The following is a 56,187-nucleotide window of genomic DNA, read 5'->3' on the forward strand; positions in this document are numbered from 1 at the left end:
GGCATGAGCGCGGATGCCAAAGCAGGCCTGGGCTCGGCGATGGTGCGCAAGGTCCGGCAGGATCTCGGGCGCATGGCCGAGTGGCTGGCGCTGCGCCTCACGCGCATCTACAACCTGCCACTGAGTGACTCCATGCGCGATTTCCTGGTCAGCCACTATGGGGCCAATCGCGAGCGCCTGGAGATGCTGGCGACCCATACCGGGGACGAGTCGCACCCGGTGGCGCTGCGTGCCGAGCGCTCGCCCGAGTTCGACGCCATGCTGCAGGACAAGGCTTGGGGTCTGCTGCTCAAGCGCGGGACCCGCTACCTGTACGCGGAGGAACGGCGCCGCCGCTGATCGGCGCCGGTATGCGAGCCTGCTAGTGTCACTCGGGATCGCACGGGGGGGTAGCGGCTGGTAATTTTGCGCCCAACTGTGTAGGGTTCGCTGCGTTCCTCGGTGCCCGACCAAGCGCTGCTTGGCGGGTTAAACGGGAAGATCGGTGAGTCTCCGGCGGGCTGCAAGGCCTCGGGACGAGTCCGACGCTGCCCCCGCAACGGTGATCGAGCGAGAGACCACCAGTCGGTCTCTGATGGTCGCGGCCAGTGCCACTGAACATGACGTTCGGGAAGGCGCCGCGCCGGAACGCTCGTCAGTCCGGAGACCGGCCAGGGAATGATCGCGCGGCATGCGGCGGGCATGCGAGGCGGATGATCGTGCCGGGCCGTTCGCCGGTCGTGGCCGATCCCCCTCGTGTCTGTCTCCCCCTGTCTGCGCGATCCCGACGAATCAACGGCGTGCGGGCGGCTCGCCGGGAGACTCTACACAATGAAACGCACAGCACTTTCCGCGGCCATCCTGCTGGCCACCAGTCCCGCCCTGGCGGACACACCGAATACCGACGATGCCCAGACGCTGGAGACCGTCCAGGTCACCGCCTCGCGCATCGCCCAGACGGTGGATGAGACGCTCGCTTCGGTGACCATCATCGACCGCGAAGAGATCGAACGCCTGCAACCCCAGCAGTTCACCGATCTTCTGGAGGGCCGCGCCGGGATCGAGACCTCCCAGAACAGCGCGTTCGGGAAGACCTCTTCCGTTTACACGCGTGGCACGAGCTCCGACCACACGCTTCTTTTGATTGATGGCGTGCGCATGGGTTCTGCGACTACGGGTGGTGCCAGTTGGCAGTTTCTTCCGCCAGAGGAAATCGAGCGCGTGGAGATCGTGCGTGGTCCGCGTACCAGTATCTATGGCTCGGACGCGATTGGTGGGGTCGTGCAGGTCTTCACCCGGGAAGGCCGCAAGGGCCCGCCAAAGGTCGATGCGTTTGTTGGTGGTGGCAGCTTCAATACCTGGGAAACTGGGGTGGGGGTCGCTGGCGGGACCGAGAACACGAACTACAGCCTTTCGGTCAGCCATTTCGAGACCGACGGTATCAACGTCCAGGACGGAGTGGGCGATGAAGACCGCGATGGCTATGACAACACCTCCCTGGCAACCAAGGTTTCACATCGCTTGGATAATGGGATCGAGGTCTTCGGCAGCATCCTTTATTCAGAGGGTGAATCCGAGTTCGACAGTACTGAAGGTGATGACTACACCGACTATGTGCATGCAGCGATCCGTGCGGGTCTTCGGCTGCGTTTAACAGATCGTTGGGATACGGAACTCAGCGTCTCGCATAGCCGGGACGAAAACGACCGTTACACGGATGGAAGCTTTGCGTCGCAGTATGACACCAAGAGGGATTCTGTTGACTGGCTGAACGAGATATTCCTAACTGACCATTTGTTGTTGACGGCAGGTTTAGATGCCCGTGAAGATCGGATTGACGTCGATGATCCTGGGTTCTTGGGCGCCGAAGAATATGCGGAGACTAGTCGATATAACGTTGGCGGATTCGGGATTCTTCAAGCAGATCTCGGGAGGCACTTGCTGGAAGGTTCGTTGAGGTACGACGACAATGAGCAGTTCGGCAGCAAAACGACTGGTCAGATGGCCTGGGGTATACAGGTGGCTGAAGCGTGGCGTCTGCGGGCATCGTACGGGACGGCATTCAAGGCGCCAACGTTTAACGAACTCTACCACCCCGATATTGGATTCTTCCGCGGGAACCCGGATCTTGATCCGGAGGAGTCGGAGACCTTCGAACTGGGCGCGCGTTATTCGGTGGAACCCGGCTACTTGGATGTAAGCATTTTTGAAACTCGGGTCGACAATTTGATTGCAGGGTTCGCTCCACCGGAAAACGTAGAGGAAGCGCGAATCCGGGGCTTGGAGATAGAAGGCGGTTATGAGCGTGGTCAGTGGCTTTCGCGCGCTTCACTGACGTTGTTGGATGCCGAGGATCGTGAAACAGGCAATGAACTACCTCGCCGGTCCCCGGTAACTGCCCGCTTCGATCTGGATCGGCAGTTCCAGCGTTTCTCGGCGGGTGGATCGGTGATTGCCAAGAGCCGGTCGTATAACGATCGTAACAATGATATACGGCTTTCCGGTTACGGGCTGGTGAATCTGCGTGCGAGCTATCAGATTGCCCCGGAATGGCAGCTCCAGGCTTCGGTCAAGAATGTGTTCGACAAAGACTACGAGACGGCGCTTGGCTACAACCAGCCGGGGCGTGCCGCGTTCGTGAAACTGCGTTATCAGCAGAGGTGATCCATGGGTAATCGACTGTCGAAGATTGCGACCCGCACGGGTGACGAAGGCCGAACCGGCCTCGGTGACGGCTCGCGGGTGGACAAGGACTCGCATCGGGTCGAGGCCTTCGGAGATGTGGATGAGCTGAACAGTGTGATCGGCCGGTTGCTGACGCACGTTCTGCCCGAAGAGGTTCGCCGCTCGCTGGCGCTGGTGCAGCACGAGCTGTTCGATCTGGGGGCGGAACTGGCGGTGCCGGGGCATCAGGCGTTGCCGGATGCGTCGGTGGAGCGTCTTGACGTGGAGCTCGAGTCCTTCAACGACGATCTGCCGGCCCTGAAGGAGTTCATTCTCCCGGGCGGCGGGCCGGCCTCGGCCGATTGTCATATCGCCCGCACGGTCTGCCGGCGCGCGGAACGGCGTCTTGTCGCGCTCAACCACCACGAAGCGCTGCGCCCGGGTTCGCTGGCCTACATCAACCGGCTGTCGGATCTCCTTTTCGTGCTTTGTCGCGTCCTCGCGCGCCACGAGAACGGCGAAGAGATCCTCTGGCAGCCGGCCAGCCAGCGCGGCTGACGTGCTCGTCTGATCGGCGTCGCTGCGGCGGCGCCTGATTCCCATTGCAACGGTCGCGGGCGTGTCGAGTACACGCCTCGCGGCCCCTTGCGCCTGTTTTTCGGGAAGTCTCCATGCGTTTTCGTTGCACAATTCTGATGGCTTTGGCGTTTTTTTTATTCGGGGTCGGCACGGCCGGGGCCGGACCGCTGGTGGTGGGCGTCGTCTCCGATCGCTCGGCGGCGGAGGTCGCCGCCGGGGCGCATCGCTTCCTTGAGGCATATCCGGAGGCGGAGGTCGTACTGCGCACCCCGGAGCAGCTCACGGACAAGTCGGACGAGGCGGTGTCGGCGCTGTGGCGCGAGGCGGACGCGGTGCTCGTCGCGGCCGTCTTCGGGGATCAGGCCGCGCGCCTCGATCGTCTGTTGCGGGAGGCCCCGCCGCCCGAGGGGGCCCCGATCCTGGCCATTAACAGCGTGCGCCACCTGACGGCGTTGTCGCGGATCGACAGTGAGGCCGTACTCGCGGGTCTCGATGACGAAATGCGTACCGAACTGGCGGCCAACCCGGACCCGGGTGAGGATCCGCGCGCGCACCTGGCCCAGCAGCAGGAACGCTTCCCCGAGCAGGCAGACTGGCTGACCGGGCGGGCGTTCTACCAGGGGCGCACGCCGGAAAACATGGAGGGCCTGATGCGCTGGCTGGCCGCGCATGGCGGCCACGCGATCGACGTACCGGACCCGGACCCGCGCGAGACCATCCGTTACTATCGCCATGGAAGCTCCAGCCCCGATCCGGACGCCCTCGATCTGGAGGAGGGTCCGGCCGTGGCGCTCCTGGATCTGGATACCGGCGACCGGCCGGGCGACCGCGCCCTGCTGGATGCGGCCTGTGAGGCCTTAGAGAATCGCGATATCCAGTGTTTTGTGGTGCTCGCGCGCTGGGGCGGGGCGAGCCGCGAGGCGATCGAGACCCTGGAGAAGGTGACCGGGCCGGCGGATCTCGCGGGGATCGTGAGCCTGCAGGACTTCGTGGTCGGCGGGGGCGGCAACCGCGAGGCGGTGGCCGAGGCCTTCGGCGAGCTGGATGTCCCGGTGATCAAGGGCATCCGACTGGCGGCCGTGAGCGCGACCCAGTGGCGGCTGTCGCACGAAGGCATCCCCTGGGACAAGGTGCACTACCACGTGGCCATGCCGGAGTTGCAGGGCATAAGCCAGCCGATGGTGCTGGCGGCCGCGGGCGCCCCGGAACAGGACGAACGCACGGGTGTGCGCCTGACACTGACCGAGCCGGTGGGCGAGCGCGTGGAGGCCCTGGCCGAGCGGGTGTCGAGCTGGCAGCGTCTGCGCAGTCTCGACAACGCGGAAAAGCGGGTCGCGGTTGTCTACTACAACCATCCGCCAGGTCGCCAGAACATCGGCGCGGACAAGCTGGATGTCCCCGAGTCGTTGCTGGAGATCCTGCAGAACCTGGAGTCGGCCGGCTATGACTTGGGCGACGAGGTGCCGGAGGATGCCGAAGCCCTGCTGGATCTGATCCAGGACCGGGCGGTGAACCTTCCGGAGCAGGCGGATGCGCTGGACGCGATCGCCGGCCGGGTGGCCGCGCTCGATCGCGAGCAGTACCAGGCCTATTTCGCCATCCTGCCGGAGTCGATCCGGGCCGAGTTGGTGGATGGCCCGATCGGCTACCTGCAGGCGCGCCTGGGGGTAGCCAAAGCCGCCGACAAGGTCGAACTTGCTCAAGCCGCGCTGGAAAGCGGTGTCGGTGACCTGCGCCACATGCTCGAGAGCTATCCGCACGTGGCCCGGGATCGGGCGCTGGACCTGCTGGCCCAGTTCGAGGAGGCCTGGGAGGCCACGCTGGCGGGGGAAGACGCGCACGCGACTACCGAGCAACTGCGCAAGGCCCTGGTGCGCACGGGTATCCCCGGCCTGACCGGCTGGGGCGAGCCGCCGGGCGAGGCGATGACCCGCGACGGCGAGATGCTGTTCCCGGGGATCCAGTTCGGCAACGTGTTCATCGGCCCGCAGCCGCCGCGCGGCTGGGAGGTCAGCGAGCGCCTGCTGCACGCCAACACCACGTTCCCGCCGACCCACCAGTATGTCGGTTTCTACCACTGGATCCGCGATCACTTCGAGGCGGATGCACTGGTCTATGTCGGGCGCCACTCGACCCGCGAATTCCTGCCGCGGCGGCGGGCGGGGCTGGCGCCGGATGATTACCCCGAGATCCTCGGGGGCGCCCTGCCAATCATCTATCCCTACATCGTCGATGGCGTGGGTGAGGGCATCCAGGCCAAGCGCCGCTCCATGGGCGTAATGATCAGCCACCTGACCCCGCCGCTGGCAGCCACGGAGCTGTACGACAGCCTGCTGGAGCTGCGCCAGCTGGTGGAGACCTACGAGGCGGCCGCGCAGCCGGATGCCGCGACACGTTCGCGGGCGGCCCAGACCCTGCGCGAACGTATCGAGAATCTCGGCCTGACCGAGACCATCGAGCACGAACTGGCCCGGGGCCATCATCATGACCACGGGCACCACCATGACGACCACGGGGATCACCACGACGGTCATCATGATGAACCCGATTCCGGGCACGGCGAAGGTCACGAGGATGATCACGGCGACGAGTCTCGGGATGCGGACCATCACCGGGAACATGGGGATGAAGCGCACGAACATGCCCATGAGCATGACCACGAGAACGAGCATGCGGACGAGGGTCATGACGACCACGCAACCACCTCGCTCGCGGAGATGGACGAGGAGCTGCTGGTCCACGAGATCGGCCACTACCTGACCGACATGCAGGAAGACCAGATGCCGCTGGGGCTGCACGTGTTCGGGCGCGACTGGAGCGACGAGGCCGTGGACACCATGCTCGAGTCGATGGCGGGTGACGCCGCGGTCGGTGACGACTGGGACGCGAAGCTGCGTGGATCCCCGGCCAGCGAGCGCGCGCATCTGCTGGCGGCACTGGAGGGCCGTTTCGTGCCACCGGGGCAGGGCAACGATCCGATCCGCACGCCGGAGGTGTTGCCGACCGGGCGCAACTTCCACGCGCTGGCGGCGGATCTGGTGCCCACGCGCATCGCCTGGGGCATCGGCCAGGAACTGGCTGCGGACGCCCGTGAGCACGGCGATCCCGAGGCGGATGGCAGCGAGGCGATCATCCTCTGGGCGTCGGATACCGTGCGCGACGAGGGCGTGATGATCGCCTTTGGCCTGGACATGCTGGGCATTCGCCCGGCCTGGAACAGCCGCGGAATCGTTCAGGGGCTGGAACGCATGGACCTCGACGAGGCCGGGCGCGATCGCCGTCGCGATGCCCTGTTCACGACCTCGGGTCTGTTCCGCGACCTCTACGAGGACCAGCTGGTGTGGCTGGATCGTGCCGCGCGGCTGGCCCTGGATGGCTCGTCCGAGACCATCCTTGCCGAGTACCCCGAGCTGGAAGAGGCACTGGAAGCGGCCCTCGCCCCGCTGGGGCCGGACCTGCGCGATCCGGGCGACGAGCCGCTGGCGCGTAACGATGTGGCCGCGCAGTGGGTGGAGGACACCCAGGCCCTGCGCGGCGCAGGCCTCAATGGCGTCGAAGCGGGTCAGCAGGCCGCGCTGCGTGTGTTTGGTACCGCCCCCGGGGCCTATGGGGCCGGGGTCAATCGTCTCGCGGACCGTTCCGGGGCCTGGGAGGACCGTGCCGAACTGGGGGCGGCCTATATGCGCCGGATGGGGCATGCCTATGGCGCGGATGAGTCCGGTGGCTCCGCGCACGAGGCCTTCGAGGCCCGCCTGGGCCAGGTCGGGCGCACCTATCTCGGGCGCGCCTCGCACCTCTACGGCCTGCTGGACAACGATGACGGGTTCGATTTCCAGGGCGGGCTGTCCACCGCGGTCGAGAGCATCCGCGGCGCGGTGCCGGACAACCGCGTGCTGCAGCACGCCGATCCCGACGATCCCAGGGTGGAGGCTCTGGGCCGGGCACTGATGCGCGAACTGCAGGGCCAGAACCTGAACCCGCAATGGATCGAGCCGCTGATGGATCACGGCTATGCCGGGGCCCGCACCATGGCCCGGGATTTCGTCGACAACCTGTGGGGCTGGCAGGTGACGAATCCGGAGATCATCCGCTCCTGGGTCTGGGACGAGGTGCACGACGTGTATCTGCAGGACCGCCACGGGCTGGGCCTGGACGCGTTCCTGGCCGACGGCCACAACGTGCACGTGAAGACCCATCTGCAGGCGGTGCACTTGGTCGCGGCCAGCCACGGGTTCTGGGACGCCGATCCCGAGGTGCTGGATGCCTTGTCCGAGCGTTTTGCCGAACTCGTGGTCGAGCACGGCCTGCCCGGCAGCGGCCACACGCGCCCGGATCACCCCATGCTGGACGAGGTGGCCGAGCGCCTGGATGACGCCGAGCTGCGCGAGGCCTTCGACGCCGTGCGGGCGGCCGCACAGATCGATCGGGCGGAGCCGGAAGCCGACCCCAGCCGTGTCACCGAGATCCAGCCGCTGGAAGACCCGACGGCACCAGAGATGCAGGAGATCCCCGAGCCGGCCGAGGCCGAAGGCGGGCAGGAGGCCGGCGACGCGGCGGCGGGCATGCCCTGGCTCCCGTGGCTGGTCGCCGTTGCGCTGTTCCTGCTGCTGCTCGGCGGTATCGCTGCGGGCCGCCGCCGATAACGCTCGCTGGATATTTTGCCCGTAGGAGCCTGTTTGCAGGCGAAGCACCCGCCAGAGACCGCCAGGGCAGGGGCGGTTCGCCTGCAAGCAGGCTCCTACAGGGCCGGTGTCATGAGTGAACGAAGGGTAACGAGGTAAACCGAATGACTTTCTCGATCACGATGGAGCTGATGGATACCGTGGTGCGCTGGCTGCTGGAGCCGGTGATCATCGGCCTGCTGGTGCTGGTCGCGGTGGCCGTCTGGGAGCTGGGCCTGGCACTGGGCGAACGCTCTGGTGGGGTACGCCGCCTGGAACTGAGCGGCGATGCCGAACGCCTCGCCTACCGTGCCCGGCGGCGTATCGACCGCGCCGATCTGCTGGCACGTATCGGCCCGATGCTCGGGCTGATGGGGACGCTGATCCCGCTCGGTCCAGGGTTGGCCGCGATGGGCCGGGGCGAACTGGAAATCCTCGCCCAGGCCGTTACGGTGGCGTTCAACACGACGGTGCTGGGGCTGCTGGTCGGCATCCTCGGCTTTCTGCTCGGGCGGTTGCGCCGGCGCTGGTATGACGCTGCGATGGAGCGTATGGAGGCGGCGGCATGAGGGTCCCGCACTATCGCGCCTCGCGCTTCGACGCGCCCGACGAGGAGCCCATGGGTCCCCTCGCCAATCTGGCCGACATCATGCTGGTGTTCGCCGTCGGCCTGATGGTGGTGATGGCCGCCTCGGGTAGCGGGCTGGAACCGGCCAGCGGCGGCGCCGAGATCGAACCCGGGCGCGAGATCCCGGACCCGCCCGAAGGCGCCGGCGAGGCTGGCTCCGGTTACGAGTCCATGGGGCAGGTGTACCGCGACCCGGACACCGGTCGCATGATCCTGATCGGCGAGTGAACGCCGTTGCGTACCGTGTTGGCCCGCGGGCAATAATCAAGGGGAGTTTCCGATGATCACTCAGGTCTGCCGATACACGCGCGCATTCGGTTGCAGCTTGCCATGGACCCCGGGGACCGGGTTTCTGGCCCTTGTCCTGACCGCGGGGTTGGTGTTTCCGGTAACGGCGACAGCGGGCGAGTGTCCGCGGATTGTCAGCCAGTCGCCGTACATTACGCACTCGCTGGAGTACCTGGAGCTGACCCCCTGCATCGTGGGGGCGAGCCGCTACGACGATCTCGACGTGGAGGATACCGGCGGCATTCTGGACCCGGACGAGCAGGCGATCAGCCGCGTCGAACCGGATCTGGCGTTCACCTCGAGCTGGGTCGAGCGCGATGACTGGGCCGATACCGTGCCGGCCGGGACCCGGGCCATCGTGCTGGGCGGCTTCGAAGGGATGGATGCCGTGCGCGAAAATCTCGAACGCATTGCGGATGCTGCGGGCCTGGACGACGGTGCGGTGCGCGCCGCCGCATTCGACGATGCGTGGCAGGAGGCGGCCGATGCCGTGGGGGCCTCCGGCGAGCGTGCGGTCCTGATGTCCTCGTGCAGCGCGCAGGCCTACGTGTACGGCCCGAAGACCTGGCTGCATGATGCCTTCACCCGCGCGGGATTCGAGGTCGTTGCGGACCAGCCAGGTGTGCATCACCTGAGGCTGTCGGAGGACACGGACGAACTGGCCGATCTGATCAACCAGTATGACGCTGACGTGGTGTTCACCTTTTCTGGGTCCGAGGCTCGCAGCTGCCGAGCGGTGGTCGCATCGAGCCCGGTGAGGGTGGTGAATCTGCCAAGCGGGTATTTCTCGCACCCGGCACCGGTGATCCTGGATGGACTGGCCGAGCTTGAAACGCGGCACACCGAGTGGGCGGAGGCCCAATAGCTTGTCCGGCCGCACCCGCACCGCGTTTTTCCATAACGAACTGCAGGAGAGAGCGACATGACCAACGATACCGACGCGGCCAAGGCCGAACGCCACGCGCAGCGTATGGCGCGCAAGAAGGAAGTGGTGGACCGCAAGATCGCCGAGGCCCAGGAGGAGAAGGGCGTGTTCCTGATCCTGACCGGCAACGGCAAGGGCAAGAGTTCCTCCGGCTTCGGCATGGTCGCCCGGGCCCTGGGGCACGGCATGCAGGTCGGCATCGTCCAGTTCATCAAGGGTCAGTTCGCCACCGGCGAGGAGGCCTTCTTCCGTGGCCAGGACCACGTGCAGTACCACGTGATGGGCGAGGGCTACACCTGGGAGACCCAGGACCGCGAGAAGGACGTGGAGGCGGCCCGCGAGGCCTGGGCGCATGCCCGCGACATGCTGCGCGACCCGAACGTCGACCTGGTGCTGCTCGACGAGCTGCACATCGCGCTGAAATACCAGTACCTGGATGTGGACGAGGTGCTCGGGGACCTCGCCAACCGCCCGCCGATGCAGCACGTGATCACCACCGGCCGCGCCGCGCCCAAGGCGATGATCGAGGCGGCCGACACCGTCAGCGAGATCGGCGTGGTCAAGCACGCCTTCCAGGCCGGCATCAAGGCGCAGAAGGGGATCGAGCTGTGAGTGTGAGCTGCCCCGCCGCGTTCGTGGCGGCCCCGGCCTCGGGCCAGGGCAAGACCACGATCACCGCCGCCATCGCCCGCTACCACCGCAACCAGGGCCGCCGCGTGCGCGTGTTCAAGACCGGCCCCGACTTCCTTGACCCGATGATCCTGGAGCAGGCCTCTGGCCACCCGGTCGACGCCCTGCATCTGTGGATGGTCGGGGAAGAAGCCTGTCGGGCGATGCTGTACGAGGCGGCCCAGGAATCCGACCTGATCCTGGTGGAGGGCTCGATGGGGCTGTTCGACGGGGATCCCTCCGGTGCGGATCTGGCCCAGGCCTTCGGCTTGCCAATCCTGGCCATGATCGATGCCAGCGGCATGGGCCAGACCTTCGGGGCGCTGGTGCATGGCTTGTCGACCTACCGTCCGGGCCTGTCGTTTGCCGGCGTGATTGCCAACCGGGTGGGTAGCCCCGGCCATGCGCGGATGCTGGAGGAGTGCACCCCGGAGGCGATCCGCTTCTTTGGTGCCGTGCAGCGTAACGAGACGCTAAGTGTCCCGGATCGTCACCTGGGTCTGGTCCAGGCGGGGGAGATCGCCGATCTGGATGCGCGGCTGGAGGCTGCGGCGGCCGCGATCGAAGAGGCTGGAGTGACCGGGCTCCCGGAGCCGGTGACCTTTCATCCGGAGGCGATCGCGCCGACCGAGGCGGCGCTGTCCGGCGTGCGCATTGCCATTGCGCGGGATGCGGCCTTCGCCTTCATGTATCCGGCCAATCTGCGCCTGCTGGAGAAGATGGGCGCCGAGCTGCGGTTCTTTTCCCCGCTTGCGGGGGACGGGCTGCCAGAGGCCGATGCCGTCTGGCTCCCGGGCGGTTACCCCGAGTTGTATCTGGATCAGCTAGCCGCCAATACCGGCCTGAAGTCGGACCTGGAGGCCCATCATGCGGCGGGCCGCCCGATCCTGGCGGAGTGCGGGGGCTTTCTCTACCTGCTGGACGAACTGGCCGATCGCGAGGGCCATGCCGCGGCCATGGCCGGGCTGGTGCCGGGCAAGGCCCAGCTGGCGGACCGCTTGCAGGGCCTGGGTCTCCAGGCGGCCCCGCTGCCGGAAGGCGAGCTGCGCGGGCATACCTTTCACCACACCCGCTCCGAGGTTGGTCTGGAACCCTATGGCCACTGCTGGCGGGCCCGCGGGACGGGCTCGCAGGGGGAGGCGATCTATCGCGATGGTCGCCTGACCGCCACTTACCTACATGCCTGGTTCCCTTCCAACCCCGCGGCCACGGCGCAGCTGTTTCGAGCATGAGTGATCGGCAACGGGACAAGGTGGCGCGGATCGGGCCTGGGGCGCACGCCGGGGCCCGCATCCCGTTGCGCGGCGAGCGAAAGCCCGGCTGCGTGGATCTGGTCGGAGCAGGGCCCGGCGATCCGGGTCTGCTGACGCTGGACGCGGTGGCCGCGATGCAGCACGCCGATGTCCTGCTGCACGACCGCCTGATCCCGGAGGCGATCCTCGAGCTGGCCAACCCGCAGGCGCAGCGCCTGTATGTGGGCAAGGCGCGCTCACGGCACAGCTGTGATCAAGGGGACCTGAACGAGCGCATGATCGCGCTGGCACGGGAGGGGCACTACGTGGTGCGCCTGAAGGGTGGGGACCCGTTCGTCTACGGTCGCGGCGGCGAGGAGGCCGCGGCGATCGCCGCGGCCGGGATCCCGGTCCGCATCGTGCCGGGGATTACCGCCGCGGGTGGCTGCGCGGCGTATGCCGGGATCCCGCTTACCCATCGTGATCATGCCTATCGCTGCCAGTTCGTGACCGCCCATCGGCGTGCCGGCGAGACGGATCTTGACTGGGCCTCCCTGGTCCAGCCGCAGCAGACTCTGGTGGTGTACATGGGGCTGCACACCCTGGCCGAGGTCTGCGGCGAGATGATGGCGGCGGGTGCGGATGGTGCGATGCCGGCCGCGCTGGTGGAGCAGGGCACACGCCCGACGCAGCGCGTCATCGAGGGCACGCTGGCCGAGCTCCCGAAGCAGGTGGCGGATCTCGCCATCCAGTCGCCCGCGCTACTGATCGTGGGCGAGGTGGTGCGCCTGCGCGAGACGATTGCCGCGCAAGGTGCCCAGCCCGTCCCGGGAACGCATGAAATCGGCTGACACGAACCATCCGCAGGGCGCCATGCGCCCGGAGACGCCCGAGACCACCGGGCGCCTGCGCACCGGTCTGACCACCGGTGTCTGCGCGACCGCGGCCGCCGTCGCCGATGCTCGCTGGCTGCTGGAGGGGCAGCGGCTCCAGACGGTCGAGGTCACCCTGCCCAGGGGGCAGGTGGTAAACCTGGCACTGAACGACCTGGAACCGACCCCGGGTGGTGCGGTCGCCGGGGTCATCAAGGATGCCGGTGACGACCCGGATGCGACCCACGGGGCGCGGGTCTGGGTCGAGGTGACCCTGTGCGGTGCGCCCGGCGTCGAATTCATGGCAGGCGCCGGGGTGGGTACGGTCACGCGTCCGGGTCTGGTGCTGGCACCGGGCGAACCGGCGATCAATCCGGTCCCGCGGCGCATGATGCAGGGCCACCTGGAGGCGCTCGCCGAGGCGAGCGGTTACAGCGGGGGCTTTCGCGTCACGGTTGGCGTGGATGGCGGCGAACGGATTGCGGCGCGGACCATGAACGCCCGCCTGGGCATCCTCGGGGGTCTCTCGATCCTGGGCACGACCGGGATCGTGCGGCCGTTTTCCTGTGCCGCCTATATCGCGTCCATCCATCAGGCCATCGACGTGGCCCGCGCCAACGCGTGTCCGCGCGTGGCCTGCTGTACCGGTGGCACCAGCGAGGCGGCGGTGCGCGATCGCTACGGCCTGGATGACATGGGGCTGATCGAGATGGGGGATCTGTTCGGGGCGGCGCTGAAATACCTGCGGCGCAACCCCTTGCCCGCAGTGGTGCTGGCCGCGGGCTTCGGCAAGCTCAGCAAGTTTGCGGCCGGGCATCTGGATGCCCATAGCCGCAAGTCGCGCATCGATCTCGACGCCCTGGCGGAGGAAGCCGCGGATCTGGGTGCCAGCCCGGACCTGGTGGCGCGCATCCGCGCGGCCAACACCAGTGCCCAGGCCCTCACGGACTGCCTGGAACAACGCGTGGCGCTGGCCGACCGGATCAGTGCGCTCGCCTGGCAGCGGGCCCGCGGGATGTTGCCGGAGACCACGGCGCTGGAGGTCTGCGCGGTGGATCGGGCGGGCCGCATCGTCGGGTTTGCGGATGGTGCCGAGGGGCTCGCGCCATGACGGCCGCGGCGATTGCCCTGCAGTCGGTGGCCAAGCGCTACGCCGGTGGCCGGGTGGGGCTGGCGAACGTGGATCTGGAGGTGCCGGCGGGCCGCTTCTTCGGCCTGCTGGGGCCGAACGGGGCCGGCAAGACCACCCTGGTGGGGTTGTTGACCACGCTGGTGCGGGCGGATCGGGGCTCGATCCGGGTCTGCGGGTACGACGTGGCCACGCAGGCGGTTGCGGCGAAGGCGTGCATGGGCGTGGTACCGCAGGAGGTCAACTTCAACAGCTTCGAACCGGTGGGCGAGATCGTCGAGGCCCAGGCGGCTTACTACGGGCTGTCCCCGAGGCGCGCGCGCGAGCGAACCGGCGAGGTGCTGAAACAGGCGGGGTTGCTGGACCGGCGCGCACAGTCGGCCTGGGGCCTGTCGGGTGGTATGAAGCGGCGGCTGATGATTGCCCGGGCCCTGGTGCACCGCCCCCGCGTCCTGCTCCTGGACGAGCCGACGGCGGGGGTGGACCTGGAGGGGCGCCATGCCACCTGGGAGCTGTTGCGAGGCTTGAACGCGGATGGCGTGACGATCCTCCTGACCACCCACTACCTGGAGGAGGCCGAGACCCTGTGCGACACCCTGGCGATCCTGGACCAGGGCGAGATCGTCGCGCGCGGTGATACGGGCGAACTGCTGCACGGGCTGAACGTGCAGACCCTGGTGCTGGAACTGAACGTGCCGCTGGACGCGGCCCCGGCGCTGGAGGGGTTGGCGATGCGTCTGACCGATCGCTGGACCCTGGAGGTCGACCTGCCTCAGGGCATGGAGGTGAATGACCTGTTCGACCGCCTGGGCGCAAGGGGGGTGCGTGTCGCGGGGGTTCGCAACAAGCGCAACCGGCTCGAGTCGCTGTTCCTGCAGCGCATCGCGGAACGCGCTGCCGCACCGCCGGGGAGGGAGACATGAGGCTCGCGGCCTACGGATTTGCCTACCGCGGGATGGTGGTCAAACAGGTGCGGCGTTTCCTGCGCGCCTGGGTGCAGAACCTCCTGCCATCGGTGGTGACGACGGTCCTGTTCCTGGTGATCTTCGGTCACCTGATCGGGCGCGAGCTCGGCACCATGCGGGGTGTCGATTACGCCGATTTCATCCTGCCCGGCCTGATCATCCTGGCGGTGGCCACCAATGCCTACAGCAATGTGACGCTGGCGTTCTACGGCGCACGGCTGCAGCGACATATCGAGGAACTGCTGGTCGCGCCGCTGCCTGCCTGGCTGATTGTGGCGGGCTTCGCCACCGGCGGTGTGATCCGCGGGCTGCTGGCGGGGGCGCTGGTCGCGCTGGTCGCGATTCCATTCACCAATCTCCAGTTGCACCACCTGGCGGCCACGCTGGGGATCGCGCTGATCAGCGCCTTGCTGTTTGCTCTGGCCGGGCTTCTGAACGGCCTGTATGCGCGCAGCTTCGACCATACCTCCGTGGTGGCCACGTTCGTGCTGACCCCGCTGATCTACCTGGGAGGCTTGTTCTACCCGGTGGAACGGATGCCGGAGCCCTGGCAGTCCCTGGCGGTGCTGAACCCGCTGTATTACATGATCGAGGGGTTTCGCTACGGTCTTCTGGGGACCGGGTCCTTCGCTTGGGCCACGACCTTCTGGGTCCTCGTGGGGGCGACCCTCGTCGTCGGCGGGCTGGCCTGGGCCCTGGTGGCGCGTGGCGTGCGGATCCGGACATGAGCGCGGGCAGGGTGAAACCATGAGTACCGATCGTTCACGGGTGCGCCGGGCCTGTCCGGGGGTGGCCGCGCCGATGAGCACCGGGGACGGTCTGCTGATGCGGGTGCGGCACCCGATCGGGGGGCTGGATGCGGGGCAGGCGCAGACCCTCGCGGAGGTGGCGCGGCGTTTTGGTTCCGGTGCCCTGGAGCTGACCAGCCGCGGCAATCTGCAGTTGCGTGGTCTGGACACCGCGGGGCTGGAACCGGCTCGCGCCGAGCTGGAGAACGCGGGTCTGGCCGACCACGATCCCGCGGTGGAGGCGGTGCGCAATGTCCTGGTGGCCCCGGTGTCGGATATCGATCCGGAGGCAGCCATGGATGTGCAGCCCCTCGCACGGGCCCTCGAACGGGCCCTGGGGGAGTACCCGCGTCTGCGGGCACTGCCGCCGAAGGTGGGGGTGCTGGTAGAGGCCGGCGGCGATTTGCCGCTGGATAGAGTGCCGGCGGACCTGCGGCTGGAGGCCTGTACGGGGCTGGGAGGGGTGTGGTTTCGGGTGGCCGTGGGCGCGTCCAGTCGCACGGCCACGGTGCTTGGCTGGACGCGCCCGGAGAAGGTCGTGGACGTCGCCCTGGCGGTGCTCGAACGCTTCGTGGAATTGCGCGAAGGCGAGGTGGATCCGCCGGGGCGGGTGGCCGCCGCCGTGGCCCGGTTTGGCCCGAACGAGTTGACGCCGCCGGGGCTGGAGCGAGTGCTCCCGGGCGGGGACTGGGTCGCGGCGCGGATCCCCGGATACGCGGATGCCGGGATTGGGATGTGTCTGAACGGGCGCGCCTTCGGGATCGCGTTTCCGTTCGGGGCCTTGCGCGCCGAAGCCCTGCAGGGCCTCGCCGAGCATATCCGGGCGCACGACGGACGCTTGCGGCTGACGCCGTGGCGCAGCCTGCTTGTGACCGGGGTACCTCCTGTGGAGCCGGACCGCGTCACCGAGTGGGGTGGCGTGACCGATCCGGACGACCCGCGCCTGGCGGTGAGTGCCTGTATCGGGCAGACGGGTTGCTCCGCGGGCAGTACCGCCACGCGGGCGGATGCAGAGGCAGCCGCTGCCTGCGGGCTGCTTGGGGGGGGCGGGCAGGTGCATGTGAGTGGCTGCGACAAGCACTGTGGGCGTCCCGCGAATGCGCAGGTCCTGCTCACGGCGCGGGAAGGCCGCTATGAGCTGGCGCTGCAACGCGCCCCCGTGCGCTGGGAGACCGTGCTGACGAGGCTGGAGCCGGGGCGAGTCGAGCTGGCCCTCGCGGCCCTCGATGCTATCGCCCGCGAAGAGGGTGGCGGGAATGAGTCGAGGATCGAGGCCCTGCAACGGCTGGAGGGAACAGTGCTGACGAGACGTATGAACGCGAAGATGAACAACGGAGATTCAGCATGACGCAAAGCGATACGGCCGGGGCCGTACCCGACTATATCCGCGACGGGGCGGCCATCTACCGGGAGTCCTTCGCGATTATCCGGTCCGAGGCGGCACTGGACCGCTTTCCACAGGAGCTGGTGCCTGCGGTGGTGCGCATGATCCATGCCTGCGGCATGACCGACCTGCCGCGGGACGTCGGGTTTTCGGCCGGCGTGGCCCGGGCGGCCCGCGAGGCGCTGGCCGCCGGCGCGCCGATCCTGTGCGACAGCAACATGGTGGCGCACGGGGTCACGCGGGCCCGGCTTCCGGCGGACAACCCGGTGATCTGCAGCCTGCGGGAGGACGGGGTGGCGGCGGCCGCCGAGCGTCTGGGCACCACGCGTTCGGCGGCGGCGCTGGAATGGTGGCGACCGCACCTGGACGGCGCGGTCGTGGCCATTGGCAATGCACCTACGGCGCTGTTTCACCTGCTGGAGATGCTGCACCAGGGTGCGCCGCGGCCGGCCGTCGTGCTCGGTATCCCGGTGGGGTTTGTTGGCGCGGTGGAGAGCAAGGAGGCGCTGGCCAGCAGCCCGCTGAATCTCGATTACCTGACCATTTTCGGACGCCGGGGTGGCAGTGCCATGGCTGCGGCGGCCATCAACGCCTTCGCGAGTGACCGGATATGACGACATCTCACGATCTGCATGAAACCTCGGATGCGGGCTGTCTGTATGGCGTGGGCACCGGGCCCGGTGATCCCGAATTGCTGACGCTGAAGGCCGCGCGGCTGATTGCCGAGAGCCCGGTGGTGGCCTACTTCTGTCGCCGGGGCGGCCGCGGCCAGGCGCGTGCGATCGTGGATGCCCACCTGGGTATCGGGCAGCAGGAGATGCCGCTGGAGTATCCAGTGACCAACGAGATCCCGCACGGCTCCGACGAGTATCGCCGCCGCATCGAGCAGTTTTTCGACGCTGCCGCCGAGCAGCTGGCCGCCGAATTGGCAGCCGGGCGTTCGGTGGTGGTGCTGAACGAGGGCGATCCGTTCTTCTACGGATCGTTCATGCACGTCTACCTGCGACTGAAGGATCGGTTTCCCACCCACGTGGTCCCTGGCGTGACCTCGATGATGGCCTCGGCTGCGCAATTGTCGACGCCGCTGACTATGCGTGATGACCTGCTCACCGTGATCCCCGGCACGATGCCGATCGACGATCTGCGCCAGGCCCTGCAGGGGACCGATGCGGCGGTCATCATGAAGGTCGGAACCCATCGCGATGCGGTGGTCGGTGTCCTTCAGGAGCTGGGGCTGGACGAGCGCGCCTGGTACGTGGAGCGCGCGAGTACGCCGGAGGAGCGGGTCCTGCCGTTGTCCGCGATCCCGGAGCGGGTGCCCTATTTCTCGATGATCGTGATTCCTGGGCGCGGGGTTCGGCGATGAGCGGGGATGGCGATCAGGCGGTTGGTCGGTTGAGTGTGGTCGGGGTGGGGCCAGCCGGGCCGGAATGGATTACGCCGGAGGTCGCTGCCCGTCTCGAAGCGGCGACCGATCTGGTGGGATACGGGCCGTACCTGGAACGGATTGCGAGCGCCCATCACCGTGTGCACGCCTCGGACAACCGCGAGGAACTGGCGCGCGCAACCCACGCCCTGGACATGGCTGCCGAGGGGCGGGACGTGGCGGTGGTTTCGGGCGGCGATCCGGGCGTGTTTGCGATGGCAGCGGCGGTCTTCGAGGCCCTGGAAGGGGCGCAAGCTCGGCGCTGGGGGGGCGTCGAGGTGGATGTGGCCCCCGGGGTTTCGGCGATGCAGGCGGCCGCCGCGCGACTGGGCGCACCGCTGGGGAACGATTTCTGCGTGATCTCGCTGTCGGACAATCTCAAACCCTGGTCGCTGATCCAGCGTCGGGTGCGGCTGGCGGCCGAGGCCGACTTCGCCATGGCCTTCTACAACCCGATCTCGCGCGCACGTCCCTGGCAGTTGGGCGAGGCACTGGGCATCGTACGCGAGGTGCAGGGGCCGAACACCCTGGTTGTGCTGGCCACCGCGGTGGGCCGCGGCGAACGCGAAGACGTGCAGATCTCCTCCCTGGGCGAAGTGGCCCCGACCACGGCGAACATGAGCACGTTGGTGATCGTGGGTGCCGCGTCCACCCGGGTGGTGGAGCGTCCGTCGGGCCGGCGGCATGTGTACACCCCGCGTTATGTCGAATCGGCGGAATGAGGCGGGAGCCGCGTTAGCCGTGTGCGTCCGGGAGATCCTCCAGCCAGTCGAGTACCGCCTGCGGGGCGTGGAATCGTGGCACCCCGGGGGCGTCCGGCGGGCGTTCGACCATCACGACCGGGATACCCCGTTCGCGAGCCGCCTGCAGCTTGGCGGCCGTGGCATCGCCGCCGCTGTCCTTGGTCACCAGAACGTCAATCGCGTGTTCCCGCAAGAGGCGCGCCTCGTCCTCGGCCGTGAACGGGCCCCGGGCGTGGATCCAGGTGACCCGCGGCAGCGCCGGCGGCGGTTCGGGCGGGTCGATGGTGCGGATCACGTAGTCCAGCTCGGGCGCGGCCTCGAAGGCCTCCAGGTGCTGGCGGCCGGTGGTCAGCAGCACGCGTCGGCCGATATCCGGAAGGGCGCGGGCGGCGGCCGCGAGGTCGGGCACGCGGATCCAGCGGTCCTCCGGCCCGGCCTCCCACGACGGCCGGGTCAGTCGGGCCAGCGGGATGCCGGTGTTGCGTGCGGCCGTGACGGCGTTGGCCGAGATCTGCCGCGCGAACGGGTGGGTCGCGTCCACCAGTGCGTCAATCGCGTGTGCGTGCAGCCAGGCGGCCAGGCCGTCGGCGCCGCCGAACCCGCCGGTGCGCCGAGGCAGCCGCGACGGCCCCGGTTTTCGGGTGCGCCCGGCCAGCGAGACGGTGGCCTGCAGCCGCGGGTGCGCATCCAGCAGCGGCTCCAGCGCTGCGGCCTCGGTGGTGCCGCCCAGCAGCAGAACGTGCCGGGGGCGAGCTGCCCTGGGGCTGGAGTCAGGAGATGAACGGGAGCTCATGAGGATGACCAGTCTAGCCACGAACAGCGAACGAACGCCATGGCTGAACATTGTCGGTGTGGGCGCGGACGGCCTGTCCGGACTGGCAACGGAGGCCCGTGAGGCCGTTGCGCAGGCGACCACGGTGATCGGCGGGGCCCGGCATCTGGAGATGCTGCCGCCGCAGCCGGGGCAGGAACGTCTGCTGTGGCCCTCGCCGCTGGAGACTGCTTTCGACTGGATCGAGGCGCGAGCGGGGAAGCCGCTGTGCGTGCTCGCCAGCGGCGATCCGTTTTGGTTCGGGGTTGGCACGACATTGCTGCGGCGTTTCCCGGTGGAAGCCACCCGCGTGTTTCCGGTGCCATCGGCGTTCAGCCTGGCCGCCGCGCGCATGGGCTGGCCGCTACAGGAGACCCGCTGCCTGTCGGTCCACGGCCGGCCCATGGAGGCGCTGCGCCCGTGGCTGCACGACGGCGCGCGGCTGCTGATCCTCAGCCGCGACGGTGAGACGCCTGGCGAGTTGGCCCAGTGGCTCGATGAATTGGGTTTCGGGGCCTCGACCCTGACCGTTCTGGAACAACTGGACGGGGCCTCGGAGCGCGTAGAGGCCGCCACGGTGGCGGAATGGAGGACATGTGGGGTGGATCCGCTGAACACGATCGCCCTGGAATGCCGTGCGTCCTCGACGGCCTCCGTGATCGCGGCGAGCGCCGGCCGGCCGGAGGATCAATTCGAGCAGGACGGGCAGATTACCAAGCGCGAGGTGCGTGCGGTAACGCTGGCCCTGCTGGCGCCCGGGCGTGGCGAGTGCCTGTGGGACATTGGCGCCGGGTCGGGGTCTGTCGGTATCGAGTGGATGCTGGCGGATCCAGCGAACCGCGCCGTGGCCATCGAGCCGCGTGCGGAGCGGCTGGAGCGGGTCCGGCGCAATGCGCGTGCCCTAGGGGTCCCGGCCCTGCAATGTATCTCCGGGCGCGCGCCGGAGGCGCTGGATGACCTGTCTGCCCCCGACGCGATCTTCATCGGGGGTGGGCTGACGACGCCCGGGCTGGTGGAACACTGCGTGGAGAGCCTGCGCCCGGGGGGGCGCCTGGTCGCCAACAGCGTGACGGTGGAAGGCGATGCGGTGCTGGCGGCGACGCGCGAGCGCCATGGTGGCGAGCTGACACGGATCAATGTGAGTCGCTCGGAACCGCTGGGCGCGATGTCGGGCTGGAAACCGCTGCGGCCGGTGACCCTGTGGTCCCTGCACCGGAGTTGAACCAGGCGGGATCCTGGGTCGTGCCAGGCGTCGGCTTTGCCTCTGCCTGTACGACGCGGGAGCTGGAGGGTCTGATTCGTGCGGTTCTGGCCGAGGCCCGCGCCATGCCGGGAGCGGAGCGTGCCGGGGTGATCGGGGCCCGGCAGCTGGCGGCGCCGGCGCACAAGAGCGACAGCGCCATGCTGGCGACGGTGGCGCGCGAGCTGGAACTGGAACTCGTATTTCTGTCCGCGGCCGCGCTGGCGGACTGCGACGGCGTAGTGCTTACGGAGTCGCGGCGGGCACGTGCAACCGCCGATGTCGGGTCGGTGGCCGAGGCGGCGGCGCTGGCGGCAGCCGGCGCAGGCGCGCGTTTGCTGTTGCCGCGTCGTCTGTCAGCGCGGGCCAGCTGTGCGGTGGCCTGGGTCGATGCCCATCACGTATCCAAGGAGTCATCATGACGGTTCATTTTGTCGGAGCGGGGCCGGGTGCCGCGGATCTGCTGACCCTGCGCGGGCGCGATCGCATTGCGGCCTGTCCGGTATGCCTGTACGCGGGTTCACTGGTACCCGAGGCCGTGCTGGAGCATGCGCCGGAGGGGGCGCGTGTGATCAACACCGCGCCGTTGACGCTGGACGCGATCATGGACGAGATCCAGCGCGCGCATGCGGCCGGTGAGGATGTCGCACGACTGCATTCCGGCGATCTGTCGGTGTACAGCGCGCTGGGCGAACAGATCCGCCGCCTGGAGGCGGCCGGGATCGACTACACCATCACCCCGGGCGTGCCGGCGTTTTCCGCGGCCGCGGCGACCCTGGGGCGCGAACTGACCGTGCCGGAGGTGGCACAGTCGGTGGTGCTGACGCGTACGCCGGGACGGGCCTCGTCGATGCCGGAGCGCGAACGGCTGGAGGCTTTCGCCGCGACCGGGGCGACCCTTGCGATCCACCTGTCGCTGCACAATATCGAGACCGTGGTCGAGGACCTGCGTCCGCACTACGGCTGCGACTGTCCGGTGGCGATCGTCTTCCGCGCCAGCTGGCCGGACGAGACCGTGGTGCGCGGTTCGCTGGGCAATATCGTGGAACGGGCAGAGGCCCTGACCACGCGGCGTTCGGCGCTGATCCTGGTGGGGCCGGCGCTGGATCCGGGCGATTTCCGCGACAGTGCGCTGTACGACCCGGCGCACGTGCGCCGTTATCGGGGCATGGACGGGGACTAAGCGTCGCGTCTTCGATCTTCCGCAGGCAGGGACGATCCCGGTGAGCGTTGTGGAGCCCCCGGTGTTCGCCTGCAAGCAGGCTCCTACAGGTTCCCGGCGATGTGGGAGCCTGCTTGCAGGCGAAGGTGGTTGCTTCCTGGTCAGGATTACGGAAAGGGGCCGCCCAGGCGGCCCCTTGGTTCCTACCCGGTTCAGCGGCGGCGGTAGTTGTCGTGACAGGCCAGGCAATGGTGGCGCACGCCGTTCAGGGCCTCGGTGGCGCGAAGCTGGAAGTCTTCGTTCCCTAGGTCCTCGGCCGACTCCACCTTGCGCTGTAGTTGTTGGGCGGCCTCGCGGTAGGCGGCCTTGTACTCGGCGAAGTCCGGGTCTTCCCAGGCCGCGGGCAGGGCACCGGGTTCGCCGTGCCGCGCGGGTGTCTCGCGTGCGAACCAGGTTTCGATGTCGTCGGCGCGGCGCGCCAGTTCCTCGGCCAGATCGGGCAGACGTCCGGCGAATGGTGCGCCATAACGCAGGATCTGCTCGATGCTGCGGTAGGTGGCGGATGTGCCCTGCATGCTCTGCTGACGGAATCGCTGGAAGGCCTCGGGGGCGTCTACATCGGCCGGATCGTCCAGGGTCTCGTGATACTTGCCCCAGGGGCCCGGCATTGGGATCGTTACCTCTCCGGCGATCAGGGTTCCTGCGGCAGTCAGTAACAGGACTGTCGCGAAGAAGGTCGTCAGCGAGTGACGGATGATGGATTGTGTCCATTTCATGTCGATTCTCCCTGTGCGAGTCAGAAGCGGAACTGGTGCTGCAGATGCAGCTCCCAGTTCGAGGTGTCGTTGTCGCGGTCCAGCCACATGAGCTGGGTCTTCTGCCGCTGGCCACGGTGGTACCAGTTGAGGCCGGCGCCCCACTCGCGCTGCCAGCGCTCGTCGCTTTCCAGGTCGTCGTCGGCATCGTGACGCAATACCGCGTGGCGGGCAGCGAGCTCAAGCCCCGCCACCGGCAGCGACTGCGCCAGTTCCAGTTCGGCACCCAGGTCGTGGTAGCTCGTGGTCCGGTCGGGGGAAACATTGCGGCGGAAGGCCGCCAGCGAGAGAGACGTGTGGCCGAACTTGACCACCGCGTCGGCGGTGGCGGTGACCCAGTCGGCGCGCTGGTGCTCCACCGTGCCTTCCAGTCCGCGGCTCCAGTCACGCAGGTGATTGCGGCTGGCGGCCTGCACGCCGGCGCCCAGGGCGACCGTGTGTTCCACGGCCTGGCCCACGGTGGTGTTGTCGCGCGGAACCGCCCCTACCGGGGCCCAGGCGCTGCGGGCGCTGAGCAGATGCCCGGAGGTGGATGGGCGCTCGTCGCGCTGGTCGAGGCGCCCCCGGCCGTCAAACACGCCGAGGGCCCAGGCGCGGTCGTCGGCCGCGCCACCCAGGAGGGCGACGCCGGTGTCGCGTCCGGCCGGGACCTCGAACTGGTTGCCGGCGATGCTCAGCTCGGTGAACAGGCGATTGGGCCCGCCGATATCCCGTGGCAGCCCGAAGGGCACGGTGAACTGACCGGCCCGCAGACTCAGCGATTCGCCCAGCGCGTACTGCAGCCAGACGTCGCGCATGGACAGCTCGCCGCTGCTGAAATCCGGCTGCAGACGGAAGCTCAGATCGGGGTGGAACAGGGTCCCGGAGCTGTCCAGCCAGGCGCGGCGGAAGTCGAACTCGCTGCGGGAGCCGTCCGGGTCTCGGTTGTAGCTGTAGCGGCCCTGAACTAGCGGATCCAGGGTGACCTGCAGGCCGTCTTCCGCGTCGCTGAAGTCGAAGCCGGCCTGTGCCGGCGCGAGACTCGTGGCCGTCATCAGACAAAACGTGGCAAGGGCCGGGACGGCATGTCGCCCCGGTCGGACATGGGTGTTTTCCATTGTTGTGGTGCTCCCCTGGACGAGCGACCCCGCACGCCGTGGATGAAACGACGCCGGACGCTGGACAGGGAGCAGGGTAGGGCCGGTCGTTGAGCACACCGGTCCTGGCCCGCTCGGCCGCCCACCGCGGCGTCGGGTGTTCTCCAGGCCGGTCTCCGGACTCGCAGAGTGGATGCGTGATGCATCCAGGGCGGGTCGCCTTCCCGCGGGCATCTCGGGGATGCGCCGCAGTGGCATTGGATCCGCCCTGACTCTGCCTACCGTTGCGGGGGCAGTGCCGGACTTGCGAACGCGTGTTCGCGCACCGGCTTCCCGATTATCCCCGGCCGGTTCTGGCCGGGGCACCTGAAGGCAAGGCGGACCCTACGGCGCCTTCGTTTGAGGGTCAAGGGCGCGTTGAGTCGGGATGGCAGCGGTATCCGTTGATCTGGATCAACGGAATACCCGTTTTTGATCGCGTCCGGTTTCCCGCGTGGGTAGGGTGGGTTTCAGACGATCTGGACCGAGTCTAGATCGGTTCGAGCCGACACCCATTCCCCAAGGGAGACCTGCCATGAAGACACTTTCCGGATTTCGAATGACGGCGCTCGCGGCGTGCGCGGCCGTCGCCATGGGGGCCTCGGCCCCGGTGCTGGCGGATACCGACTATTCCGAGTACCGCGACGTGTTCGAGCCGTTGCCGGCGCTGCCGCCGATCCCGGCGGACAACTCGATGACGAAGGAGAAGATCGAACTGGGCAAGATGCTGTTCTTCGAGCCGCGCATCTCCAGCTCCGGCGTGATCTCCTGCGCGACCTGCCACAACCCGGCGCTGGGCTGGGCGGACCGTATCCCGCGCGCGGTGGGGCATGATGGCCAGGTCGGCGAGCGCAACACCCCGACGGTATTGAACTCCGGCTTTTTCACGGCCCAGTTCTGGGATGGCCGCGAGGACGACCTGGAAGGCCAGGCGCTGGGTCCGATCCAGGCCGCGATCGAGATGGCGATGCCATTGGAGGACGCAATCGAGCGTCTGGAAGAGTTCAACGAGTACCAGGAGAAGTTCCAGGCCGCCTATCCGGACTATGACGGTGACAACGTGATCAATGCCGATCACGTGGCCCATGCGCTGGCCACCTTCCAGCGCACGCTGAATACCCCGAACTCGCCGCTGGACCGCTGGCTGGTTGGGGACGAGGGCGCGATGAGTGAGCAGCAGATGCGCGGCATGAAGCTGTTCGCGGATAACGGGTGCGTCGCCTGCCACCGTGGCCCGGCACTGACCGACAGCCACTTCCATCGCATCCAGGTGCCGGGCTCGGAAGACGAGGGCCGTTACCTGGTGACCGGGGAGGAGAGTGATCGCTTTGCCTTCAAGACCCCGACCCTGCGCAACGTGGCGCTGACCTACCCCTATATGAACAACGGCGAGACCGCCACGCTGGACGAGGCGATCCGCATCATGGGGCAGGAGATGCTGGGCATGGAGTTCAGCGACGATGAAGTCGCGGACCTGGAGGCCTTCATGCACGCGCTGACCGGTGACATGCCGCAGTTCGAGATCCCGTCACTGCCGTAAGCGACCGGTTGCCACTGGCGATGACAAGCCCCCTCCGGGTCCGGAGGGGGCTTTTTTGTGTCGCCTATTCGACGGTGATGGTGATCTTGTCGGAGGTCACTGGCGGGTCGAAGCTGAGGTGGCGGTAGTCCATGAAGAGCAATTGCAGGGTGTGGGTGCCTGGTTCCAGTTCGATTTCGCCTTCCGTCTGACCGCCTCCGAAGTGGCGCTTGTGGTCGGAGAAGGGGAGCGAGGCATCCAGGTCGACCTCGTCCAGCGGCTGGTTCACCAACAGGTGGTGATGCCCGGTGTTGTCGGCCTCGACGCCGGCCGGGGCCACGCCCATGCCGCGCAGGCCCATCTGGATCCGCACGGGACTCTCGACGGTGTCGCCATCCTGCGGGCTGATGAAATATACCTTGGCTTCATCGGCGGCCGAAACGCGCTCCATGCTGGTGGCGCTGCCAGCGGCCAGGGCGAATCCCCCGGTGACCAGAGCGATGGTTGCAAGTTGGGTGAGCGAAACCGGTTTCATTAGGACTCCTTTGGGCGGCGCAGGCCCCTGTGGTTGCCTGTCTTGAGTATAGCCAACCGAAACCGGGCTGCAGGGTCATCGGGGAGTATCGTTCTGCTACCCTAGTTCCCCCTATTCTTGCTACCCCTGATCGAGTGTCCTGCGCATGAGTTTCCGTACCCGCTTTGCTCCCAGTCCCACCGGCTATCTCCACATCGGTGGTGCCCGTACCGCGCTCTTCTCCTGGCTGTATGCCCGCCACCATGGCGGCGATTTCGTGCTCCGCATTGAGGACACCGATCTCGAGCGCAGCACTGCGGAGTCGGTGAACGCGATCCTGGAAGGCATGAACTGGCTGGGTCTGACCTACGATCAGGGCCCGTTCTATCAGACCGAACGGTTCGACCGGTATCGCGAAGTGATCGAGCAGCTGATGGCCGCTGGCCACGCCTACCGCTGCTACTGCTCGAGGGAAGAGCTGGACGCGATGCGCGAGGAGCAGAAGGCGCGCAAGGAGAAGCCGCGCTACGACGGTCGCTGCCGCGCCCGTACCGAGCCGCGCGAGGGCGTGGAGCCGGTCATCCGCTTTCGCACGCCGGACGAGGGCGTGACAGTTGTTGACGACATGGTGCGCGGGAAGGTCGCGTTCCAGAATCACGAGCTGGATGACCTCATCATCGCCCGCTCGGATGGCTCGCCGACCTACAACCTGACGGTAGTGGTCGACGACATGGACATGGGCATCACCCACGTGGTGCGCGGCGACGATCACCTGAACAACACGCCGCGCCAGATCAACATCCTCAAGGCGCTGGGGGTGGAGCCGCCGCGCTATGGCCACCTGCCGATGATCATGGGGCCCGACGGCGCCAAGCTGTCCAAACGCCACGGCGCGGTGTCGGTCATGCAGTACCGCGACGAGGGCTACCTGCCGGAGGCCCTGCTCAACTATCTGGTGCGCCTGGGCTGGGCGCATGGCGACCAGGAGATCTTCGGACTGGACGAACTGGTTCGCCTGTTCGATATCAAGGACGTGAACCAATCCGCCTCCGCCATCAACCCGGACAAGCTCCTGTGGCTGAACCAGCACTACATCAAGACGCTGGACCCGGACCACGTCGCGCTGGAACTGGGCTGGCACCTGGGGCAGCTGGGGATCGATCCCTCCGAAGGGCCGGAACTGCGCGATGTGGTCATCGCGCAGCGCGAACGGGCGCGTACCCTGCGCGAGATGGCCGAGAACAGCGTGTATTTCTATCGCGAGTTCGAGGACTACGACGAGAAGGCGGCGCGCAAGCAGCTGACCGCCGAGGCGCAGCCCGTGCTGCAAACCCTGCACGATGGCTTCAGCGCTCTCGGGGCGTGGGAGAAGGAGGCGCTGCACGAGGTGGTGGTGCACACCGGCGAGCGTCTGGAGCTCAAGCTCGGCAAGGTGGCGCAGCCCCTGCGTGTCGCCCTTACCGGCGGTACGGTGTCTCCACCCATCGATGACACGTTGGTGCTCATTGGTCGCGAGCGCGTTCTGGCCCGTATCGACCGTGCGTTGCAGAAAATTTCCGCCGCAGCGGGTTGACACATTTGGGGGTGCTGGCTACAGTACGCGCTCGCCTGACACGGGGCCATAGCTCAGCTGGGAGAGCGCCTGCATGGCATGCAGGAGGTCGGCGGTTCGATCCCGCCTGGCTCCACCACTCAGGGGTACTGCGAGTTCATTAATGCATCGTTTTGGAGTCATATCGCTCTACGTTGGATTGGTGCTGGCAGTGATCGGATTGATCGGCGGATTCGGGCTGATGCTCACCGGGGAACAGACCTGGTCGAAGCCCCTCATCGCGCTGGTGCCGGTCGGGTTTTTGCTGGTGTTCAACGGTCTGGTGACGACGCTTCTGCATCGCGCACCAGGTAGCGAGGAAGACCGGCCCAAGGGCCCACCCGAGTAAGACGGAAGTAAGAAGAAGACGTTGCCTCTACGTCCCCATCGTCTAGAGGCCTAGGACACCGCCCTTTCACGGCGGCGACCGGGGTTCGAATCCCCGTGGGGACGCCATATCCCGAAAAGGCCCGAACCGCAAGGTTCGGGCCTTTTCTTTTGTGGTGTTGGGATCACACCGGTAGCGCCTTGGCCGCCGGGCGCTTGTCCCGGCGGATGATGTCAGGCGAGGCGGGGATCGCGCTGGCGGGGTTCGTCGGGGTGCGGGCGCGGGATGATGCAGTGGTTGATGCGCAAGAGTTCGCGTTCGGCCCAGGATTGCACCTGGGGCTCGCTGGCGAATCGGGCGTAATCGAGCAGGGCCTGGCGTTCGATGTTGGGGTTGCCCTGTTCGTGGGCGATGCGGCGCGCGCTTTCTAGTTCCTGCCAGCCGTTGTCGTCTTTCCCGTCGCTGTTGGCGAGCAGGGCGACGGCGCGCAGCCGGCGGATGGCCGGTTCGAAGGCGAGGTCGCCTCGCTTGCGGCAGCCTGCCAGCGCCTCGTCGGCCATCGCCAGGCGCTGTTCGGGCGCGATGTCGCTGGCTTCCAGGGCGTCCAGCAGGATGAGCTGGAAGATGGTGTTGACGCCATCCATGATGTGGCGCATCGCCTCGACCTGCTGTTCGATGGCCTGGTAGGCATCGGCTTGGCCCTGCCGGGCCAGGGCCCAACTCTCGAGGGTGATGCCGGCGGTGCGCCACAGTGGAGTGGGTAGTCGTACTCGCGGGCGATGGAGAGCGCGTGGCGCGCTGCGGGCAGCGCGGATTCCGGATCGCTGGAGTAGAAACCGAGTACCGAGCGGAAGGCATGCACGAAGGCCTCGGTAGGCCGATGGCCGAGTTGGTCTGCCTGTTGGCACGCGGCATCCATTTCGGTCCAGGCGCGCGCGTGATTTCCCAGATGGAGCAACGTCCAGGCCATGAAGCCCCGGGCGCTGATGGCCGGGTTTTCAGTATGGCGCGCCACCAGGGTTGCGTGGTCGGCGTCGCGATAGAGCTTGACCGCCCGCGTCTGGTGTTCCAGCGCCTCGCCGAAGCGGCCGGTCCAGAAGTGGGTGTTGCCCTGGACATAATGGGCCGCGATCCGCAGCAGGCGGTCGCCGGAGCGCTCGGCCAGTTGCTCCATCTCCGCGGCGAGGCGATGGGCCTCCTGGAATCCATGCCAGGAGCCGGCGCCGTGCCACAGGCCCCAGAGGACGCGGAAGTACTGCACCGGGTCCTGTTCCGGGGCGGTCAGGCGCATGGCGCGTTCGAAGATGTCGTTGACCGTGCGCGAACCGTAGCCCAGCAGGGCCAGGTTGGAGGCCCCCAGGCCGCCCAGGGCGCGCAGGGTGTCATGTTCGTGGGTCGCCGGATCGCCGCTCGCGTGGGCCTCTGGGTGGCGCTCCAGGCAGTCCAGCGCGTCCTCGAAGTAGTGCGAGGCCTCGGGCAGGATGCCGCGGGCGAAGGCGGCTTCGCCGGCCTGCAGCCAGGCGTTTACGGCTTCCGGATAGCGATCGGCGTGGTAAAGGTGGTTGGCGATGCGGCCCCAGTCGGCGGTCTGCATCCCATGCTCGCCGTCTTCCTGCATCAAGTCGGCCAGCTGGCCGTGCAGACGGGTGCGGTCGCTCAGCAGCATCGATTCGTAGGCCGCCTGGCGGAACAGGACGTGGCGGAAGCGATAGCGCACACCATCCACCATGCCGGCGGGTTCGATGAAACCCTTCCCGGTCAGGCGCGTCAGCTGGCGGCGGATGGTATCGGCGGGCTGGCCGCGCAGGCGGCTGAGGATTCGGGTATCGAAGTCGCGCCCGATGACTGCGGCGGAATGCGCCAGTTCGCGGGCACTGCCGAGCTGTTCCAGACGCGCGACCAGAAGATTGGAGAGCCCTGGCGGCAGGGTGTCCGGCAGCTGGCCGGTGCGGGCGGCCTCGAGGGCGTAACGCGTCAGTTCCTCGAGAAACAGGGGGACGCCTTCGCCGCGTTCGATCAGCTGCTCGCGCAGACCGCTCGCCAAGCGTCCGTTGGGGTCCAGGCGGTCCACTAGATCGTGCGCGGCGGCCGCGTCCAGGCCAAGCAGGCGGACGTGCTCAAGGGAAAGGTCGCGCCACGACGAGCGGAAGCTCATGCGCGCCGTCAGGATGGCCATGATCGGTCGGTGATGCAGGCGCTGGTACAGCCGCCGCAGGAATTCCGATGTACCCGAGTCCATCCAGTGCAGGTCGTCGCAGATGAGCAGTGTCGGACCATGGGCCGCCCGTCGGTGGACCAGTTCGACCAGGGTGTCGATAATGCGGTCGCGGTCCAGCCCCTCGTGGGCCAGGCTCTCGGGGCCGTCGGCTTCCGGGTGGGTCAGCCAATGGGCGAGGCGTGGTGCGAGTTCGGGAGATGTGCCCACGGTCTTGAGGGCGCCTTCGAGGCGGCGCTGGCGGGCCTCGCGCAGGCTATCGTGTCCCATCCAGGTGGCGAAGGCCTGGCGTACGGGCGCCAGGAGCTGCCGGGTACGATCCTCGCGGCACTTGAGCAGGTAGCGTGAGCGAGCCTGCCCGCGGACTTGCTGGTCGAGACCCCGGGCAAGCCGGCTCTTGCCCAGCCCGGCCTCACCCTGGACCAGCACGAAGCGGACCTCGCCGCTCTCCAGGACCTGGTCCCAGTGTCCCCGAAGCTGTTGCAGTTCCTGACCCCGCCCGGTCAGGGGCGTCAGGTCGCGCAGGCTCTGTGCATCCACCCGGTCCAGCGGGCCGGGGTCGCCGGTGACGACGTAGGCACCGGTGGCGTCCTCTGCCTCGCGGAAGCTGAAGTACCCCGAGACACGGGCGTAGGTCGGTGCGCTGACGCGCAGGGTCCCGGGATCGGCGTGTTGCGCGCAGTCGTGGACGCGGGCGGTGAGCTGGCCGGTCGGATCGGGCAGCTCAGGGTCGGCACCGGTGACGATCAGGTCGGTATCCACGGCCAGACGCAGCTGACAGTCGGCGGGGGCGGTCTCCAGCGCTTGCCAGGCGGCGTGCACGGCGTCGACCGTGGCCTCTTCGCGACCGGCCGGGTAGCCGAAATAAGCCAGCAGGCCGTGTCCGGGGGAGGGCACCACATGGCCATGATGCCTCAGCAGGACGAAGTCGACGTGTTCCAGGGCGCGGTTCACCTGCTGCTGCTGGATCTCGATGTCGGCTTCCGCGTCGGGCTGGACATGGCAGGCCACGACGGTGACCCGCCGACGTTCGGGGCGCAGGATGGCCGGTTCGGCCTCCTCGGTGTTGACGTGCTGGCTGTTGGCCTCGGCGCGTTCGGCGCCGAGGATTTCCTCGCGCGTGCGCGTCAGGAGCTCGCCGGGCGCCTTGCCGGCCTCGGCCTCGAGATGGGCATAGTGATCGAGCGCGCGCTTCGGATGACCACTGGCTGCAAGGGCCTTCATCAAGAGGTGGTGCAGGGTCTCGTCGTGTGGCTCCATCGCCAGCAGGCGGTGCAGCTCGGCGAGCAGCGGTTCGCCCTCGTTGGGCTTGGCCAGTGCGACGAGGTTGTGGGTGATGAAGACGAGCAGATTTTGCCAGTGATGGTCGCGCTGGGCCTGGGCCCAGGCGGACAGTTCCGGGAGGTCCTGCAGGGCGCGCAGGCCCTCGAGGAAGTGCCCGCGGTAGTCGCAGACGATCGCCAGGTTCGGATGTGCGGCGGTGGCTGCGCGGCTTTCGGCGGTGCGTCGCTCGGCGCGGGCACGCTCGGCAGGTGGGGCGGTCGTCTCGCGGCCCTCGACGGTGCGGCGTTCGGCGCGGGCGCGATGCAGGGTGAGGAAGTCGATGCACGATTCCGGTTGTGGCTGGAAACGCACATAGCGGGGCGTAGTGTCGAGCAGGGGCGGGTCCCCGGCGGGGAGCTGGCGCCGCAGCTGAAACAGTCCCTGACGCAGGTTGACCCGGGCACTGTCGGCGTCCAGATCCGGCCAGAACAGGCGGGCCAGTTCCTCGCGCGGGATGCGCCGGGGGGTCTCGGCGGCCACATAGGTCAGGAGCAGGCCGAGCTTGGTCCCGGAAAGTGCGGGTATGTCACGGTCCTCCACGCGTACACCAACGGTCCCGAAGGTCGTGATTTCCATATGCGCCAAAGAGGCCTCCCCTCGTCTTCTTCGGCAGTCTTTCGCTGCCATTCGTGACCCGGTCAAATGACCCGGTGACCGTGCCTCCGGCGCGATCCCGGGGCCGACCGAATGTCCGCCCGACTCGATTGTAACGGCATTCCGCGGTCGGGGTTAGTCGATGCGTATGGTCGCGTAGCCTTGGTGCTCGTAACCCATGATCGACAGGAACGTATTGCCGACCATGTGGATGCCCGGCAATAGGTCGTCTGGTTCGAGCTCGAAGCGCCGCGTGGCGATGTTGCAGGCTTCCATGTGAATGCCATCCAGCTCCAGCAAGCCCTCCAGGCGCTCATGGATATGGCGCACCGCGGAGACGTCCTCGAGCTCCAGGTGATCGGTGGAGCGGGCGATCAGGCCGGCCGCCCCGCCACGGAAGGCGAAGACCATTTCCGGCTCCAGGCCCTGGCGCTGCATGTCGTCATAGGTCTCGCGGATCACGCTGAGGCGGGCAATCAGGCGTTCCGGTTCGGCAATGGTGATGTCCCAGAGGATGCGTCCGGTGTCCATGCCGGCGATGGCGCGCTGGTCGCCGGGCTTGTCAGCGAGTGCCAGGCCGGGGATCAGCAGGGTGCACACCAGGAAGGAGGCGAGAAGGCGTTGCATGGCGTTCGTCCCTTTTGCGGATGTCCTGTCTCAAGGGTAGCAGGCCAGGGAAACACTGCATGAATGACATGCATCGGTGTTTTCCCCGATTCTGCGATGCAGGGTTCCGGGTGCGAACGTCAGGGGGGTAATGGAAGGCCGGATCGGGAAAGCGGTCCGGCCTTTACATGCCGCTCAGTGGCCGTGGTGGCCCTTGTGCAGGTATTCCACGCCGTCGAGGCTCTGGATCTCGATTTCTCGGACCGGGGTAAAGCGCGAGGCGCCCGGGCCCGTGATTTCCTCGGTGACACGGATGCGGAAGGGGGCCACGCAGTTCAGCAACTGGCCAACAAAGCGCTTGCCGTCGTGGGTCACACGCACGGGAGTGGTCTCGTCGTAGCGGCTGAAGTTGTAGCTGACATTCTTCGGGTAGTACAGATTCTGTTCGGAAAAGGTCATGGTTGGGCCTGTCTGGGTCAGTGGTTTTTTACGGCCTCGAAGGCCTCGAGTGCGGCCTGGCGGCTGGCTTTCAGGTCCACGATCGGGGCCGGATAGCCGCGCGCACCGCCGGCGCCTGGCGCGTGAATATACCGCGTTTCGACATCCTTGAGCACGGGGACGAAGCGGCGCACGAAGGCGCCGTCGGGGTCGTGGCGTTCGCCCTGGGTTTGCGGGTTGAAGACGCGGAAGTAGGGCGCGGCATCGGCACCGCAGCCGCCGGCCCATTGCCAGCCCAGGGTGTTCGCGGCGAGATCGGCGTCCACCAGCGTGTCCCAGAACCAGTGGGCCCCGTGCTGCCAGTGCAGGCGCAGGTTCTTGGTCAGGAAGGATGCGACCACCATGCGCAGGCGGTTGTGCATCCAGCCGGTCTCCCACAACTGCTGCATCGCGGCGTCGATGATCGGAAGCCCGGTCTCGCCGCGCTGCCAGGCCCGCAGGTCGCGATCGGCTTGGCGCCAGGGGAAGGCCTCGAAGCGTGGGTTGAGCGGTTGCTCCGGGGTGTGCGGGAAGTGGTAGAGCACGTGATGGGCGAAGTCGCGCCAGCCGAGTTCGCGCACGAAGGCCTCGGGGCCGCCGTTGTCCGGGTGTAGGCCGGCCTGGCGCAAGGCGCGCAGGATCTGGCGCGGCGAGATCTCGCCGAAGTGCAGATGCGGCGACAGGCGCGAGGTCCCGTCCTGATCCGGGCGGTCGCGGCCCTCGGCGTAGGCGCGCACGGCGTTGTCGAGGAATGCTTCCAGGCGCTCACGGGCCGTGGCCTCGCCCGGGGTCCAGGTGGCGCGCAGGCTGCCGGCCCAGTCGATCGCGGGCAGGAGCCCCAGCTGTTCGGGATTGAGTGAGTCGGGCCAGGCCTCGGGTCGCGGGAGATCGGCGGGTGCGGGCAGCGGGGCGCGGTCGATACCGCGTTGCAGGCAGGCCTTCCAGAACGGGCTGAAGACCTTGTAGGGGGTGCCCTGGCCGGTCGCGACCTCCCAGGGCTCGATCAGCAGGTGGGCATTGAAGCTGTGTACTTCGATGCCGTCGGCGCGCAGCCCGGCCTTGATGTCCGGATCGCGCAGGACGATGGCGGGATCGTACAGCCGGTTCCAGTAGACGGCGGTGGCGCCGGTCTCGCGGACCAGGGCCCGCAGGGTGTCGAGGCTGGGACCGGCACGCAGGGTCAGGCGCGAGCCCTGCGCACGCAGGTCGTGGTCCAGCGCGTTGATGCTGTGGTGCAGCCACCAGTTGGATGCGGCACCTGGCTGCCATGGGGCCTCTTCCTCCGGGGCGTGGATGAACACGGGGATCACCGGGCCGCCGCGTTCGCAGGCGGCCTGCAGCGCGGGCTGGTCGGTCAGGCGCAGGTCGCGGCGCAGCCAGACGAGGGTGGGGCCGGGGCTTTGCATCAGATGCGGTCTCCCTGGGCGAGAGTCTTGCGGAGTTCTCCGGCCCGGTCGCGGATGGCTTGCAGGCGTTCGGGGTCCATCTTTTCGACGTGCTTCCACTGCAGCGCGGTGCGCGGATGCCGGGCGAAGCGGTCGCGGTGGCGGTCGAGGAAGTCCCAGTACAGCGTGGTAAACGGACAGGCCTTGTCGCCCAGGGCCTCGGCCGGGTCGAACGGGCAGTGCGCGCAGTAGTTGCTCATGCGCTGGATGTAGCGCCCGGTGGCCACGTAGGGCTTGGAGGCCATGCGGCCATCGTCTGCGTACTGCGACATGCCAGTCACGTTGGGGAGCTCCACCCATTCCACGGCATCGACGTAGATGCCCAGGTACCAGGCATGGATCGCGGCAGGGCGCACGCCAAGCAGCTGGGCGAACAAGCCGGTGACCATCAGCCGCTGGATGTGGTGGGCGTAGCCCAGTTGCAGGGTCTGGCCGACGGCCTGGTGCAGGCACTGCATGGAGGTCTTGGCGTCCCAGTAGAGGGCGGGGAGCGGCTGGTCGGCCTCCAGGGCATTCCACTCGTGCCAGGCCTCGCCAAAATGGAAGTACAGCCCGCGCACGTATTCGCGCCAGCCGAGAATCTGGCGGATGAAGCCCTCGACCGCGGCCAGCGGGGCATGGCCATCGCGCCAGGCCTGTTCCGCGGCGTCGATCACCGTGCGTGGATGGATCAGGTGCAGGTTGAGGGCGGTGGACAGGCGGGCGTGGTAGAGCCAGGGCTGGTCAGTCCACATCGCGTCCTGATAGGTGCCGAAGGCGGGCAGGCGGTGCTGGATGAAGTCGTCCAGCGCCTGTTGTGCCTGCTGCGCGGTGACGGGCCAGTCGAACTCGTCGGCCTGTCCTGGCAGGTCCGGGAGATGCCGGGCGATGTCGCCCAGGCACTCGCGGGTGAGCGTGTCCGGCGGAAAGGACAGGGGTGGCGGCAGCAGGCCGGGGCCGTCACGCCCGAAATGCCCGCGGTTGTCGGCGTCGAAATTCCATTGTCCACCGGCGGGCTCGTCGCCGTTCATCAGCACGCCCAGGGCTTTTCGCTGCTTGCGGTAGAAATACTCCATGCGCAGCTGCTTGCGGCCCCTGGCCCATTGGTGAAAAGCGTCCAGCGGGACCAGGAAATGCGGATCGTCCAGGACCTCGAGCGGGATCGCCTGGTCGGCGCAGGCGGCCTGCAGCTGGCGCAGCACGCGGTGTTCGCCCGGCTGCAATACGCGCACGTTTTGCGGTTGGAGGTGTTCGAGGTCGGCGCGCAGGGCGTCGTTCAGGGTCTGCTCGGGGCGTTCGCCGAGGTGGCGATAATGGACGGAAAAGCCGTCATCCCGGCGCTCCTTGGCGAAGTGACGCATCGCCGACAGGAACAGCGCGGTCCGCGCGATATGCGACGGGGCATGTCGGGATTCTTCGGCCACCTCGGCCATCCAGAGGTGATCCTGCGTCGGGTCCAGTCCCTGCAGACCCGGGTGGTCCGGGGCCAGCTGGTCGCCGAGCACGACCAGAAGGCTGCGCACGGCCACAGGCGAGGTGGAATCGGGCACGGGGCCGGCGCGGGTGGAGCGAGGTTATTCGGGCAGGTGGCGCGAGAGGCGAGCGGCGGCCTCCAGCGGAGGTCCGGGCAGGACCTCGATCTCGCGACCGTGTTCCATCTGCGACAGCTCGAGGGCGGCCGAGCCGGCGAGATAGCAGGGCGGGCCGGCCTGATTGAGGATCGCCTCCACCCGCGGAAGTTCGGGGCTGCGCATCAGCTGCGAGGAGCCATGGATGATCATTGCCGGCGCGCGCAGGCGACGGATCAGCGTATCAAGGCCCTCGGGACTGGTGGCATCGAACAGGGGCAGGGTCTTCATGCCGCGGCGTGCGCAGGCGAGCTGCAGCAGCATGCCGCCAACCTGCTGGTGGCCGCCGCCCAGCACCAGGCAGGGGTAGGACGGCTCGTCGCAGGCCCGTGTTGCCGAGCGCAACTGATCGGCGAAGGCCGCGGTGGACCAGGCGGCGAAGATGGCCAGGCGAACCTCGCCTTCGGCACTGTGGCGGGATTCCTCGCGCAGGCGGCGATAGACCTCGAGAAAGGCGCTTTCATGTACGCCGTCCCAGCCGTGCCGCATGACCAGCCGGGTGTAGATTCGATCCAGCTCGTCGGCATCCAGGTTGGCCACCGAGGCATACAGAGCCTCGGCGATCGGATCCATGGTGTGGGGGGCGATCCCGGGGCCGGGGCTGGCGCGGCGTTCGCTGGCGGCCTGGGGCCGGGTGCCATCGGCTTCGGGTGATTCGGCCCTGGCGGTGCCGTGTGCGGACTCGTCATTCAGTACGCGATGGACCTGCGAGACCGGGATGCCCTGTTCGAGCAGTTCCATGATCCGTTTGATGCGGGCGATGTCACTCAGGCTGTAGAGCCTGTGACCCTTGGGGGTGCGCATCGGCCGGATCAGCCCGTAGCGGCGCTCCCAGGCTCTCAGGGTGACGTCGTTGATCCCCGTCTCCGCGCACACGTGGCGGATCGGGTACAACCCTTCTTCGTCTTGAAGTTCGATGTGCGTCGCGCTCGCCATGAAATAATTGTACGACATTTGTACATCGCATGTACAAGGGGGGTGATGCACGATGCGATCCGCGTGATTCCGGGAAAGGGAATGAACCTTCCCTGTCGGCGCGTCCCAAAAGGGTAGCAACCTTTCCTAGATGCTGCTGGAGACTCGCATGTATGCAACCGTCGGAAACCGCTGGATCGGGATGTATGTCCCGTTGTTGCTTGTGGCACTGGCTGCACCCGGTGCGGCTCAAGCCAACCCGGAGATGGCCGACAGTGTGTCACCGTATCTGCGTCTGCATGTGGACGACCCGGTTGAGTGGCGCGCCTGGGATCCGGCGTTGCTGGAAAAGGCCAGGGAAGAACAGCGCCCGCTGTTGATCTCCAGTGGCTACTACTCCTGTTTCTACTGTCACGTGATGCAGGAGGAGAGCTTCAAGGACGACGGTATTGCCGAACGGATGAACACGAACTTCATTCCGGTGAAGGTGGATCGCGAGGTCAATGGGGCGCTGGACAGCTATCTGCTCGAGTTCCAGCGTGCAACGGCCGGTAGTGCAGGTTGGCCGCTCAATGTGGTGGTGACCCCCGACGGTCATGCCCTGACGGGTGTGGTGTATGCCCCGCGTGACCAGTTCGCCGAGTTCCTCGATGGCATCACCCAGCGCCTGGAATCGGATTACGACCGGCTGGTGGATCTCGCCCGGCGTGGGAGCGAGGAGCTCACCCAGCAACTGCGCAAGGGAGAGGAACCGCTTTCCGAGGGCCGCGCGGGCCGACTGCCGCAGGTCCTGTGGAGCCGCCTGGAGCGCGAGGCCGACGACCTTCAGGGTGGTTTCGGTAGTTCCACCAAGTTCCCCCATTCGCCCTACCTGCACGCGATGCTGGAGGCCGAGCAGGCCGGCACGGCCCCAGGCTGGGTTGCGGAGTTTCTCGAGATCACCCTGGACGAGATGGCCCACTCCGGTCTGCGTGACGTGCTGGGGGGCGGCTTCTTCCGCTACTCCGAATCACCGGACTGGAACGAGCCTCACTTCGAGGTAATGCTGGAGGATCAGGCACAGCTCGCACTGGTTTATCTGCGTGCCGGTGAATATTTCGGCCGCGAGGACTGGGTTGATCTGGGGCTCGAGAACCTCGATTTCGTCAAGCGGGACATGGCCCTGCGCGAGGACGAGACGGGTGACCAGGCGGAGGCTGCGGAGGGCGGTTTCCGCGGGTTCGCCTCCAGCCTGTCGGCCGTGGACGATCAGGGCCGCGAGGGCGGGGCCTACCTGTGGCCGGAAGAAGATCTGGAAGCGGCACTCGCGGACCACGAGTACCCGGAGTTGGTGCGCGCCTGGTTCGGCATGGAGGGCAGCTCGGTCTTTGATCTTGGCTACCTGCCGCGCAGTGGCGCGGGGATCGAGCAGCTTGCGGAGCGGTTCGACCTGGCAGGGGACGAGGTTCGCGAGCAGGTGGAGTCCGGCCGCGAGGCCCTGATCCAGGCGCGCGAGGCGCGCGGCCTGCCGCGTGACGAGAAGGTGCTGACCGGGGCGCACGGGCTGCTGCTGTCCGCCCTGGCGGAGGCGTCTGCGCACGATGCACGCTTCCTTGACGCGGGCGCGGCGGTTCAAGCCTGGTTGCTGGAGGTCGCCGCCGACCCGGCGGAGCTGCCGGCGCTGATGGGGCTGCCCGCCGAGCAGGCGGGCACCGCTACGCTCAACGATTACGCCTACGTCGCGCGCGGCCTGCGCGACTGGGAAGCGGCAACCGGCGAGGGTGAACATGGCCCGGCCCTGGCACTGCTGGAGGCGGCCTGGGAGCGCTTCCGCGATGGTGACGGCTTCCGTTCGGAGCCGGAGCCGCCGCTGCCGGGGATGATCTCCCAGCGTTTCCACCCGGCGGTGCACCGGCCGTCCCCGACGACCCTGATCTTCCGTCTCAGCGAGGAATGGGCCGAGGGCAGCGAGACGGTGGATGCCGCCTTCGCGGACTACGACCTGCGCCCGGGCCGCGCCATCGATGCCGACCCGGAGCAGCATGCCCGCCTGATCCTTTGGCTGCAGGAACGCGACTAACGGGTGCCGTCTGAATCGGGGTTGTTCGCGTTGCCGCCGCAGGTGGGCGCGAACTACGCTGGGTTCCCCAGGGCCATGCTGGTCGTGCAGGCGGACAGGCTGCGGGCAGCTCGCCCGGCGAGAGGCGTGGTCCGCCCTTCGTGGTGACGGCAATCGAGGTTCGGGCGCTCTAAAGTGAAGTGGATCGGTGCGGCGTCTGGGCCAGCACGCTGTCCTTGCCGTCCATATCCACTTCCGTCAGCGTGGCCTGCCCGGGCTTCTGGAAGCCGTCTTCAGGTTGAATCCGCGATGAAAGAGAGTCCGTCCCTGCCCCCGAGTCACCCCCTGCGGGAGTCGATTCACGACGAAGTCCATGCGCGTTTCTACGAGCCGCTGGACGCCCCTGCGACTGCCTCGTGGCTGGCGCTTTTGTCGCCGCGCGACTCCACCGAGCGCGAACGCGAACTGGTGGCGGAGCTCTGCCGTCGTTTCGGCGTGAACGAGCCGGTCCCGCAGAAGAACTTCGTCGCCTGCGATCTGGGGCCGTTTCGCTTGCGCTGGGAACGCCACAACGAGTTCTCCACCTGGTCATTCTTCGTAACCGGAGAAGCCTTCAGCGACCCGTTCGCCGACCCGGCGATCAACCGCGTGCCGGCAGACTGGCTGAGCAAGCTGCCAGGGAGCACCATCGCCGCGATCCATCTGGCGCTGGAGTCGCGTGACATGCCGGAGCGGTCCTTCGAGCAGCTGGAAGCCGTATTTGCTCCGCACCCCATCGTCGGCAACGGCGTGGCTGGCGGGGATGGCCTGGTATGGACCGATTTTCGGGTCCACGACGACGGTTTCTCCCGCTTCCTGGTGCGCGATGTCGATCTCACCCGGCGTGAGGCCGGACGTATCGCCCAGCGCCTGTTCGAACTGGAGACCTACCGGTTGCTGGCCCTGCTGGCGCTCCCGCTGGTCCGCGAGCTGATGCCGGAACTCGACGAACTCGAGGGCCGGCTGAACGACATTAACGACGAGATGGCGGGGATCACCGAGCAGTTCGCCGCATCGGACCGCGAGCAGCAGTTGCTGGCGGTGCTCTCCGACCTTGCATCCGACGTCGAGCGCCTGAGCAGCTATGCCGGCAGCCGTTTCCACGCATCCCGCGCCTATGCCTCGCTGGTGAGTAGGGGCGCTGAGGAACTGAGAACCAAGCGCATGCCGGGGCTGCAGACCCTGTGCGAATACCTGGGTTGGCGCATGGATCCGGCCATGGGTACCTGCGCGTCGCAGGCGGAGCGGCTGGAGGTGCTGTCCACGCGCATCCACCGCACCGGATCGCTGTTGCGCACCCGGGTGGACGTGGCGCTGGAACGGCAGAACCGCGACCTGCTGAGCTCGATGAACCGGCGCGCCGACCTGCAGTTGCGCCTGCAGCGGACAGTGGAGGGGCTTTCGGTGGTGGTGATCAGCTACTACCTGACCAGCCTGGTGGCCTACCTGTTACGTGGGCTGGACGAGGTCGTTGCGTTGCAGGTACCGGTGAACATGGCCATCGGCGTGGCAGTGCCGGTCGTGGTCGCGGGGGTGTGGTTCTCCCTGCGGTTGATGCGCACGCGCATCGAGCGCAAGGTCAGGCGCGGCGGGGCCTGACACCCGGCGCCCGGGGTGGGCGCGAGGCCTTCATTAGTCGGTGCGGGAGGTGGCTTCCTTTTCGGCCTTGTGCAGGCGCTGGAGCATGGCCTTGAGGACCTTCGGGTTACCCGCGACGACGTCGCCGCGGCGCATCACGTCCGGGTTGCCCTGCCAGTCGCTGACCACGCCGCCGGCTTCCTGTACGAGGAGCAGGCCCGCGGCCATGTCCCAGGGCTGCAGGCCCATCTCCCAGAAGCCGTCGAAGCGCCCGCAGGCGACCCAGGCAAGGTCCAGTGCGGCCGAGCCGGGGCGGCGTATTCCGGCAGTGCCCGGGACCAAGTGGCGCAGGCTGCTCAGGTAGCGCTCCAGGTCCTGGCCCTCGCGGAACGGGATGCCGGTGCCCAACAGCGCGCCGTTCAGGTCCTTGCGTTCGGAGACGCGGATGCGGCGGCTGTTGAGGAAGGCGCCGGCGCCGCGCGTGGCGGTAAACAGCTCTTCCTTCAGCGGGTCGTAGACCACCGCCTGCTCCAGCCGGCCCTTGTGTTTCAGCGCGATGGAGATGCCGTACTGCGGGATCTCGCGCAGGTAGTTGGTGGTGCCGTCCAGCGGATCGATGATCCAGACGAAGTCGGCGTCGCTGCCGCTTTGCTCGCCGCCTTCCTCGGCCATGATCGAGTGGTCGGGGTAGGCGCGGCGCAGGGTGCTCACGATGGCCTGTTCGGCGGACAGGTCGACATCCGAAACCCAGTCGTTACGGGCCTTTTCGCGGGTGTTCATGCGATCCGGCCGGCCCCAGGCGCGGGTGGTGATGCGTCCGGCCTCGCGGGCCGCCGATACCGCCGTGTTCAGCATGGGGTGCATGGGGTGTCTCCTGGAGTTCTTCGGGGTGTCCGGCGGGCGCGCGCACGCGCCGCGGGAAGGCCGCGAACAATACACAAGCCGCTCTTTTTTGGGAAGTCGAGAGCCCCCCTGTGTACAATCCGCGAGCTTTGATGCGGGCATGGCAACGGAGACTCCACGAATGGAAGAACGCCTGAACCGGGTGCGCGTCGTGCTGGTGGGCACGACGCACCCGGGCAACATTGGGTCCGCCGCACGTGCGATGAAGGCCATGGGAGTGACGGATCTGGTGCTGGTGGCGCCGGAGCGGTTTCCCCATGCCGATGCCACGGCGCTGGCGTCCGGGGCGGATGACCTGCTGGCGCGGGCGCGCGTGGTGGATGATGTGGCCGCCGCGGTCTCCGACTGCGTGTGGGTGGTGGGTACCAGTGCTCGGCTGCGCACCCACTCGGTACCGGTGCTGGGCCCGGACGTGGCGGCCGGGCAGGCGCTGGAGAACGCGGTCCAGGGGCCGGTGGCCTTGGTTTTCGGACGTGAACACAGTGGTCTGACCAACACCGAGCTGGATTACTGCAATGCGTTTGTGCAGATCCCGACGGTGCCGGATTTCAGCTCCCTGAACCTGGCCGGCAGCGTGCAGGTAATGACCTACGCGCTCCGCATGGCGGCCCTGACCGGAATGGATCCCGGGCAGGCGAGTGCGCCAGGCGAGGCGCGCGATCCGCTCGCGACCCAGGCCGAGATGGAGGGTTTGTTCCGTCATTTCGAGCAGGCCCTGACGACCATCGAGGTGCTCGACCCGGACAATCCGCGCAATCTGATGCGGCGCTTGCGGCACCTCTATATGCGCGCCGGACTGACCGGCAGCGAGGTGCGCATGCTGCGCGGTATATTGACGCACACGGAAAAGGGCCGCTGAGGGCGCCGGAAACCGGCGTGATAACCTAGCGGATGACTCGGGATTTGAGGCCGGCCCATGTTTGACAGGATGCGCGAGGACATTCGCTGCGTGTTTGACCGTGACCCGGCGGCACGCAACGCCTTCGAGGTGCTGACCGCATACCCCGGCCTGCATGCGCTGTGGTATCACCGCCTCGCGCACTGGTTGTGGAACCACCGGATGCGCTGGCTGGGGCGAGTGATTGCGAACTTCAGCCGCTGGGTGACCGGCATCGAGATCCATCCGGGGGCGACCCTCGGCCGACGGTTCTTTATCGACCATGGCATGGGGGTGGTGATCGGCGAGACCGCCGAGGTCGGCGATGACTGCACGATCTACCACCAGGTGACCCTGGGTGGCACCACCTGGGAAGGCGGCAAGCGCCACCCGACGCTCGGTAACGAGGTGGTGATCGGTGCGGGTGCCAAATTGCTGGGCCCGATCCACGTGGGCGACCACGCGCGCATTGGCTCCAACGCAGTGGTGCTGAAGGATGTTCCGGCGGAGGCGACCGCGGTCGGCATCCCCGCCCGGGTGCTCGGCCCGCGGCCCGAGCCCGATCCGCGCTTCCAGCAGATGGCGGATCGCATGGGCTTCGACGCCTACGGCCTGTCGCGGGACATGCCGGACCCGGTGGCCAACGCCATTCATCGCATCGTGCAGCGCGTACACGACCTGGACGAGCGCATGGAGCGGGCCTGCCAGGCGCTCAAGCGCGCCGGTATCGATCCGGGCGAGGCCCTGGGCGAGGACGATTCGGGCCCGCTGGAGGCCTGCGATCTGGAAGGTCTGGAGCCGGACGAGTGCGAGGTTCCGCCGAACGTGGCGACCCAACAAGAACGTAAACAGCAAGGGAATACTTGATCGTTTTGCTCGGGTATTGCTAAGCTTGCCGGCAAATGACTGACAAGTGCACTCAACCATGAAACTGACGACCAAAGGCCGGTACGCCGTCACCGCCATGCTCGATGTGGCGATGCACACCCGCAACGGGCCGGTATCCCTGGCCGAAGTGGCGCGGCGGCAGAAGCTTTCGCTGTCCTATCTGGAGCAGCTTTTTTCCAGGCTGCGCCGCAAGGGGCTGGTGAACAGCAGTCGCGGGCCGGGCGGGGGCTATGCCCTCAGCCGTGAACCGGAGGGGATCAGCGTGGCCGACATCGTGGTGGCAGTGGACGAGCCAGTGGACGTCACCCGCTGCGGCGGCAAGGCCAACTGCAATTCGGATTCGCGCTGCCTGACGCACGACCTGTGGACCGATCTGAGTCAGCAGGTCTATGACTTCCTCAGCACACGCTCGCTGGCGGATGTACTGCAGCGCCATCGGGAACAAATGGAAAAAGACGGCGTGCAGGAGGTCGTGATGCACGGCGCCCCTCTGCAAGCCTCGACCGGAAAAAGCCATGCGACCGCCAAAGCGGCCGCGGAAAGGAGCTAACGCGCAATGAGTGACCTGAAACTGCCGATCTACCTCGATTATTCCTCGACCACGCCGGTTGACGAGCGCGTGGCCGAAAAGATGGCCGGCTGCCTGACCAAGGACGGCCTGTTCGGCAATCCCGCCTCGCGCAGCCACAGCTTTGGCTGGAGCGCGGAGAAGGCGGTGGAGAACGCTCGCGGCCAGGTCGCCGAGCTGGTGGGCGCCGATCCCAAGGAAATCATCTGGACCTCCGGTGCGACCGAGGCCGATAACCTGGCGATCAAGGGTGCCGCGCACTTCTACCAGCGCAAGGGCAAGCACATCATCACCGTGAAGACCGAGCACAAGGCCGTGCTCGACACCACGCGTCAGCTGGAGCGCGAGGGCTTCGAGGTCACGTACCTGGGTGTGAAGGAAAACGGCCTGATCGACCTGCAGGAGCTGCAAGACGCGATGCGTGACGACACCATCGTGGTCTCGGTGATGCACGTGAACAACGAGATCGGCGTCATCCAGGACATCGAGGCGATCGGCAACCTTTGCCGTGAGCGCGGGATCGTGTTCCATGTGGACGCGGCCCAGTCGACCGGGAAGGTCGCAGTCGACCTGTCCAGCCTGCCGGTGGACCTGATGAGCTTCTCTGCGCACAAGACCTACGGTCCGAAGGGCATCGGTGCGCTGTTCGTGCGCCGCAAGCCGCGCGTGCGGATCGAGGCGCAGATGCACGGCGGCGGCCACGAGCGTGGCATGCGCTCCGGCACGCTGGCACCGCACCAGATTGTCGGCATGGGCGAGGCCTTTGCGCTCGCTGGTGCTGAGATGGGCCCCGAGCTGGAGCGCATCCGCATGCTGCGCGACCGTCTGTGGACGGGTCTCGACGGCATGGAAGAGGTCTATCTGAACGGCGATCAGGAACAGCGCGTGGCGCACAACCTGAACGTGTCCTTCAACTTCGTCGAGGGCGAGAGCCTGATCATGGCGCTGCGCGACATCGCCGTGTCCTCCGGCTCGGCCTGTACCTCGGCGAGTCTGGAACCGTCCTACGTCCTGCGTGCCCTGGGCCGCAACGACGAGCTGGCCCACAGCTCCATCCGCTTCTCCATCGGTCGCTACACGACGGTGGAAGAGGTCGACCACACGGTCAAGATTGTGCGCGCCGCGGTCGCCAAGCTGCGCGAACTCTCGCCACTGTGGGAGATGTACCAGGACGGCGTCGATCTGAGCACCGTCGAGTGGGCGGCCCACTAGGGGTCCGCTCGACACCACTAACGCAACGCGTACACACGCAACAGGAGAACGGTCATGGCTTACAGTGACAAGGTTCTGGACCACTACGAAAATCCGCGCAACGTCGGCAGCTTCGACAAGAACGACGACACGGTCGGCACCGGCATGGTCGGTGCCCCGGCCTGCGGCGACGTGATGAAGCTGCAGATCAAGGTCAACGACGACGGCATCATCGAGGACGCCAAGTTCAAGACCTACGGTTGCGGTTCGGCGATCGCTTCCAGCTCGCTGCTCACCGAATGGGTGCGGGGCAAGACCCTGGAAGAAGCCAGCCAGATCAAGAACACCCAGATCGCCGAGGAACTGGCGCTGCCGCCGGTGAAGATCCACTGCTCGGTGCTGGCCGAGGACGCCATCAAGGCGGCCGTGTCCAACTACCAGGAGCGCCACGGCGAGGCCGCGGAAGCCGAGAAGAAGTCTGCCTGAGGGTGCTATGTCGATTACAGTGACCGAACCCGCAGCCGAAAGGATCCACAACTTCCTCGACAAGAGAGGCAAGGGCGTGGGCGTGCGGCTGGCTGTCAGGACGACCGGCTGCTCCGGCATGGCCTACGTGGTGGAGTTTGCCGACGATATCGAGGACACCGATACGGTGTTCGAGGATCGCGGCGTGAAGCTGGTGGTGAACCCGAAGTCCCTCGTGTACCTCGATGGCACCGAGCTGGATTTCGGCAAGGAAGGCCTGAACGAAGGGTTCAAGTTCAATAATCCGAACGAGAAGGCCCGATGTGGCTGTGGTGAAAGCTTCAGTATCTGACTGACGATCGCATCCGGGGTGGTGCATGGCGGCCGATTGTTGGTCGTCGTCCCACCCCTTTTCTTTTGTCAGTGCGTCGCCAGTGCTTCTTGAGGCCGAGAGTTGATGAACGACCCATTCGAGCAGTTCGATCTGCCGGTCGCCTTCGAGGTGGACCGGCAACAGTTGGACGAGCGCTTTCGCCGCCTGCAGGCAGAGCTGCATCCGGACCGCTTCGTACGCCAGGGCGACCAGGCCCGGCGCATGGCGGCGGCCGTGGCGGCCGACGTGAACGAGGCCTACGCGATCCTCGGGGATGACTACCGCCGTGCGCTGCACCTGCTGGAGCGCACGGGCGTGGCGTTCGACCCGGAACGCGATACCAGCCAGAACATCGAGTTCATCGAGGCGCAGATCGAGTGGCGCGAACGCATGGAAGAGGCCGCGGCGGCCAGGGATGGTGCCGCGCTGGAGGCCGCCGGCGAGGAGCTGGAGCAGGCCCGGGCCGAGGCACGGGCAAAGGTCGCGGATGCCCTGAAGGATCCAGTGGCCCCGGCGCCCGAGGCCAAGGACCGAGTGCTGGAATTGCGCTTTTTCGACCGCTTGCTGGACGAATTGAAACGAACCCGACAGAACCTGGCGCGCGGTTGATCCGCGGCCATGTGAAGGAGCCGAACACCCGATGGCGTTATTGCAGATCACCGAACCCGGAGCCGAGTCCGCGCCGCATCAGCGCCACCTCGCGGCCGGGATCGACCTCGGCACGACCCATTCGCTGGTCGCCACGGTGCGTAGTGGCGAGGCGGATACCCTGCCGGACGAGCAGGGCCGGCATATCCTGCCGTCGGTGGTCCACTACGCCGCGGATGGGGCGAGCGTGGGGTATGCGGCCGCGGAGCACGCGGCGGATGATCCGCACAACACCATCGCCTCGGTTAAACGCCTGATCGGGCGCGGCGCGGCGGATGTCGCGCGCCTGTCCGGCGAGCTGCCGTTCCGCCTCAAGACCGGCGAGTCCAGCGTGCCGCGGATCGAGACGGCCGCGGGTGACAAGACCGCGGTCGAGGTGTCCGCCGATATCCTTCAAACCCTGCGCCAGCGGGCCGAAGCGACCCTGGGCGACGAACTCGAGGGCGTGGTGATCACCGTGCCCGCGTACTTTGATGATGCCCAGCGCCAGGCCACGCGCGATGCCGCGCAATTGGCGGGGCTGAACGTTTTTCGCCTGATCAGCGAACCGACTGCCGCAGCGGTGGCTTACGGGCTGGATCAGGGCGAGGAGAGCACCATCGCGGTTTACGACCTGGGCGGTGGGACCTTCGACATCTCCATACTGCAGCTGCGCCGCGGGGTGTTCGAGGTGCTGGCGACCGGTGGCGACTCGGCCCTGGGCGGCGATGACATCGACCGCAGCATCGCCGACTGGCTATTGAACCAGGCCGGGATGGGCGGCGAGAACGACCCGCAGCGCCTGCGTCGGGTGTTGCTGGCCGCGCGCCAGGCGAAGGAGGCCCTGACCGATGCCGCGAGTACTGCCGTCGAGGTTGTACGCGCGGACGGCTCCACCTGGTCCGGCGCGTTGGATCGCGAAACCCTCGTGGGACTGGCGCGTCCATTGCTGGATCGCACCATGAAGGCCTGCCAGCAGGTCCTCGCGGATGCCGGCCTGGAGACGGGTGCGATTGACGAGGTCGTGCTGGTGGGTGGCTCTACCCGTATGCCTGCAGTGCGCGAGGCGGTGGAAGGGTTTTTCGGTCGGGTACCGCATGCCGGGATCGATCCGGACCGCGTGGTGGCGATTGGCGCCGCGCAGCAGGCCGACATCCTGGCCGGCAACAAGCCGGATACGGAACTGCTGCTGCTGGACGTGATCCCGCTGTCCCTGGGCCTGGAAACGATGGGTGGACTGGTCGAGTTCATTGTCCCGCGCAACACCACCATCCCGGTCTCGCGGGCCCAGGAGTTCACCACCTTCAAGGATGGTCAGACGGCGATGTCCCTGCATGTGGTGCAGGGCGAGCGCGATGTGGTGGACGCCAACCGCTCGCTGGCCCAGTTCACCCTGTCCGGCATCCCGCCGATGGTCGCCGGCGCCGCGCGCATCCGCGTGACCTTCCAGGTCGATGCCGATGGGTTGTTGAACGTGACCGCGCGCGAACAGACCCAGGGCGTGGAGGCGCATATCGAGGTCAAGCCGAGCTATGGGCTGACCGATTCCGAGATCGAGCAGATGCTGCGCGACTCGGCATCGTCCGCGCGCGAGGACATGGAGGCCCGCCGCCTGCGCGAAGAACAGGTGGAGGCTGACCGCGTGCTGGAGGCGATCGACGCTGCGCTGCAGACCGATGGTGATCGCTACCTGGAGCCGGAGGAGCGCCGGACGATCGAACAGGCGCGCGAGGCCCTGCGCGCCGAACGCGAGAAGGGCGACGACCCGGACACGATCGAGGCCGCGCGCAAGCGCGTCGAGCAGGCCTCGGAGGCCTTCGTCGCGCGGCGCATGAATGACAGCATCCGGCGGGCACTCGCCGGTCACAACGTTAGCGAATACGACGCAGGGAACTGAGAACATGCCCCAGGTAATCTTTCTACCCCACGAGGAAATCTGCCCCGAAGGCGCCTCCCTCGAGGCCCCCTCGGGTATCAGCATCTGTGATCTTGCACTGCAAAACGGCATCGAGATCGAGCACGCCTGCGAGAAGTCCTGCGCCTGCACGACCTGTCATGTCTATGTGCGTGAAGGCCTCGACAGCCTGGGTGAGGCCACCGAGGACGAAGAAGACATGCTCGACAAGGCCTGGGGGCTGGAGCCGGACTCGCGCCTTTCCTGTCAGGCCATTGTGGCCGACAGCGATCTCGTGGTGGAACTGCCGAAGTACACCATTAACCAGGTCTCCGAGAACCACTGATCAAGGACCAAGCGATGAAGTGGACCGAAACCCAGGAAATTGCGATCCAGCTGGCCGATGAGCATCCGGACGTCGATCCGCGCCATGTCAACTTCGTGGATCTGCGCCAGTGGGTGATGAACCTGCCGGAATTCGATGACGACCCCGAACGCTCGGGAGAACGCGTCCTCGAGGCGATCCAGCTTGCCTGGATGGACGAGGCCGACGTCGACGACTGATCGAACGGTCTGGGTCCAGGGCTTTCCTGACTCGTAATGGCGTTCAGCCAGCCGCCGGGTCGTAGGGTCGTAGGATGGGATGAGCGCAGCGAATCCCATCAATGGACTGTCACGATGCGGGAAATGGTGCGTTTCGCTGCGCTCAGCGGCACCCAACGATCCGGCAACTGGCTGAACGTCATTGCGGATCAGGAGGGCGTCGTGGTGCAATCACGGGTTTCGGCGCTGGATTGCCGCGAAGGCGTCAGGTCGCTAGACTACGCGCCGCACGTTGCGTCCGCGTCTTCTTTGCGTTGGGAACCCGCCGTTCGGCGGGTTCTCGCGTTTGCAGCCGGGCCCAGCGACCGATCTTCAATCCAAGTACCAGGAGAGCCGCCCCATGGCCGTTGAACGCACCCTTTCCATCATCAAGCCTGACGCCGTTGCCAAGAATGCCATTGGCGACATCATCAGCCGTTTCGAAAAGGCCGGCCTGAAGGTCGTTGGCGCGCGCATGATGCACCTGAGCCGCGAGCAGGCCGAAGGCTTCTACGACGTGCACAAGGAACGCCCGTTCTTCAACGATCTGGTCGAGTTCATGATCTCCGGCCCGGCGCTGGTGCAGGTCCTGGAAGGCGAGGACGCCATTGCCAAGAACCGCGACATCATGGGTGCGACCAACCCGAAGGAAGCGGCTCCGGGCACCATCCGTGCCGACTTCGCCGTGTCCATCGACGAGAACGCCGTACACGGCTCTGACGCCCCGGAGACCGCGGAGCGCGAGATCGCTTTCTTCTTTGGCGACGACGGCGTCTGCCCGCGTACCCGATAAAGCGGGCCCGCATGCGCTACGGGGCCCGGTTGCACCGCACACCGGGCCCCGTAGGCAGGCATCCCTTCGGCACAGTACACTAGGGGGCTTGAGCGAACCGGTCCCTGTTATGGCACACACATCCTCCACCCCCCTGAATCTCCTGGGCTACAGCCACCAACAGCTCGTCGAGTTGCTGGCGCAGTGGGGTGAACCGCGTTTTCGTGCCACCCAGCTGATCAAGTGGATCCATCAGCGCGGGGTCACCGACTTCGAGCAGATGACCGACGTGTCGCGCAAGCTGCGCGATCGTCTGGAGCGCGAGACCGAGATCCGCGTGCCCGAGATCGGTCTGGAAAAGGCCTCCTCCGACGGTACCGTCAAGTGGGTGCTGCGGCTCCCCGACGGCAATGCCATCGAGACCGTCTTCATCCCCGAGGGCGGGCGCGGGACGCTGTGCATCTCCTCCCAGGTCGGCTGTGCGCTCGACTGCACCTTCTGCTCCACGGCCCAGCAGGGCTTCAACCGCAATCTCACCAGTGCCGAGATCATCGGTCAGGTGTGGCTGGCCATGCAGCGGCTCCCGGCGCCGGATGGCCGCAAGCGGGCAGTCAGCAACGTGGTCCTGATGGGTATGGGCGAGCCGCTGGCCAATTTCGATGCGGTGGTCCCGTCCTGTCAGTTGATGACCGACGACAATGCCTACGGTCTCAGCCGGCGCCGCGTGACCCTTTCGACCTCCGGCCTGGTTCCAGCCCTCGATCGCCTGAGCGCACATACCGATGTCGCCTTGGCCGTCAGCCTGCATGCGCCCAATGACGCGTTGCGCGACCGTCTGGTGCCGATCAACCGCAAGTACCCGCTCGCCGAGCTACTGGACAGCTGCCGCCGCTACGTGGAGGCAACCGACGCCCACAGTGGCGTGACGTTCGAATACGTCCTGCTGGCCGGCGTCAACGACCAGCCCGAGCACGCCAACGAGCTCGCCGGGCTGTTGCGGGGTATTCCCGGCAAGATCAACCTGATCCCGTTCAACCCGTTCCCGGGGGCTCCGTTCGAACGCCCGTCGGAGGCCACCGTTCTGGCCTTTGAGCGGCGCCTGCAGAAGGCCGGCTACGTGACCACCGTCCGGCGCACCCGGGGCGACGACATCGATGCCGCCTGCGGGCAGTTGGTGGGGCAGGTCGAGGATCGAACCAATCGTGGCATGCGCATGTTCCGCCTGCATGCCGAGTTGCCACAGACGGATCGGAGGGCTTCATGACTGGACGCGCGGGTTTGCGCATCGCCGGGGTTCTGACCCTGGCGCTGCTGCTGGGTGGCTGTGCCGCCACGGCCGACCGACCGGTTTCCGGCGAACGCGAGGATGCCGCCGAGGTGCATGCCGAACTGGGCATCGGCTATCTGCGCGAGGGCGAGTTCGAGCAGGCCGAACGCAACCTGCGGCGGGCGCTGGACTATGACCCCGGCTATGTCCTCGCCAATATCGGTATGGCAGCGATCTACGAGCGCAAGGACCAGCTGGACCGTGCCGAGGAACACTATCGCCGGGCCCTGCGCCGCGACGCGGACAACCCCTTTGCGCAGACCAATCTGGGCGCATTGCTTTGCGCCCGCGAGGACTTCGACGAGGCTCAGGCGTTGTTCGCCAAGGCGATTAAGAATCCGGATTACGATCGCCGCGACATCGCCCACATGAACTCCGGCGTCTGTCACGCGGACGCGGGCGATGCCGAGGAGGCCGAGCGGCAGTTGCGCCGGGCGCTGGAACTCAATCCGCAGTATCCCCGCGCGCTTCTGGAGATGGCGCGGCTGACTTATCAGGACGACCGGCCGATGCAGACGCGGGCCTTCCTGCAGCGCCTGGACAGCCAGGGGGTCGAGAATGCGGAGACGCTGCTGCTGTGCTATCAGGCCGAAAGCGCGCTGGGCAACAGCCGCGCGGCCAACGCGTGTGCCGAGCGCCTGAGTCGCCATCACCCGGACAGCGACGAGATGGCCGAGCTGCGCCGGCTGGAGCGTGAAGGGTGAGCGATCGACGCGACAAGGAACCGGGCCTCGGGCGAGTCGAGGATGTCGATGATTCAACGAACAATGTCGCCTCCCTGCGCACCGAGGGTTCGGACCCCGATCCGGAGCCGTCCTTCTCCGCCGCGCATGGTCTGACCACCCGGGACCAGCCGGAGGCATCCGGACCGGAGGCGCCCCGGGGTGAGGACGAGCCCGGCGCCAGTCTGCGGCGGGCGCGTGAGGCGGCCGGTCTGGACACCTCGACCCTGGCCAGCCGCATCCACCTCGGGCGCGGCACCCTGGAAGACCTGGAAGCCAATCGCTTTCATCACATGCCACCGGCGTACGTGCGCGGCTATCTGCGCTCCTGCGCACGCGAGCTGGGCGTGGCCGCGGATCCGTGGATTCAGTCCTTCGAGAGCCACGGGATGGTCGACCCCGAACTCCGGGCCGTCGCAACGCCCTCCGCGCGCGGCCGTCAGCGTCGGCGCGGCCGCGGTATCTACTGGCTCGCCTTGCTGCTGGCCGTGATGCTGCTTGGACTCGGGGTCTATGCCTGGAGCGAGCGCACGGACACGCCCGGGTGGCCGTCGCTGAACCTGGGCGAGGCGCGGGATGCCGTCCCGAGCCTCGCCGATACCCAGACCCCGGACGCCGAAGGGCTCAGCCCGTCGATCGCCGAGAGCACCGATCCGGAGCCCGTCACGCCCGCGCCGGAGGCCCTCCCGGAGGGCGCCCAGCCGGAGCCGGCGGGTGCCGAGGGATCGGCCGGCGCCCCGGAAGCATCCTCGGAATCCACCGCACCGGCGGAGGCCCTGACCGAACGCCTGGTCGTGCCGGAAGAGCCGGTCACGCCTGAGGCCCCCGTGCGGGCCGAAAGTGAAGCCCCACTGGATGCTTCCCCGGTGATCGAGACTTCCAGTGAAGGTCCGGCGGCGGGTGAGGGCGCGCAACTGGTGCTGGAGTTTGCCGAGACCTCCTGGGTGGAGATCCGCGATGCCGCCGACGAGGTGGTTTTGACCGGCGTGCTCAGCGCGGGTGACCGCGAGGAGATTCGCCTGGATCTGCCTGGCCGGGTGATCCTGGGCAACGCGTCCGGGGTCTCGCTGACGCTGGATGGCGAGCCGGTAGACGTCGAGACGCATATCCGGAGCGACCGCACCGCGCGCTTCGATCTGGAAGGCTGACCCCGGGTCTTTCCGGCAGGCCATCACGTACAAACAAAAAGACACCATGAAAGCGATCAAGTCGATCCGCGGGATGCATGACATCCTGCCCGAGTCCATTCATGTCTGGCAGCATCTGGAAGCCACCCTGCGCGAGGTTGTGGAGGGCTACGGCTACCACGAGATCCGCATGCCGATCGTGGAGGCGACCGAGCTGTTCAAGCGCTCCATCGGCGATGTGACGGATATCGTCGAGAAGGAGATGTACACCTTCGACGACCGCAATGGCGACAGCCTGAGCCTGCGCCCGGAGGGTACCGCGAGTTGCGTGCGCGCGGGGATCCAGCACGGGCTGCTGCACAATCAGGTGCAGCGACTGTGGTACCTGGGGCCGATGTTCCGCCACGAGCGCCCGCAGAAGGGGCGCTATCGCCAGTTCCACCAGGTTGGGGTCGAGGTGTTCGGCCTGCCGGGGCCGGATGTCGACGCCGAGATGCTGGCGATGACCGCACGGCTGTGGCGCATGCTCGGGCTCTCGAACGTGCGCCTGGAGCTGAACACGCTGGGAACCCCGGAAAGCCGGCAGCGTTATCGCGACCACCTGATCGCCTATTTCGAGCAGCATCGTGACGCCCTCGACGAGGAGGCGCAGCGCCGGCTCTATGACAACCCGATGCGCATCCTCGACAGCAAGCATCCCGATACCCGCGAGGTGGTCGCGCAGGCCCCCAGCCTGATGGATGATCTGGACGCTGAGTCGCGCGCCCATTTCGACGGCCTGTGCGCGCATCTGGATGCGCTGGGGATCGCGTACGAGCACAACCCGCGCCTGGTGCGTGGGCTCGATTACTATACGCATACAGTATTCGAGTGGATCACCGAGGATCTCGGTGCCCAGGGTACGGTCTGCGCCGGCGGGCGCTACGACGGCCTGGTCGAACAGCTCGGTGGCCGTGGCACCCCGGCGATCGGGATGGCAATGGGCCTGGAGCGGCTGGTTGCGCTGCTGGAGGCGCGCGAAGACGCCCCGGCAGCGCCGGGTCCGGATGCCTACCTGATCGTCGGCGGCGACGAACTGGTCGGCCCGGCACTGCAACTGGCGGACCAGCTGCGTGGCGAATTGCCGGGGCTGCGCCTGGTCCAGCACTGTGGTGGCGGCAGCTTCAAGTCGCAGATGAAACGTGCCGATCGTCTGGGGGCGCAGTATGCCCTGGTGCTCGGTAGTGACGAGCATGCCGCGGGCACCGTCACGGTGAAGCCGTTAAGATCGCAGGGCGGCGAGCAGGTGGCCGTCGACCGTGCCGCCCTCGCCGACCATCTGCGCACGGTTCTGCAAGAGCGCTCGTAGTCAACGCAAGGATAGAGAACACGATGAGTTATCTCACCGACGAAGAAAAAGCCGAACGCATCAAGCAGTGGTGGGCGAACAACGGCATGGCGATTGTGGCTGGCCTGGTTCTCGGGGTCGGCGGCCTGTTCGGTTGGAACTGGTGGAGCGATCGCGAGGAATCGCGCGCCCAGGTGTCCTCCGAGATGTATCAGGCCCTGCAGGTCGCCGGTCAGACCGGCCAGACCGATCGCGCGCTGGAACTGGCCGATGCGGTGATCGAACAGGGACGGGGTACGCCCTACCGCGCGCTTGCCTGGGTCTACCGGGCCGATGTGGCGATCGCGCAGGACGACACCGATACCGCGATCGACGCGCTGCAGGCTGCGCGCGACGCGGCCCCCGATCGCGGGTATCGCGAGGTGCTGACGCTGCGTCTTGCGCGCCAGCTGATCCTGGCCGAGCGCCTGGATGATGCCGAGGCGACCCTGGCGGACGTTCGCAGCGATGCCTTCACGGGGCTGAAGCGCGAGCTCGAAGGGGATCTGGCCCGCGCCCGTGGCGATCGCGAGCGGGCCCGCGAGCATTACGAGGCTGCACTGGACGCGGGGCACAGCCCCGAGTACCTGCGTTTGAAATACGAAGAACTTTCCGTCTAGAGGACCCGTCGCCTGATGTCTGTGCCTTCCCTTGCGAGTCCGGTCGTGCGCCTGCTGATTGCCAGCGCGCTGATCCTGTCCCTGAGCGCCTGCGGTCTGTGGTCGCGCGATACCACCGAGCCGCCGGCGGACCTGCCGGAGTTCGAGGCCGAAGCGCAGCCGGAGCGGCTGTGGTCGCGCTCGGTGGGCAGCGGTGGCGAGCGCTTCCTGTGGCAGATCTATCCCGGAATCACCGACGACCTGGTCGTGATGAGCGACGCCGCCGGGCGGGTTTCCGGTCTGAATCCCGACGGTGGCAGCCAGCGCTGGCAGGTGCGCCTGGATGATGCCCGGGTCTCCGCGGGGGTCGGCGTCGGTGACGGCCTCGCCGTGGTCGGCACGCTGGACGGCTACGCCATCGGCGTGGATCTGGATGGCGATGGCGAACGCTGGCGTGCTGCGCTCTCCAGCGAGGTGCTGGCAGTCTCGGATGTGTCCGGCGGCCTGGTCATCGTGCGTACCAACGACGGCCGCATCCATGCCCTGGACGCCGACTCCGGCGCCACCCAGTGGACCGCGCTGCGCACCACACCCTCGCTGAGCCTGCGCGGGGCCCAGCGCCCGCAGATCACCTCCGGCCGTGTGCTGGCCGGGTTCGACAACGGCCGCCTGCTGATGCTGGGGCTCAACCGCGGCAACGTGCTGTGGGAGACCACCCTGGGGGTCCCCACCGGGCGCACGGAGGTCGAGCGCATGGTGGACCTGGACGGGCATATCCCGATGTATCGCGGCGCTGCCATTGCGGCCACCTACCAGGGAAGGCTCGCGGCGCTGGATCTCAACTCCGGCGAGATCTTCTGGGTCCGTGATTTTTCTTCCTATCAAGGCGGGGATGTGGATACGCGTTCCGATGTCCTGGTCGTGACCGATGCCGAGAGCCACCTGTGGGGCCTGGAACCCCGCAGTGGTGGTGACCTGTGGCAGATGGATGGCCTGCGCCTGCGCGGTGTGACTGCGCCGGTGGTGGTCGGCCAGCACGCCA

General features: G+C 67.3%; 52 protein-coding genes, 2 tRNA genes, 1 pseudogene and 2 riboswitches (2 of these 57 only partly in view). Of the genes and pseudogenes, 44 read left to right on the forward strand and 11 right to left on the reverse strand.

Annotation, left to right across the window (positions count from 1 at the left end):
- From G315_RS0109245 to cobJ, 17 genes are all read left to right on the forward strand, one after another.
- Positions 1-339 carry the end of a hypothetical protein gene (locus tag G315_RS0109245; RefSeq protein WP_019612373.1) on the forward strand. It extends 1,560 nt beyond the left edge of the window, so 339 of the gene's 1,899 nt are visible here — the last part of the coding sequence; its start codon lies beyond the left edge, outside the window; its stop codon occupies positions 337-339.
- 83 nt (positions 340-422) lie between these two features.
- Positions 423-670, forward strand: a riboswitch (cobalamin riboswitch).
- A 140-nt stretch (positions 671-810) separates the two neighbouring features.
- The gene (locus G315_RS0109255; RefSeq protein ID WP_019612374.1) at positions 811-2,643 is read left to right on the forward strand and encodes a TonB-dependent receptor domain-containing protein; all 1,833 of its coding nucleotides are present in this window, start codon (positions 811-813) and stop codon (positions 2,641-2,643) included.
- 3 nt (positions 2,644-2,646) lie between these two features.
- Entirely contained in the window at positions 2,647-3,201 is a 555-nt protein-coding gene (locus G315_RS0109260) for a cob(I)yrinic acid a,c-diamide adenosyltransferase (protein WP_019563163.1), read from the forward strand.
- Positions 3,202-3,314: 113 nt separating this feature from the next.
- On the forward strand, positions 3,315-7,865 hold the full coding sequence (locus tag G315_RS0109265) for a cobaltochelatase subunit CobN (protein ID WP_026338859.1): 4,551 nt from the start codon (positions 3,315-3,317) through the stop codon (positions 7,863-7,865).
- Between the two features lie 143 nt (positions 7,866-8,008).
- Positions 8,009-8,452: a MotA/TolQ/ExbB proton channel family protein gene (locus G315_RS0109270; protein WP_019612376.1), complete on the forward strand. Its 444-nt coding sequence runs from the start codon at positions 8,009-8,011 to the stop codon at positions 8,450-8,452.
- Positions 8,449-8,739, forward strand: coding sequence for a DUF2149 domain-containing protein (locus tag G315_RS0109275; protein WP_017942375.1), 291 nt, complete (start codon positions 8,449-8,451; stop codon positions 8,737-8,739). Before G315_RS0109270 ends, G315_RS0109275 begins: the two co-directional genes overlap by 4 nt.
- 52 nt (positions 8,740-8,791) lie before the next feature.
- A complete protein-coding gene (locus G315_RS0109280) occupies positions 8,792-9,664 on the forward strand; it encodes an ABC transporter substrate-binding protein (protein WP_019612377.1) in 873 nt (290 codons plus the stop codon).
- Between the two features lie 57 nt (positions 9,665-9,721).
- Positions 9,722-10,336: a cob(I)yrinic acid a,c-diamide adenosyltransferase gene (cobO, locus tag G315_RS0109285; protein WP_019612378.1), complete on the forward strand. Its 615-nt coding sequence runs from the start codon at positions 9,722-9,724 to the stop codon at positions 10,334-10,336.
- On the forward strand, positions 10,333-11,625 hold the full coding sequence (locus G315_RS0109290) for a cobyrinate a,c-diamide synthase (RefSeq protein WP_018146018.1): 1,293 nt from the start codon (positions 10,333-10,335) through the stop codon (positions 11,623-11,625). Before cobO ends, G315_RS0109290 begins: the two co-directional genes overlap by 4 nt.
- Positions 11,622-12,476 (forward strand): uroporphyrinogen-III C-methyltransferase, encoded by an 855-nt coding sequence (cobA, locus tag G315_RS0109295; protein ID WP_019612380.1) that lies wholly within the window; start codon positions 11,622-11,624, stop codon positions 12,474-12,476. The genes G315_RS0109290 and cobA overlap by 4 nt, the downstream gene beginning before the upstream one ends.
- A 22-nt stretch (positions 12,477-12,498) precedes the next feature.
- Positions 12,499-13,608, forward strand: coding sequence for a cobalt-precorrin-5B (C(1))-methyltransferase (locus tag G315_RS0109300; protein WP_019612381.1), 1,110 nt, complete (start codon positions 12,499-12,501; stop codon positions 13,606-13,608).
- A complete protein-coding gene (locus tag G315_RS0109305) occupies positions 13,605-14,549 on the forward strand; it encodes an ABC transporter ATP-binding protein (protein ID WP_019612382.1) in 945 nt (314 codons plus the stop codon). The genes G315_RS0109300 and G315_RS0109305 overlap by 4 nt, the downstream gene beginning before the upstream one ends.
- Positions 14,546-15,319 (forward strand): ABC transporter permease, encoded by a 774-nt coding sequence (locus tag G315_RS0109310; RefSeq protein WP_019612383.1) that lies wholly within the window; start codon positions 14,546-14,548, stop codon positions 15,317-15,319. The genes G315_RS0109305 and G315_RS0109310 overlap by 4 nt, the downstream gene beginning before the upstream one ends.
- A gap of 19 nt (positions 15,320-15,338) precedes the next feature.
- The gene (gene cobG / locus G315_RS0109315; RefSeq protein WP_019612384.1) at positions 15,339-16,727 is read left to right on the forward strand and encodes a precorrin-3B synthase; all 1,389 of its coding nucleotides are present in this window, start codon (positions 15,339-15,341) and stop codon (positions 16,725-16,727) included.
- The gene (locus tag G315_RS0109320; protein ID WP_018940760.1) at positions 16,724-17,377 is read left to right on the forward strand and encodes a precorrin-8X methylmutase; all 654 of its coding nucleotides are present in this window, start codon (positions 16,724-16,726) and stop codon (positions 17,375-17,377) included. Before cobG ends, G315_RS0109320 begins: the two co-directional genes overlap by 4 nt.
- The gene (locus tag G315_RS0109325; RefSeq protein ID WP_019612385.1) at positions 17,374-18,129 is read left to right on the forward strand and encodes a precorrin-2 C(20)-methyltransferase; all 756 of its coding nucleotides are present in this window, start codon (positions 17,374-17,376) and stop codon (positions 18,127-18,129) included. The genes G315_RS0109320 and G315_RS0109325 overlap by 4 nt, the downstream gene beginning before the upstream one ends.
- Positions 18,126-18,911, forward strand: a complete 786-nt coding sequence (cobJ, locus tag G315_RS0109330) for a precorrin-3B C(17)-methyltransferase (RefSeq protein WP_019612386.1) — start codon at positions 18,126-18,128, stop codon at positions 18,909-18,911. Before G315_RS0109325 ends, cobJ begins: the two co-directional genes overlap by 4 nt.
- 13 nt (positions 18,912-18,924) lie before the next feature.
- Here the strand turns inward: cobJ and G315_RS0109335 are convergent, their stop codons facing one another.
- A complete protein-coding gene (locus G315_RS0109335) occupies positions 18,925-19,725 on the reverse strand; it encodes a cobalt-precorrin-6A reductase (protein WP_026338861.1) in 801 nt (266 codons plus the stop codon).
- 4 nt (positions 19,726-19,729) lie between these two features.
- On the opposite strand from G315_RS0109335, the gene G315_RS0109340 reads away from it, so the two are divergent.
- The 3 genes from G315_RS0109340 to cobM are packed head-to-tail and all read left to right on the forward strand — an operon-like array spanning position 19,730 to position 22,166.
- A complete protein-coding gene (locus G315_RS0109340) occupies positions 19,730-20,965 on the forward strand; it encodes a bifunctional cobalt-precorrin-7 (C(5))-methyltransferase/cobalt-precorrin-6B (C(15))-methyltransferase (RefSeq protein ID WP_026338862.1) in 1,236 nt (411 codons plus the stop codon).
- A complete protein-coding gene (locus G315_RS0109345) occupies positions 20,962-21,405 on the forward strand; it encodes a cobalamin biosynthesis protein (RefSeq protein ID WP_019612389.1) in 444 nt (147 codons plus the stop codon). Before G315_RS0109340 ends, G315_RS0109345 begins: the two co-directional genes overlap by 4 nt.
- Positions 21,402-22,166 (forward strand): precorrin-4 C(11)-methyltransferase, encoded by a 765-nt coding sequence (gene cobM / locus G315_RS0109350; protein WP_018938719.1) that lies wholly within the window; start codon positions 21,402-21,404, stop codon positions 22,164-22,166. The genes G315_RS0109345 and cobM overlap by 4 nt, the downstream gene beginning before the upstream one ends.
- Positions 22,167-22,357: 191 nt before the next feature.
- On the opposite strand, the gene G315_RS0109355 is transcribed toward cobM, so the two are convergent.
- Both G315_RS0109355 and G315_RS0109360 read right to left on the reverse strand, forming a co-directional pair.
- Positions 22,358-22,921, reverse strand: a complete 564-nt coding sequence (locus G315_RS0109355; protein ID WP_019612390.1) for a cytochrome c — start codon at positions 22,919-22,921, stop codon at positions 22,358-22,360.
- A gap of 20 nt (positions 22,922-22,941) precedes the next feature.
- Positions 22,942-24,057: a porin gene (locus G315_RS0109360; RefSeq protein WP_019612391.1), complete on the reverse strand. Its 1,116-nt coding sequence runs from the start codon at positions 24,055-24,057 to the stop codon at positions 22,942-22,944.
- A 128-nt stretch (positions 24,058-24,185) separates the two neighbouring features.
- Positions 24,186-24,421, reverse strand: a riboswitch (cobalamin riboswitch).
- Between the two features lie 213 nt (positions 24,422-24,634).
- Between G315_RS0109360 and G315_RS0109365 the strand changes: the two genes are divergently transcribed.
- Positions 24,635-25,615 (forward strand): cytochrome-c peroxidase, encoded by a 981-nt coding sequence (locus G315_RS0109365; protein WP_019612392.1) that lies wholly within the window; start codon positions 24,635-24,637, stop codon positions 25,613-25,615.
- Between the two features lie 64 nt (positions 25,616-25,679).
- Here the strand turns inward: G315_RS0109365 and G315_RS0109370 are convergent, their stop codons facing one another.
- Positions 25,680-26,129: a DUF4399 domain-containing protein gene (locus tag G315_RS0109370; RefSeq protein WP_018951232.1), complete on the reverse strand. Its 450-nt coding sequence runs from the start codon at positions 26,127-26,129 to the stop codon at positions 25,680-25,682.
- A 145-nt stretch (positions 26,130-26,274) separates the two neighbouring features.
- On the opposite strand from G315_RS0109370, the gene gltX reads away from it, so the two are divergent.
- The 4 genes from gltX to G315_RS0109390 all read left to right on the forward strand — a co-directional run bounded on the left by gltX (position 26,275) and on the right by G315_RS0109390 (position 28,155).
- Positions 26,275-27,681: a glutamate--tRNA ligase gene (gltX, locus tag G315_RS0109375; protein WP_019612393.1), complete on the forward strand. Its 1,407-nt coding sequence runs from the start codon at positions 26,275-26,277 to the stop codon at positions 27,679-27,681.
- A gap of 42 nt (positions 27,682-27,723) precedes the next feature.
- Positions 27,724-27,799 (forward strand) — tRNA-Ala (locus G315_RS0109380).
- Between the two features lie 24 nt (positions 27,800-27,823).
- A complete protein-coding gene (locus G315_RS0109385) occupies positions 27,824-28,048 on the forward strand; it encodes a hypothetical protein (RefSeq protein ID WP_019568239.1) in 225 nt (74 codons plus the stop codon).
- 31 nt (positions 28,049-28,079) lie between these two features.
- Positions 28,080-28,155: transfer RNA gene (locus G315_RS0109390), tRNA-Glu, on the forward strand.
- Between the two features lie 105 nt (positions 28,156-28,260).
- Here G315_RS0109390 and G315_RS13795 read toward each other — a convergent pair.
- From G315_RS13795 to G315_RS0109420, 6 genes and pseudogenes are all read right to left on the reverse strand, one after another.
- Positions 28,261-32,141 (reverse strand): annotated as a pseudogene (locus G315_RS13795) (AAA family ATPase).
- A 153-nt stretch (positions 32,142-32,294) separates the two neighbouring features.
- Entirely contained in the window at positions 32,295-32,786 is a 492-nt protein-coding gene (locus tag G315_RS0109400) for a hypothetical protein (RefSeq protein WP_018145999.1), read from the reverse strand.
- Positions 32,787-32,960: 174 nt separating this feature from the next.
- Entirely contained in the window at positions 32,961-33,224 is a 264-nt protein-coding gene (locus G315_RS0109405) for a hypothetical protein (protein WP_018145998.1), read from the reverse strand.
- 17 nt (positions 33,225-33,241) lie between these two features.
- The gene (locus G315_RS0109410) at positions 33,242-34,648 is read right to left on the reverse strand and encodes a deoxyribodipyrimidine photo-lyase (RefSeq protein WP_018145997.1); all 1,407 of its coding nucleotides are present in this window, start codon (positions 34,646-34,648) and stop codon (positions 33,242-33,244) included.
- Entirely contained in the window at positions 34,648-36,195 is a 1,548-nt protein-coding gene (locus G315_RS0109415) for a cryptochrome/photolyase family protein (protein WP_019612395.1), read from the reverse strand. Before G315_RS0109415 ends, G315_RS0109410 begins: the two co-directional genes overlap by 1 nt.
- Before the next feature lie 45 nt (positions 36,196-36,240).
- Complete coding sequence (locus G315_RS0109420; RefSeq protein WP_019612396.1) at positions 36,241-37,248, reverse strand: MerR family transcriptional regulator; 1,008 nt, start codon at positions 37,246-37,248, stop codon at positions 36,241-36,243.
- 130 nt (positions 37,249-37,378) lie between these two features.
- On the opposite strand from G315_RS0109420, the gene G315_RS0109425 reads away from it, so the two are divergent.
- Positions 37,379-39,268, forward strand: coding sequence for a thioredoxin domain-containing protein (locus G315_RS0109425; protein ID WP_019612397.1), 1,890 nt, complete (start codon positions 37,379-37,381; stop codon positions 39,266-39,268).
- A gap of 288 nt (positions 39,269-39,556) precedes the next feature.
- Positions 39,557-40,885: a DUF3422 family protein gene (locus tag G315_RS0109430; RefSeq protein ID WP_018145993.1), complete on the forward strand. Its 1,329-nt coding sequence runs from the start codon at positions 39,557-39,559 to the stop codon at positions 40,883-40,885.
- A gap of 33 nt (positions 40,886-40,918) precedes the next feature.
- Here the strand turns inward: G315_RS0109430 and G315_RS0109435 are convergent, their stop codons facing one another.
- Positions 40,919-41,728: an inositol monophosphatase family protein gene (locus G315_RS0109435; protein ID WP_018145992.1), complete on the reverse strand. Its 810-nt coding sequence runs from the start codon at positions 41,726-41,728 to the stop codon at positions 40,919-40,921.
- 160 nt (positions 41,729-41,888) lie between these two features.
- On the opposite strand from G315_RS0109435, the gene G315_RS0109440 reads away from it, so the two are divergent.
- The 17 genes from G315_RS0109440 to bamB form a co-directional block, all read left to right on the forward strand.
- Complete coding sequence (locus tag G315_RS0109440; RefSeq protein WP_018145991.1) at positions 41,889-42,626, forward strand: RNA methyltransferase; 738 nt, start codon at positions 41,889-41,891, stop codon at positions 42,624-42,626.
- Between the two features lie 57 nt (positions 42,627-42,683).
- The gene (gene cysE / locus G315_RS0109445) at positions 42,684-43,511 is read left to right on the forward strand and encodes a serine O-acetyltransferase (RefSeq protein ID WP_196799420.1); all 828 of its coding nucleotides are present in this window, start codon (positions 42,684-42,686) and stop codon (positions 43,509-43,511) included.
- 58 nt (positions 43,512-43,569) lie between these two features.
- Positions 43,570-44,082, forward strand: a complete 513-nt coding sequence (locus G315_RS0109450) for an Rrf2 family transcriptional regulator (protein ID WP_018145989.1) — start codon at positions 43,570-43,572, stop codon at positions 44,080-44,082.
- Positions 44,083-44,088: 6 nt separating this feature from the next.
- The gene (locus G315_RS0109455; protein WP_018145988.1) at positions 44,089-45,312 is read left to right on the forward strand and encodes an IscS subfamily cysteine desulfurase; all 1,224 of its coding nucleotides are present in this window, start codon (positions 44,089-44,091) and stop codon (positions 45,310-45,312) included.
- A 54-nt stretch (positions 45,313-45,366) separates the two neighbouring features.
- The gene (gene iscU, locus G315_RS0109460; protein WP_018145987.1) at positions 45,367-45,777 is read left to right on the forward strand and encodes a Fe-S cluster assembly scaffold IscU; all 411 of its coding nucleotides are present in this window, start codon (positions 45,367-45,369) and stop codon (positions 45,775-45,777) included.
- A 7-nt stretch (positions 45,778-45,784) separates the two neighbouring features.
- Positions 45,785-46,108, forward strand: coding sequence for an iron-sulfur cluster assembly protein IscA (gene iscA, locus G315_RS0109465; RefSeq protein ID WP_018939093.1), 324 nt, complete (start codon positions 45,785-45,787; stop codon positions 46,106-46,108).
- A gap of 105 nt (positions 46,109-46,213) precedes the next feature.
- The gene (hscB, locus tag G315_RS0109470; protein ID WP_018169503.1) at positions 46,214-46,738 is read left to right on the forward strand and encodes a Fe-S protein assembly co-chaperone HscB; all 525 of its coding nucleotides are present in this window, start codon (positions 46,214-46,216) and stop codon (positions 46,736-46,738) included.
- Positions 46,739-46,769: 31 nt separating this feature from the next.
- Positions 46,770-48,653 (forward strand): Fe-S protein assembly chaperone HscA, encoded by a 1,884-nt coding sequence (hscA, locus tag G315_RS0109475; RefSeq protein WP_019612398.1) that lies wholly within the window; start codon positions 46,770-46,772, stop codon positions 48,651-48,653.
- A gap of 4 nt (positions 48,654-48,657) precedes the next feature.
- Positions 48,658-48,996, forward strand: a complete 339-nt coding sequence (gene fdx, locus G315_RS0109480; RefSeq protein WP_019593966.1) for an ISC system 2Fe-2S type ferredoxin — start codon at positions 48,658-48,660, stop codon at positions 48,994-48,996.
- Between the two features lie 14 nt (positions 48,997-49,010).
- Entirely contained in the window at positions 49,011-49,214 is a 204-nt protein-coding gene (iscX, locus tag G315_RS0109485) for a Fe-S cluster assembly protein IscX (protein WP_019612399.1), read from the forward strand.
- A gap of 379 nt (positions 49,215-49,593) precedes the next feature.
- Positions 49,594-50,025 carry a nucleoside-diphosphate kinase gene (gene ndk, locus G315_RS0109490; RefSeq protein ID WP_018145981.1) on the forward strand — a complete coding sequence of 144 codons (432 nt, stop codon included), beginning with the start codon at positions 49,594-49,596 and terminating at the stop codon, positions 50,023-50,025.
- 109 nt (positions 50,026-50,134) lie between these two features.
- Positions 50,135-51,268 carry a bifunctional tRNA (adenosine(37)-C2)-methyltransferase TrmG/ribosomal RNA large subunit methyltransferase RlmN gene (locus G315_RS0109495; protein WP_018145980.1) on the forward strand — a complete coding sequence of 378 codons (1,134 nt, stop codon included), beginning with the start codon at positions 50,135-50,137 and terminating at the stop codon, positions 51,266-51,268.
- On the forward strand, positions 51,265-52,035 hold the full coding sequence (gene pilW, locus G315_RS0109500) for a type IV pilus biogenesis/stability protein PilW (RefSeq protein ID WP_018145979.1): 771 nt from the start codon (positions 51,265-51,267) through the stop codon (positions 52,033-52,035). The genes G315_RS0109495 and pilW overlap by 4 nt, the downstream gene beginning before the upstream one ends.
- Complete coding sequence (locus tag G315_RS0109505) at positions 52,032-53,201, forward strand: helix-turn-helix domain-containing protein (RefSeq protein WP_019612400.1); 1,170 nt, start codon at positions 52,032-52,034, stop codon at positions 53,199-53,201. Before pilW ends, G315_RS0109505 begins: the two co-directional genes overlap by 4 nt.
- A 46-nt stretch (positions 53,202-53,247) precedes the next feature.
- Positions 53,248-54,528 (forward strand): histidine--tRNA ligase, encoded by a 1,281-nt coding sequence (hisS, locus tag G315_RS0109510; RefSeq protein WP_026338863.1) that lies wholly within the window; start codon positions 53,248-53,250, stop codon positions 54,526-54,528.
- A 23-nt stretch (positions 54,529-54,551) separates the two neighbouring features.
- Positions 54,552-55,166: a tetratricopeptide repeat protein gene (locus tag G315_RS0109515; RefSeq protein WP_019612402.1), complete on the forward strand. Its 615-nt coding sequence runs from the start codon at positions 54,552-54,554 to the stop codon at positions 55,164-55,166.
- A gap of 45 nt (positions 55,167-55,211) precedes the next feature.
- Positions 55,212-56,187: the 5' portion of an outer membrane protein assembly factor BamB gene (gene bamB / locus G315_RS0109520; protein WP_018145975.1), read on the forward strand. It continues 185 nt past the right edge of the window; 976 of the gene's 1,161 nt are visible here — the first part of the coding sequence; its start codon is at positions 55,212-55,214; its stop codon lies beyond the right edge, outside the window.

The sequence above is a fragment of the Thioalkalivibrio sp. AKL7 genome, from assembly GCF_000381705.1.
In the GTDB taxonomy this organism is placed as follows: domain Bacteria; phylum Pseudomonadota; class Gammaproteobacteria; order Ectothiorhodospirales; family Ectothiorhodospiraceae; genus Thioalkalivibrio; species Thioalkalivibrio versutus.

Coding starts and splice junctions, on each gene's coding strand:
- G315_RS0109400 (WP_018145999.1), bottom strand. CDS start 32,786: ATGCAACGCCTTCTCGCCTCCTTCCTGGTGTGCACCCTGCTGATCCCC.
- G315_RS0109440 (WP_018145991.1), top strand. CDS start 41,889: ATGGAAGAACGCCTGAACCGGGTGCGCGTCGTGCTGGTGGGCACGACG.
- G315_RS0109270 (WP_019612376.1), top strand. CDS start 8,009: ATGACTTTCTCGATCACGATGGAGCTGATGGATACCGTGGTGCGCTGG.
- G315_RS0109260 (WP_019563163.1), top strand. CDS start 2,647: ATGGGTAATCGACTGTCGAAGATTGCGACCCGCACGGGTGACGAAGGC.
- G315_RS0109370 (WP_018951232.1), bottom strand. CDS start 26,129: ATGAAACCGGTTTCGCTCACCCAACTTGCAACCATCGCTCTGGTCACC.
- pilW (WP_018145979.1), top strand. CDS start 51,265: ATGACTGGACGCGCGGGTTTGCGCATCGCCGGGGTTCTGACCCTGGCG.
- G315_RS0109420 (WP_019612396.1), bottom strand. CDS start 37,248: ATGTCGTACAATTATTTCATGGCGAGCGCGACGCACATCGAACTTCAA.
- G315_RS0109310 (WP_019612383.1), top strand. CDS start 14,546: ATGAGGCTCGCGGCCTACGGATTTGCCTACCGCGGGATGGTGGTCAAA.
- G315_RS0109335 (WP_026338861.1), bottom strand. CDS start 19,725: ATGAGCTCCCGTTCATCTCCTGACTCCAGCCCCAGGGCAGCTCGCCCC.
- G315_RS0109280 (WP_019612377.1), top strand. CDS start 8,792: ATGATCACTCAGGTCTGCCGATACACGCGCGCATTCGGTTGCAGCTTG.
- G315_RS0109325 (WP_019612385.1), top strand. CDS start 17,374: ATGACGACATCTCACGATCTGCATGAAACCTCGGATGCGGGCTGTCTG.
- G315_RS0109340 (WP_026338862.1), top strand. CDS start 19,730: ATGACCAGTCTAGCCACGAACAGCGAACGAACGCCATGGCTGAACATT.
- G315_RS0109405 (WP_018145998.1), bottom strand. CDS start 33,224: ATGACCTTTTCCGAACAGAATCTGTACTACCCGAAGAATGTCAGCTAC.
- G315_RS0109255 (WP_019612374.1), top strand. CDS start 811: ATGAAACGCACAGCACTTTCCGCGGCCATCCTGCTGGCCACCAGTCCC.
- G315_RS0109305 (WP_019612382.1), top strand. CDS start 13,605: ATGACGGCCGCGGCGATTGCCCTGCAGTCGGTGGCCAAGCGCTACGCC.
- G315_RS0109435 (WP_018145992.1), bottom strand. CDS start 41,728: ATGCACCCCATGCTGAACACGGCGGTATCGGCGGCCCGCGAGGCCGGA.
- hisS (WP_026338863.1), top strand. CDS start 53,248: ATGAAAGCGATCAAGTCGATCCGCGGGATGCATGACATCCTGCCCGAG.
- hscB (WP_018169503.1), top strand. CDS start 46,214: ATGAACGACCCATTCGAGCAGTTCGATCTGCCGGTCGCCTTCGAGGTG.
- G315_RS0109455 (WP_018145988.1), top strand. CDS start 44,089: ATGAGTGACCTGAAACTGCCGATCTACCTCGATTATTCCTCGACCACG.
- cobG (WP_019612384.1), top strand. CDS start 15,339: ATGAGTACCGATCGTTCACGGGTGCGCCGGGCCTGTCCGGGGGTGGCC.
- G315_RS0109425 (WP_019612397.1), top strand. CDS start 37,379: ATGTATGCAACCGTCGGAAACCGCTGGATCGGGATGTATGTCCCGTTG.
- hscA (WP_019612398.1), top strand. CDS start 46,770: ATGGCGTTATTGCAGATCACCGAACCCGGAGCCGAGTCCGCGCCGCAT.
- iscU (WP_018145987.1), top strand. CDS start 45,367: ATGGCTTACAGTGACAAGGTTCTGGACCACTACGAAAATCCGCGCAAC.
- G315_RS0109495 (WP_018145980.1), top strand. CDS start 50,135: ATGGCACACACATCCTCCACCCCCCTGAATCTCCTGGGCTACAGCCAC.
- iscX (WP_019612399.1), top strand. CDS start 49,011: ATGAAGTGGACCGAAACCCAGGAAATTGCGATCCAGCTGGCCGATGAG.
- G315_RS0109430 (WP_018145993.1), top strand. CDS start 39,557: ATGAAAGAGAGTCCGTCCCTGCCCCCGAGTCACCCCCTGCGGGAGTCG.
- G315_RS0109450 (WP_018145989.1), top strand. CDS start 43,570: ATGAAACTGACGACCAAAGGCCGGTACGCCGTCACCGCCATGCTCGAT.
- cobJ (WP_019612386.1), top strand. CDS start 18,126: ATGAGCGGGGATGGCGATCAGGCGGTTGGTCGGTTGAGTGTGGTCGGG.
- ndk (WP_018145981.1), top strand. CDS start 49,594: ATGGCCGTTGAACGCACCCTTTCCATCATCAAGCCTGACGCCGTTGCC.
- G315_RS0109515 (WP_019612402.1), top strand. CDS start 54,552: ATGAGTTATCTCACCGACGAAGAAAAAGCCGAACGCATCAAGCAGTGG.
- cobM (WP_018938719.1), top strand. CDS start 21,402: ATGACGGTTCATTTTGTCGGAGCGGGGCCGGGTGCCGCGGATCTGCTG.
- G315_RS0109355 (WP_019612390.1), bottom strand. CDS start 22,921: ATGAAATGGACACAATCCATCATCCGTCACTCGCTGACGACCTTCTTC.
- G315_RS0109275 (WP_017942375.1), top strand. CDS start 8,449: ATGAGGGTCCCGCACTATCGCGCCTCGCGCTTCGACGCGCCCGACGAG.
- G315_RS0109365 (WP_019612392.1), top strand. CDS start 24,635: ATGACGGCGCTCGCGGCGTGCGCGGCCGTCGCCATGGGGGCCTCGGCC.
- G315_RS0109360 (WP_019612391.1), bottom strand. CDS start 24,057: ATGGAAAACACCCATGTCCGACCGGGGCGACATGCCGTCCCGGCCCTT.
- G315_RS0109265 (WP_026338859.1), top strand. CDS start 3,315: ATGCGTTTTCGTTGCACAATTCTGATGGCTTTGGCGTTTTTTTTATTC.
- G315_RS0109300 (WP_019612381.1), top strand. CDS start 12,499: ATGCGCCCGGAGACGCCCGAGACCACCGGGCGCCTGCGCACCGGTCTG.
- cysE (WP_196799420.1), top strand. CDS start 42,684: ATGTTTGACAGGATGCGCGAGGACATTCGCTGCGTGTTTGACCGTGAC.
- gltX (WP_019612393.1), top strand. CDS start 26,275: ATGAGTTTCCGTACCCGCTTTGCTCCCAGTCCCACCGGCTATCTCCAC.
- G315_RS0109410 (WP_018145997.1), bottom strand. CDS start 34,648: ATGCAAAGCCCCGGCCCCACCCTCGTCTGGCTGCGCCGCGACCTGCGC.
- cobO (WP_019612378.1), top strand. CDS start 9,722: ATGACCAACGATACCGACGCGGCCAAGGCCGAACGCCACGCGCAGCGT.
- cobA (WP_019612380.1), top strand. CDS start 11,622: ATGAGTGATCGGCAACGGGACAAGGTGGCGCGGATCGGGCCTGGGGCG.
- G315_RS0109320 (WP_018940760.1), top strand. CDS start 16,724: ATGACGCAAAGCGATACGGCCGGGGCCGTACCCGACTATATCCGCGAC.
- iscA (WP_018939093.1), top strand. CDS start 45,785: ATGTCGATTACAGTGACCGAACCCGCAGCCGAAAGGATCCACAACTTC.
- fdx (WP_019593966.1), top strand. CDS start 48,658: ATGCCCCAGGTAATCTTTCTACCCCACGAGGAAATCTGCCCCGAAGGC.
- G315_RS0109385 (WP_019568239.1), top strand. CDS start 27,824: ATGCATCGTTTTGGAGTCATATCGCTCTACGTTGGATTGGTGCTGGCA.